At 38.4% G+C, this 57,671-nt stretch carries 44 protein-coding genes and 5 pseudogenes (1 of these 49 running past the window's edge); 23 read left to right on the forward strand and 26 right to left on the reverse strand.

Annotated features, from left to right (window positions below; all coding sequences use genetic code 11):
• The 10 genes and pseudogenes from ACFIMM_RS03560 to ACFIMM_RS03605 form a co-directional block, all read left to right on the forward strand.
• On the forward strand, positions 1-459 hold a 459-nt coding region (locus tag ACFIMM_RS03560), incomplete at its 5' end, for a type IV secretion system protein (protein ID WP_375692623.1).
• Positions 460-701: 242 nt separating this feature from the next.
• Positions 702-855, forward strand: a pseudogene (locus ACFIMM_RS03565) (TrwH protein).
• Between the two features lie 69 nt (positions 856-924).
• Positions 925-1,680 (forward strand): hypothetical protein, encoded by a 756-nt coding sequence (locus ACFIMM_RS03570; protein WP_375692624.1) that lies wholly within the window; start codon positions 925-927, stop codon positions 1,678-1,680.
• A gap of 44 nt (positions 1,681-1,724) precedes the next feature.
• Positions 1,725-1,853 (forward strand): hypothetical protein, encoded by a 129-nt coding sequence (locus ACFIMM_RS03575; protein ID WP_375692625.1) that lies wholly within the window; start codon positions 1,725-1,727, stop codon positions 1,851-1,853.
• Positions 1,850-1,993, forward strand: a complete 144-nt coding sequence (locus ACFIMM_RS03580; protein ID WP_273790050.1) for a TrwH protein — start codon at positions 1,850-1,852, stop codon at positions 1,991-1,993. Before ACFIMM_RS03575 ends, ACFIMM_RS03580 begins: the two co-directional genes overlap by 4 nt.
• A complete protein-coding gene (locus ACFIMM_RS03585; protein ID WP_375606007.1) occupies positions 1,990-2,691 on the forward strand; it encodes a virB8 family protein in 702 nt (233 codons plus the stop codon). The genes ACFIMM_RS03580 and ACFIMM_RS03585 overlap by 4 nt, the downstream gene beginning before the upstream one ends.
• A gap of 13 nt (positions 2,692-2,704) precedes the next feature.
• Positions 2,705-3,511, forward strand: coding sequence for a P-type conjugative transfer protein VirB9 (virB9, locus tag ACFIMM_RS03590; RefSeq protein ID WP_375606008.1), 807 nt, complete (start codon positions 2,705-2,707; stop codon positions 3,509-3,511).
• Entirely contained in the window at positions 3,511-4,668 is a 1,158-nt protein-coding gene (virB10, locus tag ACFIMM_RS03595; RefSeq protein ID WP_375606219.1) for a type IV secretion system protein VirB10, read from the forward strand. The genes virB9 and virB10 overlap by 1 nt, the downstream gene beginning before the upstream one ends.
• Positions 4,643-5,704: a P-type DNA transfer ATPase VirB11 gene (gene virB11 / locus ACFIMM_RS03600; RefSeq protein ID WP_375612249.1), complete on the forward strand. Its 1,062-nt coding sequence runs from the start codon at positions 4,643-4,645 to the stop codon at positions 5,702-5,704. Before virB10 ends, virB11 begins: the two co-directional genes overlap by 26 nt.
• A gap of 1,160 nt (positions 5,705-6,864) precedes the next feature.
• Positions 6,865-7,209: a hypothetical protein gene (locus tag ACFIMM_RS03605; protein ID WP_375682789.1), complete on the forward strand. Its 345-nt coding sequence runs from the start codon at positions 6,865-6,867 to the stop codon at positions 7,207-7,209.
• Between the two features lie 1,811 nt (positions 7,210-9,020).
• Here ACFIMM_RS03605 and ACFIMM_RS03610 read toward each other — a convergent pair.
• From ACFIMM_RS03610 to rimM, 7 genes are all read right to left on the reverse strand, one after another.
• Positions 9,021-9,800: a succinate dehydrogenase iron-sulfur subunit gene (locus ACFIMM_RS03610; RefSeq protein ID WP_005774220.1), complete on the reverse strand. Its 780-nt coding sequence runs from the start codon at positions 9,798-9,800 to the stop codon at positions 9,021-9,023.
• A gap of 14 nt (positions 9,801-9,814) precedes the next feature.
• Entirely contained in the window at positions 9,815-11,659 is a 1,845-nt protein-coding gene (sdhA, locus tag ACFIMM_RS03615; protein ID WP_375682788.1) for a succinate dehydrogenase flavoprotein subunit, read from the reverse strand.
• 6 nt (positions 11,660-11,665) lie between these two features.
• On the reverse strand, positions 11,666-12,052 hold the full coding sequence (sdhD, locus tag ACFIMM_RS03620) for a succinate dehydrogenase, hydrophobic membrane anchor protein (protein WP_375612246.1): 387 nt from the start codon (positions 12,050-12,052) through the stop codon (positions 11,666-11,668).
• An 18-nt stretch (positions 12,053-12,070) separates the two neighbouring features.
• Positions 12,071-12,472 carry a succinate dehydrogenase, cytochrome b556 subunit gene (gene sdhC / locus ACFIMM_RS03625; RefSeq protein ID WP_375606014.1) on the reverse strand — a complete coding sequence of 134 codons (402 nt, stop codon included), beginning with the start codon at positions 12,470-12,472 and terminating at the stop codon, positions 12,071-12,073.
• Positions 12,473-12,967: 495 nt separating this feature from the next.
• Positions 12,968-13,408: a 50S ribosomal protein L19 gene (gene rplS, locus ACFIMM_RS03630; RefSeq protein WP_375612245.1), complete on the reverse strand. Its 441-nt coding sequence runs from the start codon at positions 13,406-13,408 to the stop codon at positions 12,968-12,970.
• 209 nt (positions 13,409-13,617) lie between these two features.
• Entirely contained in the window at positions 13,618-14,316 is a 699-nt protein-coding gene (gene trmD, locus ACFIMM_RS03635; RefSeq protein WP_375612244.1) for a tRNA (guanosine(37)-N1)-methyltransferase TrmD, read from the reverse strand.
• Positions 14,317-14,605: 289 nt separating this feature from the next.
• The gene (gene rimM / locus ACFIMM_RS03640) at positions 14,606-15,157 is read right to left on the reverse strand and encodes a ribosome maturation factor RimM (protein WP_375645284.1); all 552 of its coding nucleotides are present in this window, start codon (positions 15,155-15,157) and stop codon (positions 14,606-14,608) included.
• 132 nt (positions 15,158-15,289) lie between these two features.
• Here rimM and ACFIMM_RS03645 point away from each other — a divergent pair.
• A pseudogene (locus tag ACFIMM_RS03645) lies at positions 15,290-16,110 on the forward strand (SapC family protein).
• Positions 16,111-16,113: 3 nt separating this feature from the next.
• Positions 16,114-17,082, forward strand: coding sequence for a tyrosine recombinase XerC (locus tag ACFIMM_RS03650; RefSeq protein ID WP_375692626.1), 969 nt, complete (start codon positions 16,114-16,116; stop codon positions 17,080-17,082).
• 18 nt (positions 17,083-17,100) lie between these two features.
• On the opposite strand, the gene ACFIMM_RS03655 is transcribed toward ACFIMM_RS03650, so the two are convergent.
• Positions 17,101-17,373, reverse strand: a complete 273-nt coding sequence (locus ACFIMM_RS03655) for a BolA family protein (RefSeq protein ID WP_375612716.1) — start codon at positions 17,371-17,373, stop codon at positions 17,101-17,103.
• A gap of 124 nt (positions 17,374-17,497) precedes the next feature.
• Here ACFIMM_RS03655 and ACFIMM_RS03660 point away from each other — a divergent pair, with 124 nt between their 5' ends.
• The 3 genes from ACFIMM_RS03660 to cobT all read left to right on the forward strand — a co-directional run bounded on the left by ACFIMM_RS03660 (position 17,498) and on the right by cobT (position 21,211).
• Positions 17,498-18,118, forward strand: a complete 621-nt coding sequence (locus ACFIMM_RS03660) for a J domain-containing protein (protein WP_375612239.1) — start codon at positions 17,498-17,500, stop codon at positions 18,116-18,118.
• Between the two features lie 202 nt (positions 18,119-18,320).
• Positions 18,321-19,301: a cobaltochelatase subunit CobS gene (gene cobS / locus ACFIMM_RS03665; RefSeq protein ID WP_375612717.1), complete on the forward strand. Its 981-nt coding sequence runs from the start codon at positions 18,321-18,323 to the stop codon at positions 19,299-19,301.
• A gap of 14 nt (positions 19,302-19,315) precedes the next feature.
• Positions 19,316-21,211 (forward strand): cobaltochelatase subunit CobT, encoded by a 1,896-nt coding sequence (gene cobT, locus ACFIMM_RS03670; RefSeq protein WP_375628610.1) that lies wholly within the window; start codon positions 19,316-19,318, stop codon positions 21,209-21,211.
• A 48-nt stretch (positions 21,212-21,259) separates the two neighbouring features.
• Here the strand turns inward: cobT and ACFIMM_RS03675 are convergent.
• From ACFIMM_RS03675 to rpmB, 3 genes and pseudogenes are all read right to left on the reverse strand, one after another.
• Positions 21,260-21,406: pseudogene (locus tag ACFIMM_RS03675) on the reverse strand (HaeIII family restriction endonuclease); the annotation flags it as partial.
• A gap of 1,161 nt (positions 21,407-22,567) precedes the next feature.
• Positions 22,568-23,251, reverse strand: a complete 684-nt coding sequence (locus ACFIMM_RS03680) for a VUT family protein (RefSeq protein WP_375612236.1) — start codon at positions 23,249-23,251, stop codon at positions 22,568-22,570.
• A 120-nt stretch (positions 23,252-23,371) separates the two neighbouring features.
• Complete coding sequence (gene rpmB / locus ACFIMM_RS03685) at positions 23,372-23,689, reverse strand: 50S ribosomal protein L28 (RefSeq protein ID WP_375612235.1); 318 nt, start codon at positions 23,687-23,689, stop codon at positions 23,372-23,374.
• Positions 23,690-23,985: 296 nt separating this feature from the next.
• Here rpmB and ACFIMM_RS03690 point away from each other — a divergent pair, with 296 nt between their 5' ends.
• The 3 genes from ACFIMM_RS03690 to ACFIMM_RS03700 all read left to right on the forward strand — a co-directional run bounded on the left by ACFIMM_RS03690 (position 23,986) and on the right by ACFIMM_RS03700 (position 27,606).
• Positions 23,986-24,768 (forward strand): SURF1 family protein, encoded by a 783-nt coding sequence (locus tag ACFIMM_RS03690; protein ID WP_375612234.1) that lies wholly within the window; start codon positions 23,986-23,988, stop codon positions 24,766-24,768.
• A gap of 719 nt (positions 24,769-25,487) precedes the next feature.
• Positions 25,488-27,107 carry a bifunctional phosphoribosylaminoimidazolecarboxamide formyltransferase/IMP cyclohydrolase gene (gene purH, locus ACFIMM_RS03695; RefSeq protein ID WP_375638442.1) on the forward strand — a complete coding sequence of 540 codons (1,620 nt, stop codon included), beginning with the start codon at positions 25,488-25,490 and terminating at the stop codon, positions 27,105-27,107.
• 346 nt (positions 27,108-27,453) lie between these two features.
• Positions 27,454-27,606 carry a DUF1127 domain-containing protein gene (locus ACFIMM_RS03700; protein WP_375612232.1) on the forward strand — a complete coding sequence of 51 codons (153 nt, stop codon included), beginning with the start codon at positions 27,454-27,456 and terminating at the stop codon, positions 27,604-27,606.
• 925 nt (positions 27,607-28,531) lie between these two features.
• Here the strand turns inward: ACFIMM_RS03700 and ACFIMM_RS03705 are convergent.
• The 3 genes and pseudogenes from ACFIMM_RS03705 to htpX form a co-directional block, all read right to left on the reverse strand.
• A pseudogene (locus ACFIMM_RS03705) lies at positions 28,532-30,278 on the reverse strand (heparinase II/III family protein).
• Between the two features lie 64 nt (positions 30,279-30,342).
• A complete protein-coding gene (locus ACFIMM_RS03710) occupies positions 30,343-31,707 on the reverse strand; it encodes an RsmB/NOP family class I SAM-dependent RNA methyltransferase (RefSeq protein ID WP_375612722.1) in 1,365 nt (454 codons plus the stop codon).
• A 47-nt stretch (positions 31,708-31,754) separates the two neighbouring features.
• The gene (gene htpX / locus ACFIMM_RS03715) at positions 31,755-32,801 is read right to left on the reverse strand and encodes a zinc metalloprotease HtpX (protein ID WP_375638440.1); all 1,047 of its coding nucleotides are present in this window, start codon (positions 32,799-32,801) and stop codon (positions 31,755-31,757) included.
• 83 nt (positions 32,802-32,884) lie between these two features.
• Between htpX and ACFIMM_RS03720 the strand changes: the two genes are divergently transcribed.
• Positions 32,885-33,100 carry a DUF1674 domain-containing protein gene (locus tag ACFIMM_RS03720; protein WP_273790074.1) on the forward strand — a complete coding sequence of 72 codons (216 nt, stop codon included), beginning with the start codon at positions 32,885-32,887 and terminating at the stop codon, positions 33,098-33,100.
• Between the two features lie 135 nt (positions 33,101-33,235).
• Here ACFIMM_RS03720 and rpsP read toward each other — a convergent pair whose 3' ends face one another.
• The 4 genes from rpsP to ACFIMM_RS03740 form a co-directional block, all read right to left on the reverse strand.
• Complete coding sequence (gene rpsP, locus ACFIMM_RS03725) at positions 33,236-33,610, reverse strand: 30S ribosomal protein S16 (RefSeq protein WP_273787601.1); 375 nt, start codon at positions 33,608-33,610, stop codon at positions 33,236-33,238.
• Positions 33,611-33,626: 16 nt separating this feature from the next.
• On the reverse strand, positions 33,627-33,956 hold the full coding sequence (locus tag ACFIMM_RS03730; protein WP_375638439.1) for a chorismate mutase: 330 nt from the start codon (positions 33,954-33,956) through the stop codon (positions 33,627-33,629).
• A gap of 24 nt (positions 33,957-33,980) precedes the next feature.
• Positions 33,981-35,549, reverse strand: coding sequence for a signal recognition particle protein (gene ffh / locus ACFIMM_RS03735; protein ID WP_375638445.1), 1,569 nt, complete (start codon positions 35,547-35,549; stop codon positions 33,981-33,983).
• A 230-nt stretch (positions 35,550-35,779) separates the two neighbouring features.
• Complete coding sequence (locus tag ACFIMM_RS03740) at positions 35,780-36,436, reverse strand: carbonic anhydrase (RefSeq protein WP_375612226.1); 657 nt, start codon at positions 36,434-36,436, stop codon at positions 35,780-35,782.
• 266 nt (positions 36,437-36,702) lie between these two features.
• On the opposite strand from ACFIMM_RS03740, the gene ACFIMM_RS03745 reads away from it, so the two are divergent.
• Positions 36,703-41,412, forward strand: a complete 4,710-nt coding sequence (locus tag ACFIMM_RS03745; protein WP_375681877.1) for an NAD-glutamate dehydrogenase — start codon at positions 36,703-36,705, stop codon at positions 41,410-41,412.
• Between the two features lie 1,312 nt (positions 41,413-42,724).
• Here ACFIMM_RS03745 and ACFIMM_RS03750 read toward each other — a convergent pair.
• From ACFIMM_RS03750 to ACFIMM_RS03770, 5 genes and pseudogenes are all read right to left on the reverse strand, one after another.
• Positions 42,725-43,687 (reverse strand): DUF2125 domain-containing protein, encoded by a 963-nt coding sequence (locus tag ACFIMM_RS03750; RefSeq protein ID WP_375675179.1) that lies wholly within the window; start codon positions 43,685-43,687, stop codon positions 42,725-42,727.
• Between the two features lie 488 nt (positions 43,688-44,175).
• A pseudogene (locus ACFIMM_RS03755) lies at positions 44,176-44,280 on the reverse strand (DUF4102 domain-containing protein); the annotation flags it as partial.
• Between the two features lie 204 nt (positions 44,281-44,484).
• Positions 44,485-45,231: a glutamine amidotransferase gene (locus tag ACFIMM_RS03760; RefSeq protein WP_375606037.1), complete on the reverse strand. Its 747-nt coding sequence runs from the start codon at positions 45,229-45,231 to the stop codon at positions 44,485-44,487.
• 146 nt (positions 45,232-45,377) lie between these two features.
• Entirely contained in the window at positions 45,378-46,937 is a 1,560-nt protein-coding gene (locus tag ACFIMM_RS03765; protein ID WP_375632428.1) for a heme biosynthesis protein HemY, read from the reverse strand.
• 11 nt (positions 46,938-46,948) lie between these two features.
• On the reverse strand, positions 46,949-48,133 hold the full coding sequence (locus ACFIMM_RS03770; protein ID WP_375682786.1) for a COG4223 family protein: 1,185 nt from the start codon (positions 48,131-48,133) through the stop codon (positions 46,949-46,951).
• Positions 48,134-48,440: 307 nt separating this feature from the next.
• On the opposite strand from ACFIMM_RS03770, the gene tsaD reads away from it, so the two are divergent.
• From tsaD to ACFIMM_RS03785, 3 genes are all read left to right on the forward strand, one after another.
• On the forward strand, positions 48,441-49,535 hold the full coding sequence (tsaD, locus tag ACFIMM_RS03775; protein ID WP_375668524.1) for a tRNA (adenosine(37)-N6)-threonylcarbamoyltransferase complex transferase subunit TsaD: 1,095 nt from the start codon (positions 48,441-48,443) through the stop codon (positions 49,533-49,535).
• A 677-nt stretch (positions 49,536-50,212) separates the two neighbouring features.
• Positions 50,213-50,647 (forward strand): EVE domain-containing protein, encoded by a 435-nt coding sequence (locus ACFIMM_RS03780; protein ID WP_375612221.1) that lies wholly within the window; start codon positions 50,213-50,215, stop codon positions 50,645-50,647.
• Positions 50,648-51,555: 908 nt separating this feature from the next.
• Entirely contained in the window at positions 51,556-52,236 is a 681-nt protein-coding gene (locus ACFIMM_RS03785; RefSeq protein ID WP_375612220.1) for a response regulator transcription factor, read from the forward strand.
• 901 nt (positions 52,237-53,137) lie between these two features.
• Here the strand turns inward: ACFIMM_RS03785 and ACFIMM_RS03790 are convergent.
• The 3 genes from ACFIMM_RS03790 to lysA all read right to left on the reverse strand — a co-directional run.
• Positions 53,138-53,908, reverse strand: a complete 771-nt coding sequence (locus ACFIMM_RS03790) for a class I SAM-dependent methyltransferase (protein ID WP_375612730.1) — start codon at positions 53,906-53,908, stop codon at positions 53,138-53,140.
• Positions 53,909-54,130: 222 nt separating this feature from the next.
• Positions 54,131-56,560 (reverse strand): TIGR02302 family protein, encoded by a 2,430-nt coding sequence (locus ACFIMM_RS03795; RefSeq protein ID WP_375692627.1) that lies wholly within the window; start codon positions 56,558-56,560, stop codon positions 54,131-54,133.
• Between the two features lie 126 nt (positions 56,561-56,686).
• A protein-coding gene (gene lysA / locus ACFIMM_RS03800) for a diaminopimelate decarboxylase (RefSeq protein ID WP_375692628.1) crosses the window boundary here: on the reverse strand, positions 56,687-57,671 show its 3' portion. 269 nt of this gene lie beyond the right edge of the window; the window shows 985 of its 1,254 coding nt (coding positions 270-1,254); its start codon lies beyond the right edge, outside the window; the stop codon is at positions 56,687-56,689.

Here is a 57,671-nt window from a genome sequence, read left to right on the forward strand (position 1 = left end):
CTTTTCCAAGAAACCGTCTTCTTCGAGTCCAATGGACTGCTTTACAGTCTCTTAGGCATCATTATCTTGCTAGCAACAAGCTTCGTCGTAGCAATCGGTGGGGGTCTCGTTCTACTGACAAAAATCGCTATTACACTTCTTGTAGGATGGGGACCATTCTTCATCATTGCTTTGCTCTGGCAACCAACTTATCGCCTTTTCGAGCAATGGATAATCCAAGTCGCCAATTATATAATCCTCTTTCTACTCTTAGCAACTGTATTTAATCTGATGATGAATATCTTTGCAAACTATTTGCGCGATATGAAACTCGACTACGACCAGAATGTAAGATTCATGTTTGGGGGAGCTCTCATCTTGTCCATTATATCCATCATGCTGTTACTCAAACTATCAAGCATGGCCACTTCTCTCGCAAAAGGCATTACATTTGGACATCTATGGAGACATAAAAACTAGATGAGATAAAAAGCAATGGTTCCCGTAACAAACGCCCCTAATATCCATATGACAAAATAATAAGGATATCCAATCCTAAAGTAAAAAATATTTGCACTGAAATTGAGCTATTTTCATAAATTAAAAAATGAAATTAAGAAAAGATAAATTATCGTAAACTATACACTTTACTTTAGTGTCAAAATTATAATAATGACAACAAATATCAGAATGTATATAACAGTAAAAAGAGTCATATCAAAATGAAGTTAATCATTCTTATAATTTTGATTGCAAACCTTTTATCGGCTTGTGCATTAGCACCAAAGCTAAAACAGCCCAATGATAGGAACCGTGTGCCTAATTAATAAAACAATCCCTGCCAAAATCAAGCGAGGAGACAACGGAATCTCATAAACTGATTTATGAAGTTAATAATGTAATGGTCAGTCTTTCTAAATATGTGAAAATTAAAAGGTGTGAAATATGCAAAAGCTGATTATTATCATAGCGATTAGTGCTTTTCTTGGAACAACAAACTTAGCAAGAAGTAACACTCTTACTAAGCAAGGAGGAGGTCATAGCCGTTTTGCAGTTCCTACTATAGGGTCAGGAAATCTCGATTCAAGCAACAATTATAAACCAAAACCACCAAAAGGCTATGAGCCACCACGTAAACTTCCACCCGATATTAAAATTGACCTTTCTAATTTTGGAACGATGAGAAATCGCGTACCGTCCAAACCTAGTGGCTCTAAGCCATCTAACACACCTCCAATATCTCCCACAGCTCAGGTACCTAAATCAACTTTCGTATCTGCTCCATCAGCAAAATATCTGGAGCTTACTAATCTATTAAAAAAAGGGGAAATTATTGAGCTCTTAAAAAAACAGCTTGAGTTGAAAAAAGAACAACTTTCGCAAACAGAAAAAACCTATCAAGCTATAACAAAGAGTCAGAAAACAAACCCAAAGCAAATAGACTTTTCTAGTTTTTTTCTCAAAGAGCCAGAAGCGCTCTATAAGAGTGATAAGCTTTCAAGGAAATCATATCAAGAGGTACTAGAGGACGAAAACAAAGTTTCTGGGCCTTTTGATCAAATGGGCAAAACTATTTCAGAGCGTTTACAATTTGCATCGATACTAGATAAAGCTGTAAGTTTAGAAACTTTTGAAAACGTAGAAAATCGTTTTCAATACCTCAGAGATCTATTAGATGAAGTTCAAAAAAAGAAAACCTGAAAGATACTGCAGATCTTCAAGCACATATCGATGGTTCGTTAGCCATGATCCAAAATGAATTTATAAAGATGGAAATGGTAGCGCATTTACGTGACGCTGAGCAATCACTTATCAAAAGGAAAAGACGCGAACTTGATATGAAAATTTTTGATCATGAAAAAAAANTAAAATGAAGTCGATCATTCTTATAATTTTGATTGCAAACCTTTTATCGGCTTGTGCATTAGCACCAAAGCTAAAACAGCCTAATGATAGGAACCGCGTGCCTATTAATAAAACAATCCCTGCCGAAATCAAGCGAGGAGACAGATGAAAACAAAACAAGCAAAACCAGTGAAAGCCGAACAACTTAGAAGTTATTATGAAGAAAGCCGTGGCTTAGAACGTGATCTTATCAATGAATTTATAAGGTCGCGCAGAACGGCATGGCGTGTTGCGAGTACTGTGGGTCTTTTTGGCTTATTCGGTATGATATGTGGAGTTGTTGGATTTTCTCAACCAGCTCCAACTCCCTTAGTATTGCGCGTTGATAATACGACGGGTGCAGTTGATGTTATCTCAATCATGCGTGAACACGAAGAAAGCTATGGTGAAGTTGTAGATAGATATTGGCTAAACCAATATGTACTTAACCGCGAAACTTACGACTACGATACTATTCAACTGAACTATGACACAACAGCACTTTTAAGTGCGGCATCTGTTCAACAAGAATATTATAAAATCTATGATGGAGAAAATGCACGGGACAAAGTGCTTTCCAACAAAGCACGTATTACAGTTAAAGTACGATCAATCCAGCCTAATGGACTAGGTCAAGCAACTGTACGTTTTACGACTCAGCAACTTGACAGCAACGGTGCTGCTACTGGACCAAAACAGCACCAAATTGCAACAATTGGTTACACCTATGTTGGTGCACCCATGAAATCATCTGATCGATTGCTTAACCCCCTTGGTTTTCAAGTAACAAGTTACCGTTCTGACCCAGAAATACTGTTGAATGATTAAGGAATTGATTGTTATGAAAAAACTTGCGTTCGTTGTTCTATTGTCTTCGTTTTCTTCTCTTTATACGGTACCTGTGCAGGCGCTCAAAAGTCCATCAAATTCACAATATGATCACCGCATTCGCTATATAACATATAACGAAGCGGATGTGGTTCAAATTGAAACAGTTCTTGGTGTGGCAACACATATTATTCTTGAAGAAGGTGAACAGTACATAACTCATGCCTTTGGTGATTCTGAAGCCTATGCCTTTGCTCATAAAGGGCGGCATATTTTTATTAAACCAAAAGCAGAACTTGCCAATACCAATCTCATCGTTGTAACCGACAAACGGAGTTATAAATTCCGACTACAATTTCGGAATGACCGTGCGGGATCAACATATGAATTGGCTTTCCATTATCCCGATTCAAACGATGAAAAGTCAGAAGAAAACAATCGGCGCCTTGCGATTGAACGTGGTTTTCACCAAAGCGTCAACGGCTATAATCTCAGTTATACCATGAGTGGTCACCAAGATATTGCTCCGATAAATGCTTGGGACAATGGGCGTATTACTTACTTTAAATTTCCCGCTAACATGGATATGCCATCGATTTATGTCGTAGATGCTGAAGGTAATGAAAGCTTAATACCACGCACCGTTATCGGCAGTTCTAATGATATTATCGCCGTTCATAAGGTCAATCCTAAATGGCTTATACGGCTTGGTAAACGCGCTCTAGCTGTTTTTAATGAAGCCTATGACCCCAATGGCGTACCAAACACAACAGGGACAGTATCTTCGGTGGTTTATCGTATCAATAAAGGAGGAAAATGATGTTTGACAATAAGGAAGGAGAGGGAAAAGGTACAAAACTGGACAACGTCGAACAAAAACATATTGAAGGTACCTATGGAGGGTCCGAACTAGGTTCTGAACGTCGTCCAACAATTCCAGGTACCCGTGCATTGTTAATGGTAGGACTTATTGTCATAGTAGCGATACCGATTGCCTTGACTTGGAAAGCTTTTAAAATGCGTAATACCGTGGAGGTTGAGGAAGAAAAACCACAACAAATAGTACAGCAAATTATACCAAACTATGTCCCTCGGATTATAGAAGAGCCAAAGATTGTAGAAGAAGCAGAAAAATCAACACAAACAGAAGATTCAAACTTGGATATTCCACCGGCATTGAGTAAACTTCTTCAAACAGCCATTCCTCCACATATGCTCCAAGATTCTGAAGAATTAGCACGCAAACGTATGCTCAGTTCTAGCCTTAACAACGGTGGTAGCGAAGGATCTACAGATACAAATAATAAAGCATCGAATAATGATAGAGGTAATGGCGTATTATTTGATAACCTTCAGCCCGTGCGTTTAGGTCAATCACATGCGATGCAACTTCGTAACCGTGACTTTTTGATTACACAAGGAACGCAAATAGATTGTACGTTAGAAACAAAAATCATTACATCACAACCCGGAATGACGACGTGTCATTTAACACGCGATATTTATTCCACGAGTGGACGTGTTGTTTTGCTTGACCGTGGTTCTAAAGTTGTTGGTTTTTACCAAAGTGGCATACAACAAGGACAAACGCGCGTGTTTGTGCAATGGTTACGCATTGAAACGCCTTCTGGTGTTGTTGTCAATCTTGACTCACCAGGCACAGGTCCTCTGGGTGAAGCGGGTATTGGTGGCTGGGTTGACAGACATTTTTGGGAACGATTTGGTAGTGCAATTATGGTAAGCATTATCGGTGATTTAGGAGAATGGGTAAGAGGAAAAGTTGGTAAAAGCAGCAAAGAAAATAAAGATAACTCACAAAATAAAGGAGCTCAGAATGCTGAATCTATAGCAATCGATGTTCTTCAAAATTCCATCAATATCACACCAACACTTTACAAAAACCAAGGCGAACGAGTAAATATTTTTGTTGCTCGTGATCTGGATTTCAGCGATGTCTACAGTCTCGTCACACGTTAACCCGATACAAAAAGATCAAGCAGTTTTTCAGCTTCTGCAACCGCTTGATTGTTTTTTAGAAGATCCCACGATCACTGAATTATCGATTTGCCGCCCCTGTGAAGTATGGACGAAAAGCTTTAAGGGTTGGCAACTACATAGCGTACCAGAGTTAACAACCACTTTTTTGCAAACGCTTATTACAGCTATTATCGTTTATAACGGTATGGCTCCCAGAAGTATTAATTATGTGCTCTTGCCTGGTGGACAACGTGGTACAATTATACAAACACCAGCTGTTGTTGATGGTGCTCTTTCCTTTGTAATTCGTAAACATTCTCTCATAGTTAAAACGTTAGAAGAACTCAAAGAAGAAGGGGCATTTGACGATTTTTCTGATGTAAGTTTTAATAAGCCTTCAGCAAAAGAAGCCAATAACTTGTTATCGAGGCAGGACTTCACACGGTTGGAACCATTTGAAGTTCAACTCTTACAAAGTAAACGTGAGGGAAAAATTCTTGAATTTTTGGAAGAATGCGTCCTTCACAAACGCAACATTATTATTGCAGGCAAAACAGGATCTGGTAAAACAACATTTGCTCGCTCTTTAATTGAAAAAGTCCCTGTAGAGGAGCGTATTATCACAATTGAAGATGTTCATGAGCTTTTTCTACCCAATCATCCCAATCATGTACATATGATTTATGGTAACAATGTAGGCCGTGTTTCAGCTGAAGAATGCCTAGATGCGTGTATGCGTCAGTCGCCTGACAGAATTTTTCTCGCTGAATTGCGAGGCAATGAAGCATGGGAATATCTCAATTCGCTCAACACTGGTCATCCCGGATCGATTACAACAACGCATGCTAACAGCGCTTTGCAGACATTTGAGCGATGTGCCACCTTGATTAAAAGATCAGAAATTGGCCGGCAACTCGAGTTAGAAATGATAAAAATCGTTCTCTATACAACAGTTGACGTAGTGTTGTTCTTTAAAGATAGAAAACTCTCTGAAGTCTTTTACGACCCGATTTTTGCTAAATCAAAAATCGCTTAAGGGGAGCTTCCTCTCTCGGTAATATGAAGCAAACAAAAATAGCCGTAACTAATTGTTACGGCTATTTATTTAACTTTTCCTATTCTCTTTGCTTCTCCGATGGATTTTCTACACTCTTCATGAGGAAAAAAGTTAATAGACAACAACTCTACGAGAAAACCAAATTATACATAAGGTTCTCTTTATTCTCTTGCCTTTGATCATTCTTTCCATTTACCTTTTGAAAAAGTATCTTTGATGCAAAAAAGAAAAAATAGCTGCAAAATAAATATTTAAACAAAAGAAAAGAATAAATTTTGATTCGCCTATCAATGAAAGCTTCGTAAAATAGGTACTTTCGATCATCACAAATAATTATCGTCATCAAGACCAAAACTTATCGTTTAAAAATTCTAAGCGCTATTTTCAAGTGATTAATAAATATGTTTTTTAACCAAACAATCTCCAAATACGGAAAACCTCATACGAAATAAATTATCATTTCGATTTAGCATCCATAAACCACGTTCTATTTGGTAATAAAAAGTATAGTAGTATATACGACGTCTTCTTCGGACGAAGAAAGATTCTTAACCTCCAGTTGTTCGTAAACAACCAAATTTCTCTTAAGCAAGCTTTGCTAACCATATCACGTGGCTTATGTCCCTCTCCTAAAGATGATATCCATAGACTACATAAGGTAAGCTCTACTCTGAATATTCCTGCTCTCTTCTCTGCACCACAAAAAGCAAAAATTCCTAAAAGAACAGATCTACAATCACTCTTCTTAAGATGCATCACATTGTCTTATAAAGAGTGTTCATTATTTTGCGTGTTGGATAAAAGATCTTAGTACCGTAGGATTCTCTCATTTCAAAGCTGTTTATTAACCAAAACCATGTCTCTTGCACATTATAAGTAAATAAAGCCGTATAGAATGAAACTGTACAAAAAAGCACTAAAAATGCCTTTTATAAACCATCCAAAATGCCAAAAATTGTCACAACATTGGGAGTTTGCAAAGTGTCTAATGGCGCCCAACTTGTTCTTTTATGAAGTGTAAAAATGGAGATGCTCTATAAATTTTATATTATTCATCGGGGCTTTACCATTATACCATCCACGAACTCTGTAGTGAAATAAGCTTAGGCACCTTAAAGAAAGGTTTCTTAAAAACAAGCGTGCAAATTGACAAGCAAAGTGTATTTGGTTCGGGGCGTTCTGTTTTACATAAGGGTTTTGATCTTATTAAAGAACGAGAGAAACAAAAGCGTGAAGCAATGTGTAATCTCTATTATTTAAAAGACATTACTCTAGATGCTTTTGAAAGCCGTAAAGCAGAATTAAAAAATGATGCTAAAAATGGAAACTGGTTTGCACCTTTACAGCTTCATATTCTCCTCAAATTAGGCGGCTGTAAGCAACTTTCAAAGATTGCGCCAACAGAGATACATAATACTCTTAACTCCCATCTGATAAGTAAAAGCTGCAACAGCAAAAGCTCTTTTAAAAAAACAACGCCATAAAGTCATTAATAAACCGGCAATGAATTGGAGAAATGTTCCAGATTTTTATCAAACACTCTGCAAAGCAACAATAATGATACAACTGGCTTTGCATCTGCTTATTCTTACAGGTGTTCGTACCCATCTCTTGCATCAATTCGTGAAGATCAGATTGAAGAGGATATATGGACAATTCTTGGCTCGAGAATACGAACGGTCTGCGTGATACTACAGGAAATTTCGCAGGCCCTTATGATCACAAATATTAAAAATTTTAAAACAAGCACGCTTGTTTTTTCGCAATGATTTCTATTTTCTGTAACCGGCCGTAGTCCTTATTAATGTGAATTTCCTATCACAATATATAAGAGAGGTTAGGTTAAAAACCTGTCCACGTAGATTTCTCTCTCATTTACGTAATTGGCTAACAGACTCCACCTATCACACCTCAAAGGACGAAGCCTCTTAACACGCCACTGATCTGCAAACAATCCGCCCCCTCACCTAGCAGATTTCACCTTCTAACCACTCTAATTACCACATCCTAAATAAGATAGTGTTTTACAGCACAACAGAATAAATACCAAAACAATGACTGATTATACCGTTAATACTTGGACACCTCTTTTTCATGTTAAGAAATATCTTTTATGCTGAAAAATAAAAAACACTTTTACTGCTTAAACAACTTTCTTAAGCATACATACAAGAACAATGAAATACCCTAACATAATAAATAAGATCTAAACCTAGAAATCTCTATTTTTTATAGATAAAAACATATAAAATCAAAACCTCCGAAACTCGTCAAAATACAACATATTTTCTTTGATGATTGAATTTATTCAACTCAAACGAACCTACAAACACCGCTTATTCCACATTCGCAACACGTGTTCTTAGAATTCTTACTATCATTTTCTAAATTTTTAGAGAAACCTATAAATTTGCTATTTTTCAAACGTCTTATCTGCTCTTTAATGAATTTAAATCTATGACGTTACAATAATTTTAAATTACTTCCCCCTTAACTGTATGATCTATCTCTACAATAGAGAGGGATTTTACGTTCTCCATTCTTTGAGAACTATAAATTTTGTTTTTTAATGCGATTAACAATCCAATCTTTAAAATAAAAAATATGACCTTTATATATATAATGATATTATCAAAAATTCCTAATCCTTGAATATTAGCAATGTTTTCGATATTACAATAAATGTGTCGTAAAATGACGAATTGTCATAATGATCACTCCTTTGTATTTCATTTAGATAATTTACATGCGTTTAATATTTGTATCAGCATTTGTTTTTGTGCTATATTTATACAGAGTAATCATTTTTTATAAAAAATGATTACTTAAATCTGCATCAAAGTATAAATTATGATGCGAATTTAATAAAAATAAAAACACATGGCATATTGATTTTATTGTTTTTACATAGAACGCTATTTAAAGTATAGTTTACTCGAAAGACTAATGCCTTTTTAAAGGCAATAATAACTATACTAACCGCCTCATAGAAGCCAATAAATTTTTAGAGATTAAGCCTCAAAGAGGCACAAAAACATGCACAATTTTCTATTTTTCTTTTTACTGTTCGTTAATCGGTCAAATTTCAAAGATAATATTCAACTATGAGTTTTCTGCTCAGCCATTGCAAGGATTGCTTCTACAAGGATTGCTTAATTTTTAGAGATTACTTCGCTTTTAGAATGATTATAGCTACTGCGCCCCTATAAGCAGCCGATCTTCTTTTAGAGATTTAATTGCTAAAAGGAGATACAATTTCCCACCTTGCGCTTTATTTTGATCAATCAGTAAATTTTCAAAGGCGGCGTTCAACCATGAGTTTTTTAATTTCAGCAATCGCTTTCGCTGGATTTAATCCCTTTGGACAAGTTTGCGCACAATTCATAATCGTATGGCAACGATAAAGGCGGAAAGGATCTTCTAAATTATCAAGACGTTCACCACACATCTCATCACGTGAATCCGCAATCCAGCGATAAGCTTGAAGCAAAACAGCGGGCCCCAAATAACGATCACCGTTCCACCAATAACTTGGACATGAAGTCTGACAACACGCACACAAAATACATTCATAAAGGCCATCGATTTTTTGGCGATCGGAGTGACTTTGTAACCATTCTTTTGCAGGTTCAGGAGAAACTGTTTGCAACCAAGGCTCAATGACTCGGTGTTGTGCATAAAAACGCTTTAAATCAGGAACCAAATCTTTAACAACCGGCATGGAAGGCAACGGATAGACCTTAATGGGATGTTTTACATCATCCATCCCTTTGGTACAAGCTAATGTATTGGTTCCATCAATATTCATCGCACATGAACCACAGATGCCTTCACGGCATGATCGACGAAGTGTCAAAGTTGGATCAATATGGTTTTTAATAAACAAAAGCCCATCAAGAATCATAGGACCACAAGCAGAACGATCCACATAATAAGTATCTAAATGAGGATTTTCCTCATCATCAGGCGACCAACGATACACGTGAAATTCCGTCAGCTTTGTAGCACCTTCAGGTTTAGGCCAAACCTTTCCCGGTTTTACTTGAGAATTTTTGGGAAGCTTAATTTGTACCATATTTCATTCTCCCCTTAATAAACCCGTTTTTTAGGTGCAATGCGCTTTAAATCGATCCCACCATCAGCTTCAGATGTTAACGGGTCCACATGGACAGGTCGATATGATAATGTCACCTTACCCTCTTTTGACAAATGTGAAATCGTATGTTTACGCCAGTTTTTATCATCACGCTCTGGATAATCTTCACGAGCGTGAGCGCCACGGCTTTCTGAACGTGCTTCGGCAGAATAAACAGTCATGATTGCATTCGCCATAAGATTTTCAAGCTCTAATGTTTCAACCAAATCAGAATTCCATATCAGAGAACGATCTGTGACTTTGAGATCCGACAATTCCCCCCAGATTTTATTCATCCGTTGACATCCCTGTTTCAAAGAATCTTCTGTACGGAAGACTGCTGCGTCTTCTTGCATCGTGCGTTGCATTTTTTCACGCAATACAGCTGTTGGTATTGCCCCTTGTGCAAAACGTAAACGATCAAAACGCGCTATAATTTCGTCAACAGCTTCTTCATTGATGGGTGGAATTTCTGCATTCCGATCAATAACTTCACCCGCGCGAATGGCAGCAGCACGACCAAACACCACAAGATCAATTAATGAATTTGACCCCAAGCGGTTAGCTCCATGAACAGAAGCACATCCTGCTTCTCCTACCGCCATCAGCCCTGGTTGAATACGATCAGGCGAATCAGCCGTTGGATTGAGAACTTCCCCGTAGTAATTGGTAGGAATCCCACCCATATTATAATGAACCGTTGGCAAGATGGGGATAGGCTCTTTTGTTACATCCACCCCTGCAAATATCCGTGCTGATTCTGAAATCCCTGGTAAACGCTCATGCAAGATTGCAGGATCAATATGATTGAGAATCAAATGAATATGATCCTTCTTAGGTCCAACGCCACGCCCTTCACGAATTTCAAGTGTGATACAACGCGAAACCAAGTCACGTGAAGCCAAATCCTTAAAGGAAGGTGCATAACGCTCCATAAAGCGTTCACCTTCAGAATTGATTAAATAGCCTCCTTCACCACGAGCTCCTTCTGTAATTAAGCAGCCAGAACCGTAAATCCCTGTCGGATGGAATTGCACAAACTCCATATCCTGAAGTGGCAATCCAGCACGTGCGATCATTCCACCACCATCACCCGTACAGGTATGCGCCGATGTCGCAGAAAAATAAGCGCGTCCATAACCACCGGTTGCAAGAACAACCATTTTGGCAGAAAAACGATGTATTGTACCATCATCGAGATTCCATGCCACAACCCCCGTACAAACCCCATCCGTCATGATGAGATCGAGTGCAAAATATTCAATAAAAAATTGCGCATTATGCTTTAAGCTTTGTCCATAAAGCGTATGCAAAATGGCATGGCCTGTACGGTCAGCTGCTGCGCAAGTACGCTGAACAGGCGGACCTTCACCAAATTGTGTCGTATGTCCACCAAAAGGACGCTGATAAATTTTGCCTTCTTGCGTTCGCGAAAAAGGAACGCCATAATGTTCTAATTCATACACAGCAGCAGGAGCATTACGCACCAAATATTCCATTGCATCGGTATCGCCCAACCAATCAGAACCTTTCACGGTATCATATAAATGCCACTGCCAATTGTCAGGTCCCATATTTGAAAGCGATGCAGCAATTCCCCCTTGTGCTGCAACCGTATGTGAGCGCGTTGGAAAAACCTTCGTAATACAAGCTGTCTTTAATCCTTGTTCTGCCATACCCAGTGTCGCACGTAATCCTGCACCACCTGCCCCAACAACAACAACATCAAATTTATGATCTACAGTGCGATAAGGGGCGTTACCTGCTTTAGCACCCAGAGATGATCCTGTACCCGCCATACTTGTTTAACCCCCTAATGCAATTTTCAAAAGAGAAAAAATAATGATACCACCTATGAGAAAACAAAATAAAATATTTAACGTCAAAAAGAATATCCGAAAACCTTCACGTGGAATATAATCTTCAATCACTACCTGCATACCAAGTTTCATATGATAAAGGACCGAAAAAGTCATCAATCCCATCAAAATAGCAACAATAGGATGTGCAAGTCTTGCACGCACAATACTATAATCCTTTCCCACAAGCGAAAGAATAAGAACAATAAAAAATATCAAAAGTGGTAGATTGATAAACCCCGTCAAACGTTCTAGCCAAAAATGCTCTGTTCCTTCATGAGCACTGCCACGCCCCCGTACTTTTCCAAGTTCCGTTCGAAAATCTTTTTTCATGTCTCTTTTCACCCCCAGCTAAACAACGGTATATCCAATAATCCAAATCGCAAAAGTAACAATAAGAGAAATAAACACTGTCGCCCAAGCAGTGACTGTTGCCTTTTCTTTTGCCAAAAGGCAAGGCTTCAGATCCCAAACAATGTGGCGAACACCACCAACCATGTGATGAACCCCTGCCAAAGTATAAAGAAACAAAATACACAATCCAAACCAAGAACTATAAATTTCGTAAACTGTTCTAAATGTCTCCTCGCCACACGCAATAGCAATTAACCAAACAGCAAGAAAAACCGTTCCAACATAAAGTGCCATACCCGTAATGCGGTGTGCAATGGACATGGCCATAGTAATTGTCCAACGATAAATACTTATATGAGGGGAACGAGGGCGCTCTTTTATCCTAGTTGTCTCTATCATAAAATATCCTGACCTGGTTTATCATAAAATATCCTGACCTGGTTTTTGCAACCGCAATGAACGAGAAAGTTCGCGCAAAACGACTAAACATACTCTCTCGTTTTTACTTGTTTGGCATCTCAAGATACCGATATTACAGGTCGGTTGTCTCAAATAACGGATTAAAGGTCACGCATAAAAAAACCGATTACTCCCTGGATATGATCCGCAAAACTCGCCTTAATCTAATACACTTTTATCTTCACGTCAAAGGTCTAAAATCTTTTCCAAATATAAACAGACATTTTTTCAGATTAAACTTATCCTTTTGAGTATTCACGATATACGCAATAGTCTCTTAAACTGCACCCATAATTAAGCATAAAAAGAGGAAAAATTGATAGATTGAACATTTTTATGTCCACTCCAAGCCTTTTAAAAGGCAAAACGAATCAAGAAAGACACAAATAAGCGGCATAAAAGCCGCTTTTGCATAAAGTTTAGCCGATATAATCTTTACTCAGAAACTTGCTTTTCAACATCTGTGCTGACAGATGCTGCTTCTACTTTCTCAACAACCTTTTCAGCTTTTTTCCGATAATCTCTCTTTTCAGCGATACGTGCAGCTTTACCTCTCAAGCCACGTAGATAATAGAGTTTTGCACGGCGCACTTTACCACGGCGCACCAGCTCAACACCTTCAATCAAAGGAGAATAAACAGGAAATACCCTCTCCACCCCTTCACCATAAGAAATCTTGCGTACTGTAAAGGTCTCATTCAACCCACCGCCTGAACGCGCAATACAGACACCTTCATAAGCCTGAACACGCGTCCGTGTACCTTCTGTCACACGCACCATAACACGGACTGTATCTCCTGGCTGAAATGCTGGAAATTGGCGCTTTTCTTCAATTTTTGCACATTGTTCAGCTTCAAGCTGTGCGATAATATTCATTTCTTTTATCCTTCATGTTCTTTATCGAACAGTCAGAGCGCTCAACTCTTACCAAAAAAGCCTTTATTAAGAATAAGGAGCTCTTTAGGCTATGTCTTACACAGGAGCGAATACACCATTCCTTCATTTTAATTTTGGAACTACAGAAAACCTTTTATAAAAAACTCTCTAAAAAGAGAGCCATGCAATACACCACCTTATCATATGAATCAAGTTTTCTGATGATTTTTATTATAACGCGCATAAAGATCAGGGCGACGTTGACGTGTTAACAATTCGGCTTGGCTTTGACGCCAATCTGCGATCGCTTTGTGATGACCTGAGAGCAATACAGGCGGAATACCCCGCCCTTCGAAAAGAGAAGGGCGGGTATATTGCGGATGTTCCAGCAAGTCATTTTCAAAACTTTCACACCTTGCAGAAGCTGCATTCCCCATCACTCCAGGCAGAAGACGTATAATAGCATCTAAGATAACCAATGCGGCTGTTTCACCCCCTGAAAGAATATAATCACCAATAGAGACTTCTTCTAGTTCTCGTGCCTCTATGACTCGCTCATCAACCCCTTCAAAACGTCCACAAACTAACGTTACACCCGTATCACGAGCCAAGCTATGCGCGTAAGCTTGGTCAAAAGGACGCCCACGTGGACTCATCAACAATCTTGGCGAATCCTGTGGACAGCAATCAAGAGCAGCCGCCAATACATCCGCCCGCATTACCATACCAGCTCCCCCACCAGCAGGTTTATCATCAACGCTATGGTGTTTGTCTAAAGCAAAATCCCTAATCTGTACCGTCTCCAGTGACCAAATTCCACGCTCTAAAGCTTGCCCTGCTAAAGAATACCCTAAAAAACCAGGAAACATTTCAGGATAAAGGGTTAAAACGCGCGCCTGAAATTTCATTTTATTTCTTATCCTTATTTTCTTAAACAGACTCTTAATAGCAAAAATAGCACAAACAAGACTTTTAACGCTATAGCGTTAATCTGAGTCTTCTTGATCTGCGCCATATTTAATACGATCCTTCTAAATACTTGCACTAAAAAAGACTCTAAAAATTCAGGACTATTTCGAGATAAAGTGCTTACAATATCTGCTCAAAAGAGCATTTTTAATATTTTCACACATTCCACTTTTTATTGACGAAATTCATCTGTTGTTTTTTACCTTCATCTTTATTTTTAGATTCAAGCTATTTCCTTTTTATCATTGTCTCCCCATCAATTAAACCAGCGGCCATGGGATCAACAACAAGAAAACCAGAATCCATACAAATTTCTGGTACTGCCGCCTTACTAAAGGGAATAAGAACTCTTTTACCTGTATTCAAACGTATTTCAAGCAAATCACCAGCCCCGAAATTAAAAAAACCACACACTTCACCTAAGATTTTCCCCCCACAATCTTGGACACACAAGCCTATTAAATCGACTTGATAAAACTCATCCTCCATCAAATCATCAATTAATTGATCACGCGTCACATAAAGGCGAATCCCTTTTAAAGACTCAGCCGCATTACGATTTTCTACCCCTTTAAAACGTACAATCGCCTTATTTTTTTGTATGCGAAGAGTTACAATTTCATAAGAACGCCCCATATCATCATAAAGAGTGCTGTAAAACTTGAAACGCTGTGGCTCAGCACTTAGAATTTTAACAAAAACATCTCCTTTTATACCATGAGGCATACCAATAATGGCAAGATAGACTTTATTTTTAAGCTTTTCTTTATTATACTTCATGCAAAAATATTATCTCTCAAAAATGAACCCTTCAATCTTATAGTTTTCTATTCAATCTTGTTGCCATATGAGACAATCTTCTAAAAGACCTTTCTTGGTAACAAAAAACAAATTAATAAAGGAGAAAGTCTTATGGCAAATATTATGCTATTTTACAAAGATATCACACCAATCAACAAAATTTCCCATAAAAATCTAAAATTTGCTCCTCCAACTGATATGTCTTTTGCCAAGGATACTCATTGGGTTCCTTTAGCAAGTACTGAATATTTTCAAGCAGCGCTAGACTATCCTATTTTATTTATGTGCGCCGAAGATGAACAAAAAAACGGCACTACACATCCGCAGCTCTTGTCGGTCTTTCTAATGACGAAAATGACTATATCGCTTCTGATAAAAGTTGGAAAAACAATACTTATGTTCCAGCTTTTGTCCGTCGCTATCCTTTTGTTTTGGCACAAATTAGCAATGAAAAAGAACTTTCTGTCTGCTTTGATCAACAGTCCGGTATGTTTAATGAAGTTGCAGGAACAGAACTTTTTAATTCCGATGGCTCTATTTCTCCTTTTATGGAAGAACGTATTCGCTTTCTTGAAAGTTTTAAAATCGCTATGGAGAAAACCTCTGAGTTTATTGATGCTCTTGTAGAAATGGATCTTCTAAGCCAAAAATCCATCAATGTGAAAAACGATAAAGGTCTCTCAGCGCAATTGGAACATTTTTGGGTTGTTGATGAAGAAAAATTGAATAAATTATCAGCAAGCCAACTTGCCAAACTTCATAAAAATGGCTTTTTAGGATTAATTTTTGCGCATTTGATGTCAACACACAATCTTGTGAAAATACTCTCTCTCAAAGGTGAAAAGCAACTTATCAATCGTGAAGAGCAACCCCAAAACAAGAATGGTCATTCTAACGATGAAAAATCTAAAAAGAAAGAAACTCTCAACTAGATAATGCCTATCAAAAACGACAAGAGAAAAGATGAAAATATTCCTCTTATTCCAGCAGACCATGCAATTTTAAAAGCAAGGAAAAATTGGTTAGAGTGTCTTACCCAAACACGTCGTATGTCAGCACAAACAGTGCAAGCCTATGAACGTGATACGCGGCAATTTTTGTCTTTTCTCTGTCAGCACTTAAATCATACACCAACCCTTACAGATCTTTCTCATTTACGCATCAGTGACTTGCGTGCTTATCTTGCTTATCGGCGTACAAACAATGTAAGTGCGCGCTCTTTAAGCCGAGGGGTGGCAGGCATCCGTTCTTTTTTCAAATACTTATCACGTGAAGGAATCGTCAATGTTCCCGCGGCTCAACTTATCCGAAGCCCCAAACACCCCAAATTGCTCCCAAAACCTTTAGCGATAAAATCAGCACTTCACATAGTCAAACAAGAAAATCAACTGGAAAATGAACCTTGGATTAGCGCTCGTAATGCTGCTGTCCTCATGCTTCTTTATGGCTGTGGAATGCGAATATCAGAAGCCTTAAGCCTCACACCAGAACAATTTTCTGATCCTAAAAAAACAAGTTTATTTATAACAGGAAAAGGCGGCAAAACACGCCTTGTTCCTCTCATCAAAATTGTTTACGAAGCTGTACAAAATTATCTCAAATGTTGCCCATATCCTTTATTGGATAACCAACCCATATTTCGTGGGGCGCGAGGCGGTCCCCTACAGCCCGCCATTATTCAGAAAACTGTACGCAACTTACGAGCAAGCCTTGGTTTACCAGAAACTGCAACGCCTCATACACTGCGCCATTCTTTTGCCACCCATCTTTTATCACGGAGGGGAGATTTACGCACGATTCAAGAACTTCTTGGGCACGCTAGTCTTTCCACCACACAAATCTATACCCACGTAGATACAGACCATTTGTTAAAAATCTATCAAAAGGCCCATCCCCGTTCCTAAAAACGTCTCATCAAAAAATTAGAGTGTTTCAACCTCAAGTGCCAAAGCATGAACACAAGTAGCTAACTCTTCTTGTAAAACTTTATAAATCGCTCGATGTATTTCTACGCGTGTCATATTAGAAAAAGAAGAAGATAAAATTTTCACTCGAAAATGTGTTTCTCCTTTACCATCAAAAGCATGTTCATTATGAGGATGCCCCTCATGAAGATGACTTTCGTTAATCACTTCAAGCTTTTGCGGATGAAAAGCATCCTGAAGCTTTCTCTGAATTATTGTTTCTATAAACATTTTTCATTCCTCAAACAAAATGAACGTGCAAAAATACACCTTTTTCATAATAGAATAAGTGTGAAAACAAATTTTTCAAAAGTCAATTCTTGTAAAATTAATCAATTTTGCATAAACCAATAATATGACAATAACATCTAAATTATTCGATTCAATTCGCATAAGCTCAAATAAAAAACAAAAAGCTGAGCCAGAAGCACAACAGTGTCAGTGGGAAGGTTGTGAAAAAACAGGGTCCCATAAAGCACCAGCAGGTCGAAATCACGAAGGACAATATTTATATTTTTGTATTGAACACGTACGCGCCTATAATAAAAATTTTAATTACTTCTCTGGTCTTAGCAATAAAGATATCGCAAAATTTCAAAAGGATGCTCTCACAGGACATCGTCCGACATGGCCTACAGATCTGAGCAATGGTACATCGAAAAAAACAGCCGCGAATTATGCAAAGATTCGCTCTGGAACAGCTGCCTATCAAAATCGCATGCGCGATCCCTTCACGCTTTTTACTGGGCAGCATTCAAACAATAAGTTCTCACGAAAATTAAAGCCCTTAGAAGCAAAAGCTTTTGATACACTGGGACTACAGGCAAACGCTTCAGCAGAAGACATCAAAATGAAATATAAAGAGTTGGTAAAAAAGCACCATCCTGATTCCAATGGTGGTAATCGTGCTTCAGAAGAGCGCTTTCGTGATGTTTTACATGCTTACAATTTGCTAAAAAAGTCTGGTTTGTGCTGAAAACATGCGCTTATATGAGTCTATTTTCATTTAGACCATCATTATTTGCGCAAAATGTTACTTTTTTTGCAAAACATTATAGAATACGTAAAAAAATCTTTCTTCAATATCTAAGGCTCTCATTATAGAGCATTGCATAAATACTTTAACTCTTGTATCGTTTCTAATGAATAAATAGCGTCCTCTCCCTTCCAGAAACATAATGACAAATCTTACCGTTGAAAATTTGCCCGATATTACACTTTGTGCTCGCGATCTATTTCATATTGAAACAGATCTGAAAGTCCCTGCTTTTAGCACAAAAAGTCCCCATGTTCCTGATATCGATCCTGATTATCTTTTTGATCAGCAAACAACTTTAGCGATTCTCGCAGGTTTTACCTTTAACCGCCGTGTAATGGTTTCTGGCTATCACGGTACAGGGAAATCAACGCATATTGAACAAGTTGCTGCACGTCTTAACTGGCCTTGTCTTCGCATTAATCTCGATAGTCATGTAAGTCGTATCGATCTTGTAGGAAAAGATGCTATCGTTTTAAAAGATGGCTTACAAATCACTGAATTTAAAGAGGGCATTTTGCCATGGGCTTATCAAAATAATATTGCTCTTGTTTTCGACGAATATGATGCGGGGCGTCCCGATGTTATGTTTGTCATCCAACGCGTTCTTGAAACCTCTGGAAAACTAAGCTTACTTGATCAAAGCCGTGTCATCTCTCCACACCCAGCATTTCGTCTTTTTGCAACGGCAAACACCATTGGTCTTGGTGATACAACCGGTCTCTATCATGGTACCCAACAGATCAATCAAGCTCAAATGGACCGCTGGTCTATTGTTACGATACTCAATTATTTACCCCATGATAAAGAGGTTAATATCATTTGTTCAAAGGTCAAATCTTTTCAAACGGCTGAGGGAAAAAAGACAATTTCACAAATGGTTCATGTTGCTGATATGGTACGCCAATCTTTTATCAATGGAGATCTTTCAACTGTCATGAGTCCACGTACCGTCATTACTTGGGCAGAAAATACAACAATTTTTCAAGATGTCGGCTTTGCCTTCCGATTAACCTTTCTCAATAAATGTGATGAACTCGAACGTGCCACTGTTGCAGAATTTTATCAACGCGCCTTTGGACAAGAGCTTCCCGAATCACTCATTCATGGTGTTTCGCCTTAAGGAATCTGTCACTCATGGCTACCGATATTGGCGACAACAAAAATCCGGCAAAAGATTCTTCCAACAACACTCTTAATGCTGAAGCTTTTAAAAAAGCACTTTCCACCTGTATGCGTGCGATTGCAGGCACAAACAACCTTGAAGTTTCCTTTAGTCATAACCGACCATCTTTAAGCGAAAGTTGCGCGCGTTTACCAGAATTACCTCAATACGCAACGAATAAAGACATCACTATTACCCGCGGACTAGGTGATTCCATGGCTCTGCGCAAAGCATGGCATGACAACCGCATTCACATGCAATTTTCTCCACTAGAATCAGAAGCACGTGCTGTCTTTGATGCCCTCGAACAAACACGTGTTGAAGCAATTGGTACTTTAGCCATGGAGGGACTTGCAAAAAATCTTGATGTCATGCTCGCCGATAAATACAAAAGAGCCCATTATCATAAAATTAGCAACCAAAGTGAAGCCCCCATCCAAGAAGCGATTGCACTTTTATTGCGTGAAAAAATAACAAAGCGCGCAGCTCCAAGAGAAGCGGGTTCTGTCTTAGAATTGTGGCGTAAAGAACTCGAACAAAAAGCAGCATCACAACTCAATGAACTCCCACATCATATTTACAACCAACAAGCTTTTGCACAGATTGTTCGCCAAATGCTTGTTACACTCAAAATGACAGTGCAACAAGCTGAAGCTTCTAACAGTGAAAACAATAAAAAATTAAAAAATGCGTGTGAACCTCAAGACCAAAGAGAAGAAGAGAGTAAAAACAAAAAACACGCTCAAAGTGAAGAACAAACCAGCACTGAACAAGAAAGTGATGTGCAAGATGATGGAAAAACACAAGCGACACAATCAAACAACAATGATCAAGCTGACGGCGAGCAAAAAAATGGACCTTGGCAAGAAAAGCCGAGCAAACCCAAACACCTTTTTTCTGATTCGGAACAAATGCAAAGACTTGGCAATTATAAAATCTTCACCCGTCAATTTGATGAAATTTTGGAAGCAACAGATTTTTGTTCTGAAAACGAGTTAGATCACTTACGCCGTTATCTTGATAAGCAAATCAATCATCTGCAAAACATCGTTGGACGTTTAGCAAACCGTCTCCAGCGCCGCTTGATGGCGCAACAAAATCGCAACTGGAACTTTGACCTTGAAGAAGGATATCTTGATACAACACGGCTTCCACGTCTAATTATTGACCCCATGCAACCCCTTTCTTTTAAAATGGAAAGCAACACCCAATTTCGGGACACAGTTGTTTCACTCCTCATTGATAATTCTGGCTCAATGCGCGGACGCCCCATTAGCGTTGCTGCAAGTTGTGCTGATATTTTGGCACAAACTCTTGAACGTTGTGGTGTCAAAGTTGAAATTTTAGGTTTTACCACCAAAACTTGGAAAGGGGGAAAATCGCGCGAACAATGGCTTACCCAAAACAAACTCCATAATCCTGGACGCCTCAATGATTTATGCCATATCATCTATAAAAGTGCTGATACCCCATGGCGTCGCGCACGACGCAATTTAGGTTTAATGATGCAAGAAGGATTATTAAAAGAAAATATCGACGGAGAAGCTTTAATTTGGGCTCATCAACGCCTTTTATCACGGCGTGAACAACGTCGTATCCTCATGGTCATTTCTGATGGCGCTCCTGTTGACGATTCGACACTATCGGTCAACTCCAGCAATTATTTAGAAAAACACTTACGCGCAGTGATTCAAGAAATCCAAACACACTCCCCTATTGAACTCATTGCCATTGGAATTGGTCATGACGTCACACGTTATTACCAACGTGCTGTAACAATTATGAATGCTGAAGAACTTGCCGACGCCATAACAAAACAATTAGAAATACTTTTTAGTGATAAAAGAACTCATATTCATAAGAAATAAACCTGCCTTGAATCAGCAACGATTACATTTAAAAAATTATTTCTATCATTAAACCATTGGAATTTGATGGCTAACAACCTGAGAAGATAATCCCACAAATTGAATATCGAATTTTAAAGAAGCTTCTACTTTACTGGATGCATTATGAGCTCTAAAAGAAATGCTCCAACCATCTTCAAAAATTGTAATGAGTTTGTTTTTACTTTCTGGTTATATTGCGACTGATAAAGTTTTGCTTAGAACTTTCCATTTACGACCATATCCCAGAGTACCATTCAAATTCAAAGACTGAATAATCACCCATTTTTGTCTCGATCTTGTGTTATTTCATTATATTGAAATACACGTATATAGAAAAATATCTCCACTAGACATAGCTCTAAAATGCTGCTCTCACAGAAAATATAATACCTAAACTTTCACCTTCAGTAATACAAAAAGATAAAAGTTGTATTTATTATACGAAAAAAAGAGGATATTTTAAACACTAAGAATTTCTTTATAAAAGAATCGGCATAAATGGATTCATAGCAATTTTTCGGCAAAAATTGCTAAAGCAAGCGAAAGCCAACCTGTCCCCTAACCTTCCCAAAACAGTACTCACCACGGGTGATCTATCAACATAAGCTCCCATCTCATGGATAAAAGAAAAAATCTTTACTCACATAAAATATAAGAAAAACACGAAAAAAAATATTACTTCATTCACGAAAAAGAACACACCATTATATATCTTATCCGCACTCCTACATTCTTCCTTGCTTCCAAGCTTATTTCACAACAGCGCCCATATATGGCATAATGCAAAATCCAGAATCATCCTTTACTTTACAAGCTACAAGCCAAAAGCAGAATCCTACTTTCAAGTTTCCAATGTTTTTAAGATAAATCAATATACTTTCAGCGCCTAATATTGCACTTTTATTGCATTAAAGCTCTTCATAAGAAGTATTTCTTTCTCAAATGACGTTGTCCGCACGCCAATTCCTCTTATAACATAGGCAAGCAAATGATTTTTATTAACTCAATATAAGAGTATTTAAAACGCGTAAAATTTTATGATATTGGGCTCTTTCACTCAAATGAAAAATATAAGTTATCATTTTAAATCAATCTATTAATAAACATCAGTTGCAATTTCTGTCACATTGAATCATTTGTAAAAGCATATTTAGCCCCTTCTCAAACAAATGACTTTATCTTTTCCTCACAAGAGAATTTTGAAATAAAAAAGCGTTTTGTGTTGGAGTTCTTACTTAAGTTGGTAAATGATAAAGTATCCATTATAACTAACGTGTCACACCAAGCATAGCGTACAATTTTCTTGGCTTCAGGAAAACAAAAAGACAAAAATCCTTATTTGTGACAAACAAAAGAGGAATCATCTTTTGAATGACATTGATAAAGAGGAAGCTTTACGATGTTAAGAATTGTCCCATAAGGAATCAACATCAACAGACTCATAATAATTTTTACCGAAAAATCACCAAAAGCAAGCGATAGCCAAACTGGCATGCCTATCCCTCCCAAAACAGTACTCTCCACCAGTGAACTATCTGCATACCCTGTTATCTTATCAAAAACAGCAAACGAGCTAGAAAAAGCAAGAGCAAAAAACAGCACTGTATCCAAAGCTGAACCAACCAACGCTGCTGCTAAAGGTGCTTTCCACCATGTTTTACGTCGCAAAGGAGTAAAAACCACAATATCAAGGAGTTGCCCAAATAAAAATGCAAAACTAGAAGCAAGTGCAAGCCGTGGTGTCGCCAATATCCAAGAAACAAAGACACCCGTAAAAAAACCAGCATAAACCACACGCCGCGCAGCAGATGGACCATAAAAACGATTGGTCAAATCATTGATTAGAAAAGCAAATGGATAGGTAAAAGCCCCGTAAGTCAACAGCTCATTCAAATCAAACCAATAGACAGGATATTGAACTAAAATATTAGAAGCCGTGACAGCAAGGCACATTGCAAAAATAGAAAAAACAACATACCTTTTCTTTTGCTGTTCTAATAAAAGACCGCTTGAAGACATTTTTTTTAACCTGGGATATGGAACCAATAAAATGAAACGATCAACCTGCAAAAAACTTAACTTCTAGAACAGAAAACCGAAATCAAAGCATTAATAAACCAAAAAGAATGGCGCTAACAATTATGCTGCCTGTTCAGCCTTTTGCTCACCTTCTTGCTCAGCTTTTTTCTTAATGATTTGGCGTTTTAGCAAACGCGCACGTTGCGACAACTCTTTATCGTCTGCTTTAATCAAAAAACCATCAAGACCACCGCGGTGCTCAACAGAACGCAATGCATTTGCTGAAATACGCAAGCGATAACTTTGCTGTAACACCTCTGAAATCAATGTCACATTGCAAAGATTTGGTAAAAAACGACGCCGAGTCTTATTATTCGCATGGCTAACATTATTACCATACAGAACCGTCTTCCCTGTCAATTCACATGCACGAGACATAAACTTCACCCTTAAACTCTAAGAAACTTTCAAATCCCCATACCCAAAGGACACAATGAACGCAAAACACGCGCAATGCAACCTTGAACGGGCATCATTGGGAAGTTTCTTTCTAATAGGGGGTCGACAACAAAAGGTCAAGTCTTTTATAAAACCTTTTTCATCTCTTGTTGGCTCATTTTTCATCTTTTTCCTCAATAAGGCGTGCAAATTCTGCCAAAAAGCGTACAAAATGTTTCTTTTAATATATACCATGTTAGAATAAAAGCCTATTGTCCCGAAAGGAAGCACAAATCATGAGCAAAAAAGACCCCCCCATGACAAAGCTTCAGGGAAATTCTTGCCGTTTTTCTTCTTTTTTATTTGGAACTTTATGTATTTGTTTTTTTCTTCTCTTCAGTGCATTAGGTATATGGCAAGTACAACGGTTAAACTGGAAAACAAATCTTATCACCAGTACCAATCAGCGCATTCATTTACCCCCCATAAAAGCCCCTCCAAAAAATCAATGGTCAGATGTTACTTTTGAAAAATATGAATATCAACCTGTTATTATCACAGGAAAATTTTTAACAGATAAAAATATTTTAGTCACTGCTGCCGCTCAAAATACTACAGGCTATTGGGTTTTGACTCCCTTACAAACTGCTGATAATATACTGATCTTTATCAACCGTGGCTTTATCCCTATGGATGAACGTAACAATTTTCAAAACACAGAGCAATCGCATACAAATGCCTTATCTCAGCAAAATTCTACCACGGACACAGAACAAACAACGATTATAGGTTTATTACGCATGAGTGAAAAAAATGGATTTTTCCCGCGTAAAAATAATCCTGACAAAAATTTATGGTATACGCGCGATCTCCCCGCTATGGCACAAAAACTTGGTTTGTCCACTGTTGCCCCTTATTTCATTGATGCCAGAAAAACATCTCCACAAGCAAAACTTCCCGTCGTTGGTCTTACGATTATCCATTTTCGAAATAATCATCTCGTTTATGCAATCACGTGGTTTATTTTAGCTGCTGGTGTGTTAGGAGGTTTTCTTTTTCTGCTACGGCAAAAAAACTAAAAAAATACCTCTTCCATCTCAAGTAACAAAAATTTTTAGAATCTTGAAAACTGATAAAGAGAATAAAATCTACCAACTTGCGCCTTTGTTAAATAAAGATCATAGGCATACAATAGATCTTTATACCATCCACAAAAGATTTACGCGACACTCTTTAAAAAATCATCATAAAACGAGGGTTTATTCATTAAAAATGTAATGCCCAAAAATGTGAAGCAATGCATTATCTCCACTCTATAAAAAATTCACTCTTAAAAAACATTGTCATAAACGCTTTTGAAAAATATAAAGTTAAATTTAAAAATGATAGGAAAGATGAGCACTCATTTTTGCCTTTATAATTTTATATTCTTGCTTCATTAGATTATTTCCCATTTCAGAGATTACTCCAATTGATATACGCAATACTTTCGCCTTCATCTAGTATAAAGGCTAATATAGCAGAGAACATACGGATGCATTTTTTGTTTCAAAACTGCTATGAAGATGAGATATTGAGTTATAAGCAACAAAAAAATATTTAATGTCTCAATGAGACTTTTATACCTATCACCACACCTCAAATGAGAGGTTTTTACAGGATAATAGAAAAAGGTGAATCATCCTATATTCTAAAAAGACAGTTTATCCTTTCAGTGTATTTTGCTAAAGGCTTATGCTATAAACGTATAAGCGTGTTTTACTAGAATTTTAACTCTTTCATTTTTAAGGCTTCTGTTATGGGTGTTGTTGCCAAAAATTTTCCCATACCTGATCTTCATCGGGTTCGTCGTGTTCTCTTTTCTGTGTCTGATAAAACGGGTGTGGTTGCTTTTGCACAAGCCCTTCATGCTACTTACAATGTTGAATTAATTTCAACAGGAGGAACAGCAAAAACCCTCATAGCAGCTGGTTTACCCGTAAAAGATGTTGCTGAAGTTACCGGATTTCCTGAAATAATGGATGGGCGTGTAAAAACACTCCATCCTTTGATTCATGGTGCTTTGTTAGGGGTAAGAGAAGATCCTAACCATAGGGAAGCTATGGAAAAGAACAGCATTCATGGAATTGATCTTTTAGTGGTGAATCTTTACCCTTTTGAAGAGACGATCCTTTCGGGAGCTGATGGGCAAACGACTCTTGAAAATATTGATATCGGTGGACCGGCGATGATTCGCGCTGCGGCAAAAAATTATGCTTATACCGGTGTTGTAACAGCGATAAAAGATTATGATTCGATTCTAGCTGAATTAAAGCAGCATAATGGATGTTTAAGCTTATCTATGCGTCATCAGCTAGCAATGCGCGCTTATGCACACACCGCTGCCTATGATACGGCAATAGCATCGTGGTTTGCACGGGATTTAAAAATTGAAACTCCATCATGGCAGAGTTTTTCCGGTCATCTTGAAAGTGTTATGCGCTATGGGGAAAATCCACATCAACAGGCAGCATTTTATCGCAATAATGAAAAACGTTTTGGTATTGCAACAGCAAAACTTTTACAAGGCAAAGCGCTTTCTTATAACAATCTGAATGATACAGATGCAGCCTTTGAACTTGTGGCAGAATTTGATCCGCAAAAAACCGCTGCTGTCGCTCTTATTAAACATGCCAATCCTTGTGGTGTTGCGGAAGGAGAAAATTTGAAAGACGCTTATTTGAAAGCTCTTATGTGTGATAATGTATCGGCATTTGGTGGAATTGTTGCTTTAAATCAAACCCTTGATGAGGAATGTGCTGAAGAAATTGTTAAAATTTTCACAGAAGTGATTATTGCTCCTGATGCCACAATGGCGGCACGTGAAATTATTGCCAAGAAAAAAAATCTTCGTTTGCTCATTACAGGTGGAGTTCCTGATCCACGCTGTGGAGGACTTCTTGCGAAAACACTTGCAGGAGGCATTTTAGTACAATCACGTGATAACGTGGTAGTCGATGATCTTAAATTGCAAGTAGTGACAAAGCGGGCACCAACTCAAGATGAAATGCGTGATCTTCAATTTGCTTTTCGTGTAGCAAAGCACGTTAAATCAAATGCTATTGTGTACGCGAAAAATAGCGCAACAGTTGGAATTGGAGCCGGACAAATGAGCCGCATCGATTCAGCAAAAATTGCTGCAAGTAAAGCAGCAGAAAGTGCGCAAAGAGCAGGCTTAACAGAAACTCTCACAAAAGGATCTGTTGTTGCATCAGATGCATTTTTTCCTTTTGCTGATGGTTTATTAGCAGCAGCTGAAGCAGGAGCAACAGCAGTTATTCAACCAGGAGGCTCCATGCGTGATGAAGAAGTTATCGCCGCTGCTGATGCACAGGGGTTAGCGATGGTTTTTACAGGAACACGTCACTTCCGCCATTAATAATTTTGCTGCTTTTCTTTTCGTATGAGACAAATGTTTCAAGGAATTTTTCATAATTATCGTATGACTATTGATAACTGTTGAAATGGAAGCAGTTATTCAATCCAAAGAAGCTACACGTGAAGAAGTTTATCACCGCAGAAAATGCACATAATTTAGCCATTGGTTAGGGATAAGATGTTCTTGTTGATATTTTTAATGGTTACCCTTTCGCATGAGGAAAATGTTAAAGGGACATTATCTTGTATGTAGATGCATACCTGCTATGATATTATAACACAACTCTTTTTAGTAATATACTCTATTCTTAAACTAAAGAGTGTAATGAAAAGTTTGAGTAGGGGATATGAATATTCTACGTTTTTATAGTAATTGGCGCCGTTATCGTCGAACCGTTAATGCGTTAAGTCGTCTTTCAACATATGAACTCAACGATCTTGGAATTTGTCGAGGTGATATTGATTCAATTGCACGACGTTATTCGCGTAGATCTTTATGAAAGTTGTTTGAGATATTTGAGAGAATGCTTTGCTATGAAAAAGCGCGCATTTTGTGGTTTGTTATTATAACTTCATTTTTAGTATAATAACAAAGAGCAGAAGAGTTATTTTTCTCGGCCATTGTTATGTATTGTTTCTCGAATTTTCAATGCTTCTGTGATGTACAACATTTGATTTGTAATAATAATTTAGCGTTATTCATTTAAATTAGAACCCCGAATACCGTAAGATTCTCTCATTTCAAATCTGTGTATGTTGAATCAACAAAAACCATTCGCCTGCACGTTACAAGCGGGGAGAGCTGTATGGATAAAAGCTATTAAGAAAAGGCTAAAAATGCCTCTTATGAACCATCTCTAGTGCCAAGAACTGTTACAAACATTGGGCACTGATAAATAGTGTGATAGTGCCGAACTGCTCCTTCATAAGCATAAAGATGGGGGGTGCTTAATGGATTTACCGTTATACCCATCACGGGCATCGTCGCAAAATAGGCTTGGAAGCATTAAGGGATTTTTCTTTAAAATAAGTCCGTGAATATACAATACAATAGCGCTCTGTTTTTCGTGAAGAGCGTAATCCTATTAATGCAACTCTCTCAGAGAGAAATATTGATCCCAACAGCACACTTAAAAACTTATAGAAGATAAGCAACGGCTTAATTTTCTCTCCATATCTTTAAAGGATCAAAATCCTTAACTAGTACTCATCTGTCAACAATGGTCTTTCAAAAAACCTTTTTTCTGGAGCCAATCCCTTTTAGCATCACCTCATGAGATTCTATGAGCAAACCTTGCCTAAAAACATCCAACCCATACTCTAACAAAACTCTTCATGTATAAAATTGATATGATCTTCAAATTTTGAGAATATTACCACAATAAACAATAATGTTTTGCGACACGCAAAATAAAACGCAATATACTATGGGTTGGAACAATGTTCTAATTTTTTATTAAACGCTTTACGGATAAAACGCCAACGAACTTTTTCCTGAAATGCAGGACGAAAATATAAAACAATCTGTTGTGTCCGTTGTGGACCTGTTAATTCTGCAAAATCAATCGAATCTTCAAGACAAATATCTGCGTCAGGCGATATAAAATACCATATTTGTTCACTCTTCACGTTCTCGTTCTTTACGGCTAAACACACACGTTTGCCATCATAGTTAACTTCAACTTGTGGATGAAGATGAAACCGAACAGCAACATAATTTTGTTCATTTTGCACACTCTTGTGTCTCTTTCTCCCTTTATTTGGCATAAAAAAGCGATCAAAACCTTCGATCGTATCTCCATTTGTCGCCAAAATAAGACCACGCTCATGAATAAGATTAAAGGGTCGCACATAACCATTATGACTCGCAATAAAACCTGTCTTCTCTGAATCCTCTATACGGCACACTTGAACATCTGTTGGTCCATCAAACAAAAATGGCGCGCCATTTTTCTTTTTATGATAAAAAGCACCCACTGAACAATCATTAAGCGTAGCTGTTGAATGTGCTGCAGTAACACGCCCTAAATGTCGATACTCTTCCCGCCCATCAGGATTAACACCGGCATTGATAATAAAACGGTGCCCTTGTGAAGACATTTCAAAAGACAAACACCCCGAACAAGCCTGCTGTGCTACAGAGCGAGGTGGAAACTTTCCTGTATCTGCAAGCACTGTTGTTTGATTGGCTTTTAAGCGCTGAAATCCTGAATAACGGGCATAACTAAAAGGATGACCTCCTGTTTCATCAAGCTCCAAAAGTGATGATAACCGTTCCGATACAAGGGGACCAACCCCATTAAAATGGGCCAACGTTTGATCCTCATGGATAAAGAATCGTAAAGCTGGCAACATACGCTCAACAGAATCAATCAAAATACGGGGTGCTGTTTCATTGCTACGCATAAAAAGATGCCGTAACGACAATAAATCCGATAACAAATTCAGCAAAATAACAGGACTACGGGAAATATGCCCACCATCAACTAGGATTTGACGGGAAAGCTCCTCTATAAGTGTGGTTTGTACCTTTTTTTTTCACTGCCGCTGAAACAGGCAAAGCAAGAGATGCGAATGTCAAAGCCACTGCTGCTTGTAAACGTTGATCATTGTGCTCCATACTACAAACTGTTACGCGCAAATAACGAAATTGCAAACCAAGTGCACGTAAAAAGCGTTTTTCAAACCGTTCACTTGCCCCTTCTAACAACATTTTCGAATGACAAATCCATGAAATCAAGCGCCGCGCCACAACAGGATCACTCCAAGCAAGCCCTTTTACCTTCTTACCAGCATGGTCAAACCAGTCTTCTAAAAGAGAGCGTGCATGTGCAGAAGCTAAATCACTTCCTGCTGCCTCCATATGGCGCAACCAATGAAAATCATGTAGAGCCGCTTCCCATTCTAGCGTTGGTGGAACCAATGAAAACGGCGAAACAGCACCAGAATGAACAATGTGACCAGCAAAAGCAAAACGACCATGATAAAATTCATGCGCCATCATCGGATCAGCTACATGCAAATCCATGGGATGCGCTAAAATTTTATGAGGACGAAACCCTGAAAATCGCCAACGAAACAATGGTCCAACCCATAAACGCCGCATAACATTCTGTATCGTATCGATACAGGCTGCCACTTTTACCTGAGGAGCTTTTACCGCAACCGCCAAAATTTCATCTCCATTTATGCTGAATCAAATACAATTTCGACCATTTTTGTAAATGAAGCGTTAATTAAGCAATTTTTCGTAAGCGCGCAGCGAAAAAACCATCCATTCCTAAAAATACGGTTTTCTCAGCATCAAAATTTTTATGACAAAAATCCGCAGGCGTTGTCCGTAACATCCCCCCACAAAGCAAATGTTCCAGTGCTCCCATTTCCTCTGGATAAATAGGGTCTAAAACAATGTCATTGCGTATCGATAAAATTTTCTCAATAAGATCTTCACCTTCTTCTCTTGCCAATGAACAATTGGAAAAAACAATCCGCCCCCCCTCCTTCACCAAAGAAATTGCTGCGACAAGCAAATCATATTGCAACGCCGCTAACTTGACGATATCTTCCCTCGATTTCGTCCATAAAATATCTGGATGACGACGGATTGTTCCTGTAGAAGAACAAGGAGCATCAAGAAGAACCGCATCAAAAAGCTGTGTTGAATGGAAATTTTTCACATCGCCCTGCCAAATATGAACTGAAAAATGAAGCCGTTCCATATTTTCTTTTAAACGCTTTATGCGGTTAGCAGAAAGCTCAATTGCAGTCACCTCAGCCCCTTGCAAAGCCAATTGTGCTGTTTTTCCTCCAGGGCTCGCACAAAGATCAGCAACGCGTTTACCCTCAATACTCCCAAGTAAACAAGCAGGCAAAGCTGCTGCAAAATCTTGGACCCACCAAGACCCTTCACGATAGCCTGGTAAATCAGAAACAGAACACTCCAGACGCTTCAATCGAACAGAACCATTGGGCAATACCACACCGCCAAGCCTTTCAGCCCATCCACCACTATCAGATTTCACTGTCAAATCGAAAGGAGGTTCCACACTTTGAATTGCGATAATCTGATGTACCTTTTCTGTTCCATAAGCTGATATTAAAAGCTGTCCAAACCACGCTGGCACACCTTCAATGGTAGGAACTTGTTGGCGTAAAGGCTCTGCCTCACGTGCAACATTGCGCAAAAGAGCATTCACCACCCCTGAAAAACGGCGCATTCGAGGATCAAGTTTCGCCACACGCACAGCTAAATCAATAGCCGCATGATCGGGAATATCAAGATAAAGAATTTGTGCAACACTGATATGCAAAAGATGCTGAAGTGAAAGTGCTTGTGAAGGCAAAGGACGCGCCAAAAAGCGTGAGAGAGCCGCCATAATCTGCCCTCGATGACGCAATGAAGCTGTTAAAATAGCCCGACATAACAAACGATCTCGTTGTGAAAGCTTCAAATATTGTGGATGTCCGTGTTCATTATCCGTCAAACCAGACAGAGGCGTGTACTTATCAACTACCGCCCCCAAAAGACGCACACACACCTGTCGAACAGCTAATCCTGGAACATTTTTTTCAGACACATGCCCCGCTTTTTTGTGTTTCAAAACACCACCTTTATATCACAGTTTTCTCAAGAGCTCTCTCAATAATTCTATGAACGAGATCTTTTTGAATTTTCATAACGAAGCCAAGAAGGACGTTTTGTAACACGCTGAAAAGAACTGTTTTCTTGCTCACCTAATGCATGAGCCTGACCACTATGAAAATCTCCATAGTTCATCCCGCTGCTTTTTTCATGTATAGCGTCTTCTTTATTCCATCCCACACTTTTGGCAAGAGCCCCTTTCATCTCTTCTGCTTGCTGATAAAGAGCAGCGATACGATTTGCAGTTGCTGGATGTGTCGAAAAAAGACTATCCGCTCCCTCACCGCTCAAAGGATTAATAATAAACAGATGCGCGGTTGCTGGATTATGCTCTGCTTCTTCATTATATACCCCACGTCCTCCATCAGCAATCTTACGCAATGCCGAAGCCAACCATAAAGGATTACCACATATTTCAGCCCCTCTACGATCCGCAGCATATTCCCGTGTACGGCTAATCGCCATTTGCACCAGCATCGCTGCAAAAGGCGCCACGAGCAATGCAATAAATCCTCCAATTGCCCCAGCGCCATGAGAATCTTCTGAAGAATTACGCTGTCCTCCCATAAAGAAAGCAAAATTACCAAGCATCGAAATTGCCCCTGCAATCGTTGCGGTTAGAGTCATTGTTAACGTATCACGATGCTCAATATGTGCGAGCTCATGCGCCATAACGCCGGCAATTTCCTCAGCGCTTAACCGCTCTAACAACCCAGTACTTGCAGCAACAGCTGCATTTTGCGGATTACGTCCCGTCGCAAAAGCATTTGGCTGTGCATTCTCAATAACATAAACCTTTGGTTGAGGAAGAGAAGCTTTTTTAGCTAAATCGCTTACAATCTTATAATAAACTGGTGCTGAATGCTGATCAACTTCACGCGCCCCGTACATGCGTAAAACGATTTTATCTGAATTCCAATAAGAAAAAAAGTTTAAACCACTTGCCATCAAAAGAGCAATGACCATACCACCGCCCCCTCCAACAAGATAACCAACTCCCATAAAGAGAGCAGTTAAAAAAGCCAAAAGCATAGCTGTACGCATTATATTCATTACTCAAAAAACTCCATGATAAAAGTCAATCAATACTATATGATGGTGTTTTCTTTCTGCTTCTTCAATGGAATAGGTGTAAAATGAATAAAAAAGATGAGAAAACAAGCAAAAAAAATGCAACTGTCGTTAAACAGCAATCTCTTTCTCCCGCAGCACAACGCGCCCTTAAAGAAGCTGAAGAAAGACGAAAACGCGCAGCAAAAAAGGAACAACCTTTAGAAAACGGCGGACGCGGCGGCAAAGACCCTTCCCGCTATGGAGACTGGGAAATTAAAGGCCGCGCCATTGATTTTTAAAACCATTGATTTAAAAAAAAACGGCGCAATTTAAACAAGCAGCTTTTTAATGAAAATCCGTTTTTGATAGACAAAAACGGATAATATTTATTTTTCTAAAGCTTTTAAAACACATTGATTAAACAACCATGCTTCTTATGCTGAAGCAGATTCTGCTTCAGCCGCTGCCGCTGCTTCTTCTGCTGCTTGCTTTGCTGCTGCTATACGTTCTTGTGCTTTTTTACCCGGTTCACCTTTATGTGGATTATTACGAGTTGGACGCTTTTTCAAGCCAGCTGCATCTAAAAACCGTAAAACGCGATCTGTTGGTTGAGCCCCTTGCCCAAGCCAATATTGGATACGTTCTTCATTAAGTTTCACCCTCGGTCCATCTTTAGGCAACATTGGATCCCATGCACCAACACGTTCAAGAAACCGCCCATCGCGCGGACTACGAACATCTGCAACGACGATATGATAGTAAGGACGTTTTTTTGAACCTCCACGGGACAAACGAATTTTCAATGCCATATTTTATCTCCTATTGTCAGCTCTGGCTTTCGTTTAAATTGACTTTTTTTATTTTTTGCTCTTCAGCAATAACTTCATGATGACTCACAACTTCTTTAATAATAAATTTTAAAAATCTTTCAGCAAAATCAGGATCAAGATCACTATCCATAGCCAATTGCCGCAAACGCGCTACCTGATATTGCTCACGCAGAGGATCTACTTTAGGCAAATCATAACGCGCTTTTAAGCGCCCAACAGCTTTCGTACAACGAAACCGCTCTGCTAAGATATGAATCAAGGTTGCATCAAAATTATCAATGGATGCTCGTAAATGTGCCAATTCGTTTAATACTGTTTCCTGCATTATATTCCTTTCCCTCTTTACATCTTATTTTTTCTTAGGATGCTGAGGAAAATTTCCCCCATCGACAATGCCATTGGAAAGACCAGGAAATGTAGGTCCACGCTTAGGAAGTCCGGGCAAGAGCTTCCCTCCATTACCATTTTCAATTTGCTTTTGAAGCATTGAGAATTGCTTTGGATCCAATCCCGACAAATCCGGCATAGCTGGAGAATCCCCTCCCAAGTTTCCCATACCACCCAAACCCATTTTGGAACCAAGGCCTCCCAACATTTTTCCCATAAAACCACTTTTTCCTTTACCACCCATGGCTTTCATCATATCAGCCATTTGGCGATACATCTTCAAAAGTTTATTAATATCAGCCGCTGTCGTACCAGACCCCTTAGCAATTCGTTGTTTGCGGCTATGTTTTAAAAGCTCTGGATTCGCCCGCTCTTTGGGTGTCATAGATGAAATAATGGCCAATTGACGATCAAACAAACGATCATCAAACCCCGCAGCCGCAATCTGCTCTTTGACCTTCCCCATTCCTGGCAACATGCCCATAATACCGCCCATTCCACCCAGTTTTTTCATTTTCTGCAACTGTTCTGCAAGATCATTCAGATCAAATTTTCCAGCTTGCATTTTTTTTGCAAAAGCAGCAGCTTTCTCGTGATCCATTGTTTCAGCAGCTTTTTCAACCAAAGAAACAATATCCCCCATTCCGAGAATACGATCAGCAATACGACTGGGATGAAATTCTTCTAAAGCATCTATTTTTTCACCAGTTCCAATTGCTTTAATTGGTTTACCTGTAACAGCACGCATAGAAAGAGCAGCGCCACCACGCCCATCACTATCCATCCGTGTTAAAATAATCCCCGTAATCCCTACACGCTCATCAAAAGAACGAGCAAGATGAACGGCATCTTGCCCCGTCAAACTATCAGCCACCAACATAATCTCATGAGGAAGGGAACATGCTTTAATTTCAGCCAATTCGAGCATCAAAGCTTCATCAATATGATTACGTCCTGCTGTGTCAAGAAGAAGCACGTCATAACCACCCAATTTAGCAGCCTGTACGGCACGTGATGCAATATCAACAGGCAGCTGACCCGCAATAATAGGCAAGCTTGCAAGTTTTGCCTGTTCTCCCAATTGGCGCAATTGCTCCTGTGCAGCGGGACGGCGTGTATCTAATGACGCCATGAGAACTTTTTTATTGTGCTTATCAGTAAAACGTTTTGCAAGCTTTGCTGTTGTAGTTGTTTTTCCAGAACCTTGCAAACCAGTCATCATGATAACAACTGGAGCTGGTGCATTTAAATCACTCAGAACGCTTTCATTTCCAAGAATATGAACCAATTCATCATGAACAATTTTAACCACCATTTGGCCTGGTTTAATTGATTTAACGATTTCGGCCCCAACAGCTTTTTCCCGAACTCTATCGGTAAAAGAGCGCACAACATCAAGAGCAACATCAGCTTCCAATAAAGCGCGACGAATTTCACGCAGCGCCTCTACAACATCCTGATCCGATAAAGCGCCACGTCCCGTCAAATGAGACAGGATAGAACCAAGTCGCTCTTGCAAGGATTCAAACATCATTTACCTCATTGTTGCATAACAAACAAACCAAAATAGCATCCGAGAACGCATCGCGCCGTCGGATGTTGACCTCTGAGATCTCTTTATACCCTTAAACTGGGGTCTCAGTCGGTGGCTCCAAGTTAATTTTGTCACTGAAAGCTTGCTCCTTCAAACAATAAAACCCCAGCTTTGTCAAGTTTTATCATAAAATATCTTTTTATACGAAGAAATAAAAACAACAAATACTATACTTCAAAACTTTCAACTTCAACACGCATAAAACAACCTGTTTCCTGTTCCATGCTCCATAATTTTCCGCTAGAGATATCAAACCAAACCCCATGCAATGTCAAAAAACCTTGATCTTTGCGAAGCTTTATCCACGGAAACGTCTCTAAATTTCTCAACGAATGGCGAATAGAAAGCTGCTCTAATGCCGTCTGTTTTTCTGGCCAAGACAACGACTTATTATTCAAAACGATTTCTGCTGCTGGTGCTAAGAGACTTATCCATTGACCGATAAAATCATTTGATAATAAAGATTTATATGTCTCATTAAGAGCAGTACGAATGCCTCCACAATGGGCATGACCAAAAACGACAATATGTCTCACCTCAAGCAATTGCACAGCATATTCAAGAGCTGCTGATGTTGCGTGATATTGGTCATCAGGAGAAAAAGGAGGAACCACATTGGCCACGTTGCGCAGGGTGAAAATTTCCCCTGGCTTAGCATCAAAAATCATTTCTGGTACTGCACGCGAATCACAACAAGCAATGACCAAAACTTCAGGTTTCTGCCCCTCAATCGCCAATTGCTGATAATCTGCTATTTTATATAAAAAATGATTGTTTATAAAGTTTTGGTAACCACTTAAAAGTCTTTCTGGTAAATGCGCCATTCTCTCTTTACTTTTGCTTATTTTTTTACTTTTATTTTGTATATTTAAAAAAACAAACTATTAACATACAAAAATACTAAAAGTGCCCTTTCCTTGAAGCAAAATATTTCTTTAAAGTACAAAATATTACTAAAAAATAGCAAAAACAAACTCATTCTTTCCAAATAAAGAGCTATTTTCTTTAGAAAGAAGGTGTTACAGTATATAAAAAATATAATGGTCTGCTTTTAATAAAGACCCCTTAAGAGCAAAAAGGGAGAGTGAATGTGTTGCAACAAAAAAAAACAGAGACAAAAAACACCCAAGATAAAATAGAACAAATCCTTTTTGCCCAAACCGATAAAGAAGATATTGCTTATTACGAAAATGAAGAACTTCAAAAAGCCACAGCCATCGCGGTAAAAGCTTTTAATCTCCATCAGACGGGAAAAAATACCATCTGCTTTGAGCAAAATTTAACCCGTAGTAACAGACCTATAACCGTTATCACGCTTGTCAATGATAACAAACCCTTCCTTCTCGATTCTATTTTAAATGTTTTTAATCAACACAAAAACCATATCTATTTGATTGCACACCCCATTATTGATTGTGCTTCTGGAAAACGCATCAGTCTGATGCAAATTCACATCGAGTCATTAAACAAACAGCAAATACAAAAACTTGAAAATGAACTCACCTTAGTTCTTGAACAGGTTAATGCTGCTGTACAAGACTGGAAACCTATGCTTGAAGAAGTTGAAAAGCAGATTCATGCCTACCAAATAAGTCTTCCCCCACACTACAAACAAGAAGGCGAAAAAGCTATTGAATTTCTTCACTGGCTAATGGATGATAATTTCATTTTCCTTGGTATGCGCACTTACAACTTCATCAAAGACCAAAAGCCCCTAAAATCCTTTACAGCGAGTAATATTGAGCTTGGTATACTCACGGATGCTTCTATTCATATTGTTGACGATAAAAGCATGAAAGAACCTCCTCAAGAAGTTTTATCCTTCATGGAAAGCGATAATCTGTTTATCGTGACAAAAGCGAACAGCCGCTCCAAAATTCACCGTTCTGTTTGGCTCGATTATATTGGTCTTAAAATCTTTGATAAAGAAAACCAACTCTGTGGAGAATTACGCATTGTAGGGCTTTTTACCTCCTCAGCTTATACACGTTCTATTTTGCAAATTCCTTTCTTAAAAGAAAAAGCCCGAACTATTATTCAACGTCTTGGACACAATCACGCCGATTATTCAGGTAAAGCACTCATCAGTGCTTTAGAAACCTATCCAAGAGATGAAATGTTTCGCTCTGATGTTGATACATTGACAGAAAACACTAAGCTTATTCTACAATTAGATGAGCGCCCACGTTTACGAGTTCTTGCCCACACTGATTCTTTTGGACGCTTTGTTTCTATCCTTGTCTACGTACCGCGTGACCAATATAGCAGCAGCCTGCGTGAAAAAGTTGGCGAACATTTTGTTGAGCTTTATAAAGGTGACTTTTTTGAATCTTATCCGCTATTTTTGGAAAGCCCCCTTATACGTGTCTATTATATCATCCATCGCAAAGGAAACGAAACTGTTCCCCTTCATGAGCGCTCCACACTTGAACAACATGTACGTTCGATTGCACGAAGTTGGGAAGACAGGGTTCAAGCCATCGCTCTTACCCAGAAAATAACAGAGCAACAAACACGTCTAGCCAGCGAATTCCCCAACAGCTATCGTGATTTATTTTCAGCTGAAGACGCTATTAACGATGCCGGACATATTCTAAGTCTTCATGATGAAAAGCCGCTTTTCGTGATCTTTTATCACGCACAAAACAAAGAAAAACAGTACATTTCTCTTCGGCTTTTTCACCGCCACGAAGCTCTTGCCCTTTCCAAACGTGTACCACTCCTTGAAAATATGGGGTTTCGCGTTATTGCTGAACAAACCCTTGAATTACCAGATGGCAATGGGCGCTCTGTGTATCTTCATGATATGCAGCTGGAAAGTACTTTCCAGCGCTGTATCGATTTTGAAAAAGACGGGCAAAAACACGCCGAAACCTTTGAAGCCATTTGGGCACAAAATGCTGATAATGACGGCTTTAATGCTCTCACCCAAACAGCTGAGCTTGATTGGCATGAAATTGTTATTTTGCGCCATTATGGGCGCTATCTCCAACAAGCTGGAATTCCTTATTCGCAAGATCGCGTTGCCCAAACTTTAAATGCATATCCTGACATTACCCAAGATCTTTATGCTTTATTTCATTTAAAATTTCATCAAAGCCATACAGAAAAAGAACGGGAAAAAAACCAACAAGTTATTCAAAAGCGCATTGAAGAAAAATTACGGAAAGTCTCTGGTTTAGATGATGATCTCATTTTACGCCGTTATTGTAACCTTATCGAGGCGAGTTTACGAACGAATGCCTTTACGCCTCTTCCTGATGGAAGTCCACGGCGTATTTTAGCCACCAAATTAAATCCACGCCAGATTGAAGGTTTGCCTGAACCGCGCCCTTACCGAGAAATTTTTGTTTATGGACCAGAAGTTGAAGGGGTCCATTTGCGTTTTGGACCTATCGCTCGTGGCGGCATTCGTTGGTCTGACCGTGCATTAGATTACCGCACCGAAGTGCTTAGCTTAGTCAAAGCCCAACAAGTTAAAAATGCGGTTATCGTTCCTGCAGGTGCAAAAGGTGGATTCTATCCCCATCGGCTTCCCCAAACAAATGACCGTGCTGTCATCATAGAAGCAGCACGACAAGCTTATACAGACTTTATAACAGCTTTGCTCTCCATTACAGACAATCTGATTAACGGCAAAATAAGTTCTCCCCACAATGTCATCTGTCATGATGACCCTGACCCCTATTTTGTTGTTGCGGCGGACAAAGGAACAGCAACTTTTTCTGATACAGCCAACGCCATCAGCCAAGCAAACCACTTTTGGCTTGATGATGCTTTTGCCTCTGGAGGTTCAGCAGGTTACGACCACAAAGACATTGGTATTACAGCTAAAGGTGCATGGGAAGCCGTCAAAAGACATTTTAGAGAATCATTTAATCACGATATTCAAACAACGCCCTTCACCTGTGTCGGTGTTGGCGATATGTCTGGTGATGTCTTTGGCAATGGAATGCTGCTTTCCAAACAAACAAAATTGATTGCCGCTTTTGATCACCGCGATATCTTTATTGATCCAGATCCGAACATAGACGAAAGCTATGTAGAGCGTACGCGTCTCTTCAGACTACCTCGCTCAAGCTGGCAGGATTACGATAAAACCAAATTATCAAAGGGCGGTGGCATCTTCTCACGAAAAGAAAAAACCATTACTCTCTCACCTGAAGCAGCACAAGCCATTGGTTTCGAAAAACAAACAGGAACACCCTTTGAAATTATCTCTGCTCTTCTCAAAGCCCCTGTTGATCTTTTATGGTTCGGTGGCATTGGTACTTATATCCGTGCTGCAACAGAAAACGATGCCCAAGTAGGTGATCGAGCAAATGATGCAATACGCATTACCGGAGAACAAGTGCGTGCAAAAATTATTGGTGAAGGAGCTAATCTTGGTGTTACACAACGTGGACGGATTGAATATGTCTTAAATGGTGGTCGATGCAACACGGATGCCATTGACAATTCTGCTGGTGTGAATTGTTCTGATATTGAGGTCAATCTCAAAATTGTTCTTGCATCAGCACTACGTGCCAAAACGTTAACCCGCGAAGAACGCAATAAGCTCTTGAAAAAAATGACGCCTCAAGTCGAGCAACTTGTCTTGCGCAACAATTATCTACAACCTCTTGCGCTTTCTTTGGCGGAAAACCAAAGCACTACTGATTTGCCCTATCAAATACGCTTTATGCACGATTTAGAACAAAAAAAGCTTCTAGATCGTAGAGTTGAAATACTCCCTGATGAGCAAATTTTACGACAAAGAACAACCCAAGGCAAAGGTCTTCTCCGTCCAGAACTCGCCGTTATTTTTGCCTATGCTAAATTGACCTTAAAAGAAGAAATTGCTAATAGCCCCATTGTTGATGATCACTATTTCAATACAGCCTTGCTGAACTATTTTCCAACCCAAATTCAAGAAAATTTTAAGAAGGAAGTTATTAACCATCAATTGCGTCGTAATATTATCGCAACGCTGATTGCCAACGATATTGTAAATCGTGGAGGCCCCACTTTTGTTAATAGACTACACGATGCAACAGAACAAAAGACTGAAAATATTATTCGCGTTTTCATTGCCATCCGCGATGGTTTCGAAATTCCTCAATTGTCTGAGCAAATTGATAAGCTTGATAATAAAATACCCGGTCTTGTCCAAAATAAATTCTACGCAACAATGACCCCAATGCTCTTTGAAACAACCAATTGGGGTTTGCACAACATAGATCTCTCACGTCCATTAGAAGAAATTGTAAAAACAATAAAACAAGCCCGTAGCGTTATTGAAAAAGAGCTTATGCATTCTCACGGCAACGATATTAAGCAAAAGATTGAAGAAAAAGCATTACACTACAGCGAAGAGGGAGCACCAAAAGCATTAGCGAAACAATTAGCTCTCTTGGAAGCTGCTTCAACAATCTGTGATATTTCTTTGATTGCAAAACAAAGCAACAGTGATCTTATTAAAACCGCAGAGATCTACTTTTCACTTGCGCAAATCATTCGTATAAACCGCATTAACGAAGCAAGTCGTATAATTCCTGTAGTAGATTATTATGATAGTATGGCTTTAAGCCAAGCCAAAGAAAATGTTTCTGAAAGCTTTCGGCAAATCGTTATGAAAATCCTCAAAAATTATGGAAAGAAAAAAGATCCTTTTGACACTTGGAAAAAAACAGAAGAAGATCATATTCACAACATTACAAACCGCATTAGCGCCCTTATTGAAAATGATCTCAATATTTCTCGTTTTACTTTTGCAGCAGGATTGATTTCTCAACTTCAAAATATTGGCTTTCAAACCTAAAGAAAATACAAAACGACCCCCTCAATCTCCCGTTCTATCCCACCACCACAACAAACCAACTAAGACAGAGCAGAAGTTTGCATTTTAGACATAACACCAAAAATAAAAATCTCGCTATTTATCACAATAGAATTGTTTGCAACAATTTCAAAAAAACAACAGGATTGATTTCTCACCCTAAAAACATAAACTTTCAGACTTAAAAGCAGTACAAAACAGCTAAGCTTTTGCTCCGTTCTATCCATCCATGACTAATCAACAAGGGAAGAACGGAAACCCTATCCCGCATTTTTAGACAGAGCACTCAAAATAAAAAATAAATTCAAATTTTACTGTCAAATATCCTTCATCATAAAAATATAATATATTGATTTACAATCATAATTTTATCATTTTTATGATAATCCGATATTCTAAATTTGTCTCATTTAAAATCTATTTATATTCAATTAATTAACCCCATTTCCCCTTGCATATTGCAAATGGGAAAGCCGAATAGATAAAAACAGTAAAGAAAGGACTAAAAATGCCCCTCATAAACCGCCTCAAGTGCCAAAAGCTGCAGTAAGATTGAGAATTAGCAAATATAAGCAAATATAATATGATGATGTTTTCCCCTAGCTTGTTACTCCGTAACCGAAAAGATGATGGTGCTTAATGGCTTTATCCTTATACCATTCACAGGCGACATCGTGAAATAGGAAGCACTGAGAAATATTTTTTTAACAAATGCGTAAATATGCAATACAAATATATTCTGTTTTACGTGGAAGACATATAGCTTCATTAAAAAATATCAGAAATAAAAGGATAAGCTTAATCCATTATTTAAAAGATATAACTGTAACTGCTTTTGAAATGCGTAAAATCGAATAAAAAATGACAGTAAAGATGGATGTTGATTTTCCCCTTTACAACTTCATATCTTCCTCCAACTAGGCTATTTACTTGTTTTAAGAGGTTACACCCAAACAGATATATGCAATATGCTCATTCCATATATAAAGAAAAAGGTTCCTAACAAGTACCACACCACCTGTATAAAAAGGCAATTCAGCATACTTTAAAATGCCACTTTTTCCATAGAAACACTGTTGCTATATGTAGTTTGACATAAGATTTTGTACTAAGTGAAAAGAGGTTGGACGAGTTAGGAGTAGGTGATAATTTTTTATTTTTATAGCTATTTTTTTACCATTAAATACGCATTTTGTTAAAATAGATTTTGACACTCTAAAATTGCAAAAAAGTGTGAAAATCAGAAAAAGTTGAAATTTGGTAGTAAAAATGAAAAAAGGCTTTGGTACAACACCTAAAGTGGAGCAAGACGACCAAGTTTTAAAAATCCCAGTTTTACCCACCCATTGTTAATGAGCAAGGAAAGAACGGGAGCGCCGTCCGCATTTTTAGGCAAAGCACCCAAAATAAAAAATAACGCTTGAAGATTATTGGCTTGCGCGGGAAATAAGCGCTGCAGAGTGTTAAGAAGCTTCATGGACTGAATAAGGACAAGTTCAAATTTTGCTGTCAAATATCCTTCATCATCAAAAGAAAAAGGTCCACTAATACGCACTGCACCACCTGTATGAAAAGTCAATTCACCTTGCTTTAAAAGTCCACTTTTTCCATACAGTCGCTGTTGCCAATTTTTTTCTTCATGTTCAAACAGAAGAGAGGCATCATTTAAAATCCATTTCAAATTGCCATCAATTTTAGGAATATCAACAAAAGAAGATTTTAAAAAGGGAGAAGCATCAAAACCGTCAAAAGTTATATGTCCCGATAAATCATTCTTTTCATGTTTAAGATCAAGTCGAAAAAATTCTGCCGTTATTTTTTGAGGCATGTCTTGTGGCTCTAACGGCTGAATAATCACGTCATGCGTATTTTGCAAATGTGTCGTTTTTTTATCTGTCGTTGGTGCTCTTAATGCTTCTTGAAGCTTTTGATCTTCAGGGGAAGAGGAAAAAGATGAAATCTCAAGCCCTTCAGCTATAAACTTCAATGTTTTACCCGTTTTCCAATAAGGCTCTGTTTCAATCACCAAATTGCGCCAATGCGATACTATGGGAGTTTTTCCGGAAAAAACAATTAATGCAGGAGAATGAACATTAAACTCGACCAAATGAGGTGCGTAAATTGGTGCACCAGCTGTCAAACGCCCCGTCGATAAAGAAACCCCATGTAAAGGCCAAGAAAATTGAAACTTGTCACAAACAACACCGACACGTAAAGGATAACCATCCTTGTGCACATTCTCACATACCGCCGCCATATTATGGGAAGATACTTTTGTGAATATATCAGAAACATAGTCTTCTATTTTACGTGAAAAAACAACCAGAGTGCGCTATAAATAAATATCAGAGCAAAACAAAAGAGCCCACAAATTAAATAACTCAAAGAAAAACTTTTTTGTGATGATGGTATTTGAAAGGATTTAGACAATATTCAAACTTTCTTTATCTCTTAACTTCCTCCCCACCCTAAAAAGGATAAAGATTCCCAACCACATTCAGTTTATACACAATCCAACTTCTTAATCGATCGGATTTTATCTACTGATCACTTCAAGAAGTCCCTATACATCATTCTAAAGTACAGTATCTCATAAGCTTAATAAACAAGATTTTCTTAAAAAAACCCGTTACACCCTTTAACAAAAAACACCTCATGTGTAAAGTTTTACATAGATTTTCTACCTCTGCCTTAAACCATACTGTTTTACAGCACAACAAAAATGATAATGAATAGTGTCTCTTAACGATAAAGCCATTGAGCTCCCCCATCTTTACGCTTATGGAGGAGCCAAGCCAGCACCATCATTATATTTGGCTAGCCTCCAAATGTTGCGACAACCCTTGACACTTAAAACAGTTCATAAGAAGCATTTTTAGTCTTTTCTTATACAGTTTTTGCCCACACGCCAGCCCTACTTGTGACATGCAAGCAAGAAGTTTTTATTGAATCAACATATACAGGTTTGGAATGAGAAAACCTTACTATATTCGGAGTTCTCATTCAATATACAAAACCGTGAATTACCTATATAAATCAATGCTTTGTCAACAATCACACAAGTACGGGCGGTGTACAAAAAATCTGGTGTAATGCGCTTTCAAACCATTGGCTCAAAGCTCGATCATAGATTAAACGACCTTTCAAATGTGCACAAGCAGGTTGAGCACCTTTTTCAGTCAATTTATGTGCCGAACGCACGACCAAACGCCGCATCATAGCGCGTGTAAATTCAGCATGGAACTGCAAGCCCCATGCATTGTTTCCATAACGAAAAGCTTGTGTAGGATATGTATTCCCTGTTGCCAAAAGCATTGCCTCTTTCGGTAAATCATAAATACCTTCATCATGGAAATGGTAGACCATCTCTGGCCAATTCATCAATTCCTTCCCTTGTGGGGTTGCTTCTAGTGGATACCAGCCGACTTCAACAGTCCCATCACTTCTTGTACCAACGCGCCCCCCTAGATTTCGCGCTAACATTTGTGCTCCAAGACAAATACCCAAAAAAGGCTTATTTTCCTTTAGTGATAACGAAATCCAATCAATTTCCTCACCAATATAGGCTTCGCTGTCATTCACACTCATCGGTCCCCCTAAAATAACAACGCCGGCATAATGCTCTAATGTATCAGGGAGTTTTTGTCCAAAAATAGGACGATAAATATCAAGAACAAAACCATTTTGTTGTAAAAATTTTCCCAACCGACCAGTATAGGTAGAGCGCCGATGAATAACGACAGCAATCCTTGGTTTGTTATTTTTTTGTTTTTTATCAAGACATCTCTGATTTAAAAACATTTTTTAACCAATCACCTCTGCTACCAAGCAAAACTTTATTTTTAAAGCATAAGAGAATAATTTTATTGGACAAGACTAACGATATTTTTTCTTCTAGGTCAATTGTTTCTTCTGAGAAAACATTCGTATTATCACATTGGTGCAATTTAAAATAAACGAAATTTTTTCCTCGATAAAGATGTTTCTTCTTCTGTTTTAACCCCTGGATCATCAACATTTAAGTGAGTTTGACTGAACATTTTTACATCTTTTTCTTTTATATCTTGTTTCTCCACCTGCACATTATGCAAAAGAGAATCATCTATAGGTGTTAATTTTTCAAGCTTCTTATCTCCAACATCATCACTTTTTCCCATAACATACTCTTTGTCTTGCCTTTTCGACACAATATTGTCCGCCTCTAATGTGAGAGAAGGCATACAAGGAGGCGCCTTCCATTCAAAACAGCCCAAACGTCCACTGATTGGAGAAACCACTGACCAAGAAGAAAAAATGGCCCCATCACACATCCACACTGGATCACGTTCAGCACGAAGTGCTAAAGAAAGCCATTGACGCACAGCACCTTGATTGTTTCCCTGTGCCTCTTCAATATCTGCCAACAATAAATAAACACTTTCCCGTGGATGACATTGTAATGCTTTTTGTGCCTTCTCTCTTGCTAATGCTGTTTCACCAGCATCCAAAGCTGCTTTAGCAATAAGGAAAGCCGACTCAAATGCATCTTTATTATAAGAAGCAAGTGTCTTAGCCCTTTTCAATCGCCCAATGGCTCCTTCTTCTCTTTCAAGATAAAGCGCTCCCAAGTCAGGATGAGGCTCCTTTTGCCAAGCCGCTATAATCATTTTATCCGCTTTACGCGTTTCGTTTAATTTATAAAGAATATCAGCAGCAATAACTATTATTGGAACAAAATCAGGCGCCAATTTATGGGCTTTCAAAATAGCTTCACGTGCTTGTACAGGATGTGTATCAAACAAAGAAAGTGCCTGCCCACTTAGTAGTAAAACCTGTATATGCTGCCGCTCTGGAATCGCGCGAATAGAACGCGGGAGAGCTTTTTGCGTTCTTTCAAAAATAGTAAGTGCCTTATCCCATTTACCCTCAGTACTTAACCGATCAAGCACCGCCTGATGCGCCCATAAAAGTGCTGGCGATAAAGTCAGTGCCTCTTCAGCATATTGTTGCGCTGCCTCATAAGCTTTACTCTTCATTGCTTCACGAAACAAACCATAAAGTCCAACCAGTTTTGTCGGATCTTCCTTTCTCATCTCTTCATAAAGACCGATGGCGCGAACAGAGTCATTTTGTAAAGACAAGGTTTGCGCTTGTAAGAGTTTTACCAATGGCTCTTGTTTCCCTGCAAGATATTTAGCAACACGTGCTTCCATTTTTTGCGCAACCATACTATCACCAGCAAAAGTTGCAAGAATCCCCTTTGAAAGAGCTTCGTAACCACGCTTTTGATGGCGTTTATAAAAATAATTGGAAAGAGCATTCGGTATGGAAAAAAAGAAAGACAATAACCACCATAAAAGCACCAGCGTTACAAAAAATAAAATAAGCACACTTAACACTGTAAGAAATGAAGCAGAAAATCTGAAATGCAAAAATGTGAGAACAAAAATACCATTGTGATTAGCAACCCACGTGAAAGCTAAACCGAGGATACAAACAACAAAAATATAAATAAAAACACGTATCATCTTGGGCCTATTTACATCTTTGTTGCTTTAAAAGATCCTTGTTGCACAGACAATAACAATTGCTGCAACAACTGTTGAATAGCAATATGTCTTTCAAGCTGCTTAACAAAATCCATTGAAACATCTTTTGCACTTTGGGGCAATGATTGCCATTCGCTCAAAGCCTTTTCGTAATCACCAGCTTGAATGGCAACTTCCATGCGTGCCGCAATAGCCCCCAGCGTTGTCCCTTCAACATTTCCAATCGGTCGCGAAACAATGAGCCCTTTTATCCACGCTAAAATTCGGTCAAAAAAACCAGCATCTGACGCAACAAGATTTTGCGTACCAACAATTGCATCAGCAACATGAGCAAAATCAACTGAAAGTTGTGCTGAACTTGGAAGACCCACAGTAGCTGTTTTTTGCAACACATCAAGTCCATTAATCGAAGGCGATAATTGCCGCAACAGCTTTAATTCATTATTATAAGATCCACCACGCTCTACAGCATTTTTTAATGAACTAATTGCAGTAAAGAGCGCGGTATCTATTTCTTTTTTCTCACTATTTTTAACAGCAGTTTCTTCCTGTAGTGCTTCTAACTGTTGTTTTAACGCAGCAAGATCATTTGCATTGCTCTGCCCAACAGACAAAGCCGTCTCTATCTCTTTCGACTTTCTAACAAAAGTTTGTACAATTTCTTCAAGAGCTTTTACTTTTTCCTCTAAAATCGCAAAAGCTTTTTTGCTTTCTTCTTTCGATAGTTCATCATTTTTCGTTGTTTTAAACTGTTGTGATGAAAAAGAAGAAAACTCTGTTTTTAACGTATCAATTTCTTGAAAGACCCGCCTCAATTGTTCCTTTGTGTCTTCACCTTGACTTTTTGCGGCTTCAGCAATCTGCAAAGCTTTTTCTCCTCCAGCAGAATTTTCCACAAAAGGAGAAGGAAAAAAACCAGCCCATTGAAGCCCCATAAAAATTCCCAAAGCAATGAATCCCCCCAAAATCCCAGAAAGGGACAAGAAAAGCCAAGTTGTACTAGAGATACTTTTATCCTGACTTTGCATATTCTGTTCTTCTCGCGCTTGAGATTCTACAGAATTATGGATTTTTTCCTCTGAATCATGGGGAACAGCTTCATGTTCAATAACTGGTTTCTTACGGCGCGTACCAGCATAATGTGGTTTAACTTTTGGTTTTGAAGAATCGACCATCTCTGTCACTTTTCGTGCACACTTTTTTTAATGATAAAATAATAAAATGAAAAAAGTTTTAAAAACGCAGCTTTTCTCAATAATATTTACAATTATCGCCTTTAATAGACAAGTTTTTAAAAAACATTTGCATTTTATACTCGAAAATACAGCTTTATTTTTTAATCAACGATATCATAAAATTCAAAGAAAATGCCAAAACACATATTTTTCATAGAAAAAACAATTCTAAGAGAAATACTTTGCATCTTTTTCTGTTCATGGTACGCACGCAGGAAAGAAGCTTCAATATAAGGTTTTGTTTAAAATGCGTCTGCTGGGAATAGAAACAAGTTGTGATGAAACGGCAGCAGCTGTCATTGAATATAACAATGAATCAAACAGCCAAATTCTTTCCAATGTTGTTTGGAGTCAAATTGATCACCATGCACCTTACGGCGGTGTTGTTCCTGAAATTGCTGCTCGTGCCCATGTTGAAGTTCTTGATCATTTAATTCTGCAAGCACTAACAGAAGCAAACACAAAATTAAAAGATATTGATGGCATTGCAGCCACCAGTGGACCTGGTTTGATAGGAGGATTATTGGTAGGCGTTATGAGCGCAAAAGCACTCTCTCTTGCCACTGGCAAACCATTTATTGCGGTAAATCACTTAGAGGGACATGCTTTAACAGCTGTGTTAACGCACAACGTCAGCTTTCCTTATTTATTACTTTTAGTTTCAGGGGGTCATACACAAACAATCATTGTTCATGGAGTAGGCAACTACCAACGTTTAGGAACCACTATTGATGATGCATTAGGAGAAGCCTTTGATAAAACAGCAAAACTTTTAGGTCTTCCTTATCCTGGTGGACCAGCACTTGAAAAAGCAGCTTTATTTGGTGATAAAAATCGCATCCCTCTTCCACGTCCTTTAAAAGGTGAAAAACGATTAGATTTTTCTTTTTCAGGACTCAAAACTGCTGTTCGACAAGCCGCAACAGCCATAGCTCCTCTTACAGAAAATGATATTGCTGACATTGCCGCAAGTTTTCAAGCCGCCGTAACCGATACAGTACGTGATCGCGTTCACCTCGCTCTACAACACTTTGCCCACCAATATCCTCTCTCTCATGATCAAGAAAAGCGTTCTCCTGCTTTGGTTGTCGCAGGCGGTGTTGCCGCAAACCAAGCCATTCGCTCTACATTACAAGAACTTGCCCATCAACATGGCTTTGAATTTATAGCCCCTCCTCTTTCCTTGTGTACCGATAATGCTGCAATGATTGCTTTTGCCGGTGCACAAAAGCTTGCACGAGGAGAAACAAGCCCTCTTGATATTGCCCCTCGCTCACGCTGGCCATTAGATGAAAAAGCCCCCCCCTTGATTGGGATGGGTCGCCGTGGAACAAAAGCATAATAAAATTGACGTCCTACACACATCTTAAAGAACGAAGATTTCTACTCAATCCGGTCTATAGATAGTCCGAATTCTCTATCGAGCAGATTCCACCTGCTTCCCACTCACACAATTCACTTAACCCAAAGATCGATACGTAAACCTAAATATTCACCACACATTCTTAAAAACTTCATGTTTCAAAAAACTGCCTTATATCATTACACTTCAAATGACGGTATTTTACAGCATAATAAGACGCACTCTATCCCACAAAGCATAGATATGAATGCCATTCGTTGACCTCATCATCTTTGATCATTTATTCGTTTCATTGTCATTGTAATTTTAAAGCTTTTTAGAACCAATTTTCTTGCTAAATTCTCTCCAACGCAATGCTCCAATGATCCTATAGTAACTACATTTCAAACAGCAGCTGAAAAGATGATTAAGCTTCCACATGGCTGAGCAATTTTAAGTCTATTACTTCGATACACTGATATATTTTTCTGCTACAAGATAAGCAAAATACCTTTATACAACATAAAATATCAATGGAGCGCATTTTTCTATATACAAGTTATTTTGAAATAAGAAATTCTTTACCCCATTTTTAAAATTATCGTTAAGGATATTACGAAAATACTTATAAAAATCCGTATGATAAATACATAACAGTCTATGAAAAAGGAGAACTCATGGCTTATTGGCTTTTTAAATCTGAACCCCATAAATGGTCATGGGAGATGCAAAAGAAAAAAGGAGCTGATGGCGAACAATGGGATGGTGTACGCAATTATCAAGCTCGTAATAATATGCGCACTATGAAATATGGTGATAAAGGTTTTTTTTATCATTCAAATAAAGGTTTAGAAATTGTAGGAATTGTAGAAATATGTGCTGAAGCACACCCTGATTCTACAAGCTCTGATCCACGCTGGGAATGTGTGGACATCCGTGCACTTTGTGACATGCCAACACCTGTTTCATTAAAACAAATTAAAGCTAATCCCAAACTAGCAAATATGGTGCTGGTCAAAGCCAGCCGCTTATCAGTGCAACCCGTGACAGAAGATGAATGGAAAGAAGTCTGTTTGATGGGCAACCTTAAGAGGGAAATGCTTTTATCTTAAAACAATAATTTTTATTCATTAACTCATATAAAAAGATGCTTCATAGCGCAGAAGAATAAGCACAACACCTCCTTCTGTTGAGGTATTCTCATGCTAAATGCATAAATATGATATTTTTTTTTGTCATTTTTTATCCTGCACTCTTTCTCAATACAGTCTCCTTCCAAATTACACAAAAAACCTCTTTATGATGCATCTTTTCGGCATTGCTAAAGGCAAAGCTTGCTCAACAATTATAATAAGCAACACCACGAACATAACACACAGCCCCTTCACACACAAATGCAACAAAAAAACAAAACTGAACGTGGATAAAAAACAATAAAAATGATCGTGAAATTCTCCTAAACAGTGCATATGTGCTAGGTGTTGCACAATTCTCTTCACGCTTAAAAAACGCATCATATTGCGTGTTCATTGTTTTGCATGTTGGACGAGTGCGCCTCATACCGCAGGATTCTCTCATTCCCAACCTGTTTATATTGAATCAATCAAAGGCTATTTGCTTGCACATTCTAAACGGAGAAAGTCCCATATGGAAAAAACCGTGAAAGAAAGGACTAAAAATTCCTCCTATGAATCGTCTCAAGTGCCAAGGACTGTCCGCAACACCCACGAGCTGGCAAAGTGAATGATAGTGCCACACCTTGTTTCTCCATAAAGCGTAAAGATGATGACACTCAATAGCTAAAACACGTTCTAGAACATAAAAAAACGCTTCCAACCAATACGTAAAATACCCTGCAGACGGAATACCGTCTTTTCAGCAAGCAACCATTAGAAATTATAAAAGTTTATTTTTTAGAAGCGCTCTTTTTTAATTTTCCTCTTTTAATTTTTCTTGCATGAAATCTTATTTTTCATGAAACTATATCAATCAGTGCATCAACATGCCTATAAGGAAAAACATGAACCACTATACTCTTTTAATCGTTGAAGACGATGATCTACGCCCTATTTTAGTAGAACAATTGCAAATGCATCAAGAGTTTAAAATTTTCCAAGCAAAAACAGCAGAAGCGGGAATGAGAATAATCCAAGAAGAAAATATTGATCTCACTATTTTGGGATTTCAACTTCCTGATCTTGATGGCTACAAAGCCGTTAAACAATTACGCACCCAAGGATTTCGTGCCCCCATTATCATGATAATAAATTATGATACAGACTGTGATAATATTTTAGATCTTGAAACAGGCGCCAATGATTATGTAACAAAACCCTTTCGCTTTGCGGTGTTATTAGCGAGAATTCGAGCACAGTTGCGCCAATATGAACAAAATGAAGACGCAACCTTTCATATTGGTCCCTATACTTTTAAACTAAGACAAAAACTTCTTCTTGATCAATGCAACAATAAAATCTGTCTCACAGAAAAAGAAGCAGCGATCCTTAAATGTCTCTATCATGCCAATGATAAAATTGTCAGCCGTGAAACATTGTTAGAACAAGTTTGGGGATATAATGAAAATATTATCACCCATACTTTAGAAACCCATATCTATCGTTTGCGACAAAAAATCGAAAACGATCCCTCCAATGCGCAAATTCTCATAACAGATCAAAATGGTTACCGTTTAAATCTTTAATTCGAGATTTTCTGTTTCAAAAATAATTTTAATATTCTAAATGAAAACAGAAACGAGATGAAAAAACCTTCGCATATAATTCGAATGCTATTACATAGAACTTACTCTTATGACAAAATATATAACATTATGAATAAAAAACGAAATATTCCAACATGAGAACCAAAAACAAAAATGCTTTCAACCCTCACGATATACTTTGTAACTTCTGTTTCACATGCTTTTGTTCTTTCTAAAGTTTTTAATATGTTTCGCATATAAATAATCGTGATATCTTTTAGCAACATTCTTGATCATAACTATCATCTTTAGATGAGTGCTATTTATGATTATTTTTTTCAGAAAAACCGCTCCACGCACTGCTTTATCTCACATTCACTAACCTAACTTGAGAGATGTTTTTTATCTTTATAGTTTTCCTCCATTCTTTATGACTTTATCTCCTCTTAAGAGGTTATATAATTCATGATATAACGCTAAATGTTTATCCTAACGATAAAGCCACTGGGCATCACCATCTTTACGCTTATAAAAGAACAAGCCAGCACCATCACACACTTATGTTAGATCTCTATGTTGCAGAGGAGCCCTTGATACTTGAGATGGTTTATAAGAAGCATTGTAATCCTTCCTTGTACAGTTTTTAACCACCATAAACCATATTATGTAAGATCTCTTGGACTCTGCTATTTTTACGTTTACGAAGATACCAGCATTTTTTTCTTTTAAAATGTTTCCACTATTCATGAAATATGGTTCGGTATATAGATACTTGAGATTTTTATTCACATACCAATTCCACATATTAATGTACAAAAGAATATTTTTTAATTGTAAATGCAAAAAATTGAAATAAGAGAATGCCTCTATATTTGCGATTCTTATGACAATGACAAAATGATTAATTATCTTTATAAATTAAAATATTTCTTGTCTGTGGTGATAAAGCAGGAATAAAAATACGTCGCGACTGACGACGCTGTACGAGCAAACCCTGATAAACACGTTTTTGTGCCTGACACATTAAGAGTCCACCAAAATAAGGCAAAAGATAGCGAGCAAATGGCTCGTAAAAAAATGAGAGCAACCGCGAAAAATACCCCGTAGAGGGCATATAGTGTACAATTTCTTGTATTGGTCCAGAAACAAAATTTGTTTTTTCGAACAAACGAGTAATTTGTTGCCGACTATAGGGTTCGCCATAACCAAAGGGCGTAGTAATATTGCGCGCCCAAAAGCCAGAGCGATTAGGTACAATAACGATCAAGTGGCCATTGGGTGCTAAAACACGCCATATTTCATTCAACGTTTCAAATGAATTTTCTGTATATTCTAATGCATGTACCAATAAAATACAGTCAACTGACGCATCCGGAAGCGGCAAATCTTCTTCAAAAACAAGCGCTGTAGCAACTTGCTCAGAACAAGGCCAAGGCGAAACACCCTGAGAAGCTGGCATAAAAGCAAAACATTGTTGGGCACGTTCACGCAATGTAGAAAGATAAGGAAGTGCATAACCCAATCCCATAATCCGTTTATCCGTAAGATCAGGCCACCATAAATTCAATTGGTCACACAGCGTTTTTTGCACACGCAGTCCAAGTGCAGAAGCATAAAAATCTTTCAGCGTAACGATATCCAACTCAACATACCATGTAGAAACAAATTTCAAACATTACAGATTTTCATATACCAAACCTATATGGACTTCTGCTTTTTTTCCGCAATAGCGAACATTTCAATATTGCATATTTTAAACTTAAATGATTAAAAAATCAGTACAATAGGATGATTATTGCCTTACAAGCACTTTAATCATTTTTTTGGAGATAAACCCCATAGAGGTTCTTCATATACTGTTTTTGACATCAATTAAGAAAAAAGCCAACACTGGTTAATTAAAATGAAGCAATCTTTCAAGATAGTTTTTTTCTTCTTCTGAAAGATGCTCTTTACCAAGACGTTTGCGAATTTCATCCAAAATCTGCCGCGTACGCATTTGATCACTTTCTTGTGGTAGTGCCTCGCCTTCTTGTTCTTCATCTGTTGTTGAAGAAAGTGGACGTCCTAACGGATCTTTAGGACCAAAATCAGCATTTTGATCATCTCCCGTTTCTTTAAGTGTTTCGCGCATTTTTTTCAAAACATTTTGTGCACCTTGCCTCAAAGATTCCAAAGCATCAGACTGATTTTGTATAGATACCTGATGATTTCCATTATCAAGAGCATTTTCCGCAGAATTCATTTTTTCTTCTGCCCTTTTCAACGCCCCCCCTGTTTCAAGTCCTTGTTCTGATAATTCTTTTTCTAATGTTGATAATTCAGATTGCAATTCAGCTGGACGTTTTTTTAAAGATTTTTTTTGTGTTTCCGGTACATTTTCTCCGCGTTTTTGTTCCATCTCTAACTGATGTGTTTCATTGAGAATTTCTTGCTGACGACGCATTAAATCTCCAAGCTGGTCCATCTTTTCTTTCATTTGTGCAGATTGGCTTTTTTCTCCCTCATTTTGATTGCCTTTTTGCACATGCAAATGATCAAGCGTCTGTTCAACTTCCGCCAAGAGTTGTTCAGCTGCTAAAGAAGAGCCCGTTTTAGCCATTTCCTCAATTAAATTTAGCTTTTCTTGTAATGTAGATTCAGAAAGATTAGGACTTTTTGAGCTTTTAGAATTTTTAGAAACTTGACTATCCGGTGCTTTTTCAGCCAAAGCACGAATATACTCATCCATAGCTTGACGTAAATCTGCCATAAGCCGTTCAATTTCTGCCGCTGAAGCACCGTAACGCAATGCATCACGTAAAGCAGCTTGTGCTTGTTTTAACTTTTTTTGCACGGATTCAAGCTGATTATCTTCAATACCCAAAGCAATTTGCCATAAATAATCCACCACATCGCGCAAATGCTCGTCTGTTTGTGCTAAAGAAAGTCTTGTCCACGCACTTTGTAGAACAATAAAATGCGATGCATTTTGCAACCCCTTTTCTGGACGCACAAGCAAAGCAGAAAGCATATCCAATACACGCTCTTTCACAGAAGCATCAAGAGCTAATAGACGACGCAATTCAACCACTGCGCGTGCAACAGGATTCGAAAAAACACGCTGTGGTAATATCATAACAAAAGTTTTGCTACGCCCTTTCTGCCCCGCACCATCTTCTGCCACCAAAGTAATTTTGACTTGCGAACCTGCCCATGGATGCGCTGATATATCCTGCACCATTCGCATTTTCCCCTTTCCACCACGCGGAAGAAGAAGTTCTATTTCCGGAGCATTATAAAGAGAAGAAGCACTTTTATTCTGAGGAAGAAAAGGCTCTATTTCAACAAAAGCCTTTGTCACACCATAATCATCATCCACCACATATCGTAACTCCAATGATCCCGTTAAAATCCTCCCTGGTTTTTCCAACCAATGAATTGTTGGAAGCCTGTCCTTAATTATCTGCAAATGCCATTGCTGTTTTTTACGACGTGATGATACAAATAAATTTATTGGATGCTTTAAATGTGTTTCAAAATGAACAATTGGATCATTCAAAGCTGTTTGTTCCGTTTTCTCTGAAAACGAAACTTCCCTCCCATCTTCTACAGACTTTGCTTTTACTGTAATGCCAGCCCCATTGACAACACGCACAACAACATTACTCCCTTCAGGGATTTCTAGTTGTGTTTTCTCATCTTTTGTCAAATAAATCGGTGCCACACCGGTATAAGCAGGTGGTGTTACCCAAGCATCAATCCGTATGAGTTTTTCATCAACGACAGGACGAAAATCAAAGGCATCAGCCAAACGCCCCCCTTGTGAACCAAAAGAAAAACTAAAAGCGCACACAAAAAGAAGAGCACACAAAGCCCTCAAAGCCAAAGGATCATAATCCGCACTATTAAGAGAGATAAATCCAGTTTTTAAATAGTATGATTGCTTTGCCATTCGGCGTTGATGTTCACGCCAAATAACAGCACTAAAATCTTCATCATTTTCAGAACATAAACGATCTGTCTGAATATTCAAAGGCTGGTGTCTAAGATCATTGACGCGTTCAAGGCGGCAATTTACTTCCCGCATTGTGGGAAACCGAAAACGAATAAGAAAAAATAAACTCGCCCCAGCACAAATAAGTATAACCCCAAGTAAGAGCAAATGTGACCAATAGCCCAAAATACCAAAAAGTCCCAACCAGCTAAACGAACAAAAGAGACTAAGAACGAGGAAAAATGGCAACAACCGTACCCACATCCGTTCAAATGAAAGGATCCCCCACATCAAAATGCGCACACACAAAAGCTTCATTGCAAAACCTTTGATGTTTTTATTTTTCATAAACAAGCATTTATCCCCTTTTATCGTGGTGCATTAAGATCATAAACCCCATACAAAACAATTTCTAGAAAATAAATTGTTTCATCAAAGTTTAGTAAAAATAAGACCCAAAATATTTAATAATGCTCAATCTAATTTGGGCTCAATCCAATCTGGAATATGATCACAGCCTATCAATTGTGCATAATCAAGGCGTGGACGAATGACTGCATAACGTGTATCCTGAACCAAAACTTCCGGCACCAAAAGTCGACTATTATAAGTGCTTGCCATCACTGCGCCATAAGCCCCTGCTCCTGTTAACATCAAAACATCACCCGCTTTCAACACTGGTAAAGAACGTTCCAAGCCTAAATAATCACCAGTTTCACAAATAGGACCAACAATATCAGCATTAATCAGAGGGGCATCTACTGGTGTTTTTTTCACTGGCATTACATTTTGCCACGCATCATAAAGCGTTGGACGCATGAAATCATTCATCGCCGCATCAACAATAACAAAATTTCGTCCTTCCGCCTTTTTTAAATACACAACCGATGTCACCAACACACCGGCTTCACCAACAATACTACGCCCAGGTTCTAGGATAATATTGATCCCTAAAGGCGCAATATGTTTCTTTACCAGTGCTGCATACTCAAAAGGAGAAGGTACTGGATGCTTCTCATAACCATAAGGAATACCAAGCCCGCCCCCAATATCGATATGGGTTATCGCATAACCATTATTCCATAATTGACGCACAAAATCTGCAACAATAACAAATGCATCTTCAAACGGTTTTAAATCACAAATTTGACTGCCAATATGGAGATCAACACCACACACATGAAGACCAGGCAATTGAGCTGCTTTTTTATATACATCACCCGCCAAAGACAGTGGAATACCAAATTTATTCTCAGACTTACCTGTTGTAATTTTCTTGTGAGTCTTAGCATCCACATCAGGATTAATGCGTAAAGAAATACGAGCCGTTTTTGAAAGCGCAGCAGCCCGCGCCGATAATTGTTCAAGTTCTGGCTCTGATTCAACGTTAAAACAATAAATATCTTGTGCAAGAGCAAAATCTATTTCTCTCACTGTTTTACCAACACCAGAATAAACA

It is taken from the genome of Bartonella sp. AP258QHHD (genome assembly GCF_042196145.1).
GTDB lineage: Bacteria > Pseudomonadota > Alphaproteobacteria > Rhizobiales > Rhizobiaceae > Bartonella.

Bases quoted from the DNA above. Each gene is read 5' to 3' on its own strand.
- ACFIMM_RS03655 (WP_375612716.1), bottom strand. From the start codon at position 17,373: ATGTTTATAGAAACAATAATTCAGAGAAAGCTTCAGGATGCTTTTCAT.
- ACFIMM_RS03570 (WP_375692624.1), top strand. From the start codon at position 925: ATGCAAAAGCTGATTATTATCATAGCGATTAGTGCTTTTCTTGGAACA.
- virB10 (WP_375606219.1), top strand. From the start codon at position 3,511: ATGTTTGACAATAAGGAAGGAGAGGGAAAAGGTACAAAACTGGACAAC.
- ACFIMM_RS03760 (WP_375606037.1), bottom strand. From the start codon at position 45,231: ATGTTTTTAAATCAGAGATGTCTTGATAAAAAACAAAAAAATAACAAA.
- cobT (WP_375628610.1), top strand. From the start codon at position 19,316: ATGGCTACCGATATTGGCGACAACAAAAATCCGGCAAAAGATTCTTCC.
- ACFIMM_RS03610 (WP_005774220.1), bottom strand. From the start codon at position 9,800: ATGGTACAAATTAAGCTTCCCAAAAATTCTCAAGTAAAACCGGGAAAG.
- virB11 (WP_375612249.1), top strand. From the start codon at position 4,643: ATGTCTACAGTCTCGTCACACGTTAACCCGATACAAAAAGATCAAGCA.
- rpmB (WP_375612235.1), bottom strand. From the start codon at position 23,689: ATGTCTCGTGCATGTGAATTGACAGGGAAGACGGTTCTGTATGGTAAT.
- ACFIMM_RS03700 (WP_375612232.1), top strand. From the start codon at position 27,454: ATGAATATTCTACGTTTTTATAGTAATTGGCGCCGTTATCGTCGAACC.
- ACFIMM_RS03795 (WP_375692627.1), bottom strand. From the start codon at position 56,560: ATGAAAAATAAAAACATCAAAGGTTTTGCAATGAAGCTTTTGTGTGTG.
- ACFIMM_RS03580 (WP_273790050.1), top strand. From the start codon at position 1,850: ATGAAGTCGATCATTCTTATAATTTTGATTGCAAACCTTTTATCGGCT.
- ffh (WP_375638445.1), bottom strand. From the start codon at position 35,549: ATGTTTGAATCCTTGCAAGAGCGACTTGGTTCTATCCTGTCTCATTTG.
- trmD (WP_375612244.1), bottom strand. From the start codon at position 14,316: ATGAAATTTCAGGCGCGCGTTTTAACCCTTTATCCTGAAATGTTTCCT.
- ACFIMM_RS03660 (WP_375612239.1), top strand. From the start codon at position 17,498: ATGACAATAACATCTAAATTATTCGATTCAATTCGCATAAGCTCAAAT.
- sdhA (WP_375682788.1), bottom strand. From the start codon at position 11,659: ATGGCGGGTACAGGATCATCTCTGGGTGCTAAAGCAGGTAACGCCCCT.
- ACFIMM_RS03750 (WP_375675179.1), bottom strand. From the start codon at position 43,687: ATGGCGGCGGTATGTGAGAATGTGCACAAGGATGGTTATCCTTTACGT.
- virB9 (WP_375606008.1), top strand. From the start codon at position 2,705: ATGAAAAAACTTGCGTTCGTTGTTCTATTGTCTTCGTTTTCTTCTCTT.
- ACFIMM_RS03780 (WP_375612221.1), top strand. From the start codon at position 50,213: ATGGCTTATTGGCTTTTTAAATCTGAACCCCATAAATGGTCATGGGAG.
- ACFIMM_RS03730 (WP_375638439.1), bottom strand. From the start codon at position 33,956: ATGCAGGAAACAGTATTAAACGAATTGGCACATTTACGAGCATCCATT.
- sdhC (WP_375606014.1), bottom strand. From the start codon at position 12,472: ATGATAGAGACAACTAGGATAAAAGAGCGCCCTCGTTCCCCTCATATA.
- ACFIMM_RS03690 (WP_375612234.1), top strand. From the start codon at position 23,986: ATGAGCAAAAAAGACCCCCCCATGACAAAGCTTCAGGGAAATTCTTGC.
- tsaD (WP_375668524.1), top strand. From the start codon at position 48,441: ATGCGTCTGCTGGGAATAGAAACAAGTTGTGATGAAACGGCAGCAGCT.
- sdhD (WP_375612246.1), bottom strand. From the start codon at position 12,052: ATGAAAAAAGATTTTCGAACGGAACTTGGAAAAGTACGGGGGCGTGGC.
- ACFIMM_RS03650 (WP_375692626.1), top strand. From the start codon at position 16,114: ATGCCTATCAAAAACGACAAGAGAAAAGATGAAAATATTCCTCTTATT.
- ACFIMM_RS03765 (WP_375632428.1), bottom strand. From the start codon at position 46,937: ATGATACGTGTTTTTATTTATATTTTTGTTGTTTGTATCCTCGGTTTA.
- rimM (WP_375645284.1), bottom strand. From the start codon at position 15,157: ATGAAGTATAATAAAGAAAAGCTTAAAAATAAAGTCTATCTTGCCATT.
- ACFIMM_RS03770 (WP_375682786.1), bottom strand. From the start codon at position 48,133: ATGGTCGATTCTTCAAAACCAAAAGTTAAACCACATTATGCTGGTACG.
- htpX (WP_375638440.1), bottom strand. From the start codon at position 32,801: ATGAATATAATGCGTACAGCTATGCTTTTGGCTTTTTTAACTGCTCTC.
- ACFIMM_RS03720 (WP_273790074.1), top strand. From the start codon at position 32,885: ATGAATAAAAAAGATGAGAAAACAAGCAAAAAAAATGCAACTGTCGTT.
- ACFIMM_RS03680 (WP_375612236.1), bottom strand. From the start codon at position 23,251: ATGTCTTCAAGCGGTCTTTTATTAGAACAGCAAAAGAAAAGGTATGTT.
- ACFIMM_RS03785 (WP_375612220.1), top strand. From the start codon at position 51,556: ATGAACCACTATACTCTTTTAATCGTTGAAGACGATGATCTACGCCCT.
- rplS (WP_375612245.1), bottom strand. From the start codon at position 13,408: ATGAATATTATCGCACAGCTTGAAGCTGAACAATGTGCAAAAATTGAA.
- ACFIMM_RS03740 (WP_375612226.1), bottom strand. From the start codon at position 36,436: ATGGCGCATTTACCAGAAAGACTTTTAAGTGGTTACCAAAACTTTATA.
- ACFIMM_RS03585 (WP_375606007.1), top strand. From the start codon at position 1,990: ATGAAAACAAAACAAGCAAAACCAGTGAAAGCCGAACAACTTAGAAGT.
- cobS (WP_375612717.1), top strand. From the start codon at position 18,321: ATGACAAATCTTACCGTTGAAAATTTGCCCGATATTACACTTTGTGCT.
- rpsP (WP_273787601.1), bottom strand. From the start codon at position 33,610: ATGGCATTGAAAATTCGTTTGTCCCGTGGAGGTTCAAAAAAACGTCCT.
- purH (WP_375638442.1), top strand. From the start codon at position 25,488: ATGGGTGTTGTTGCCAAAAATTTTCCCATACCTGATCTTCATCGGGTT.